This window comes from Anaerosporobacter faecicola (genome assembly GCF_012070565.1).
GTDB lineage: Bacteria > Bacillota > Clostridia > Lachnospirales > Lachnospiraceae > Anaerosporobacter > Anaerosporobacter faecicola.
Window position 1 is genome coordinate 1 of sequence record NZ_JAAQRO010000052.1, and the last position, 57,671, is coordinate 57,671.

Here is a 57,671-nt window from a genome sequence, read left to right on the forward strand (position 1 = left end):
GCAGTTCTTTTTCGTGCTGTCAAGGGTGGCGGCAAGCTACCACAACCTATAATATCTGCAATTTTCAAGGTTCATCTGAGCCTTTTTTCTTTGCTCATTTTTTTCATAAATCATTTGACACTATCTATTGTACTCATATGATACAAGGTTAACAATCATGTATTACTTGCTTGTAAAAAACTTGCCAATGCCTCATAAAACATGTGTTCCAAATACTTTACCCCTTACATCATAATATGATGATACTCTATTTTCTGTCTACAAACAATAGAATATCTTATGTTTTGTGCTTCTTAAAATAGAAAAAAGTCAGCTTTAGCTGACATCTACCTTATGTGCGAGTGTGCATTCCCAGGAGGAGTTATTTAATAGTAAAGTTGGAGGACTTTCTTATTAAAGAAAAAAGAATGCTACAAAACGATTTACGCTCTATAGCATTCTAACATCTTTCATTACAGAACTATGTAATTTCTTCTCTATTGCACTACTATTTCTTCAACGCAACTGTTTTTAAAATGGATTCAAATGTATCAGTTAATACTAATTTGGCATCAGGATTTGTAATAATATGTGAGATTTCCACGTAATTTTCTTCTGTATAGAATTCATAGCATACCAATGACATTGTTAATTTTGATTCCGCATCAGTAGCTGTATAGGAAATCTTATATCCTTTTCCTAATTGTGCATTCACTTCTACCATTTTAAAATCAGTAACACCTTCCGTCGATTTTACGCCTTCCATTTGGCTCTTTAATGATTTTTCCCAGTCTTCATAAGAGATTTCCATTCCAGTATAATCCCCATTAACAACGGTTACACCTTCGTCTTCATTGTTTCCCATTGAGATTGAAATCATCGTAATTGGTTCTTGCGTAGTAATTTTTGTTGTTATGTTTGATGGAGCTGTAAATGTAACATTACCAACTGAATATTCTTTATTCTTCACTTCTTTTTTCGTAACCGTTACTTTACAAGTAAACTTCTTGCCACTAACTTTTGCTGTAATTGTTGCTTTTCCAACTGCTTTTGCTGTTACTTTCCCATTTTTATTAACTGTTGCTACCGATTTTTTACTAGAAGACCAAGTAACTTTCTTCTTGTTTGCGCCAGTCACTTTTAATGTTACTGCTTTACCTACTTCTAATGAAACTTTTGTCTTATTTAATTTTAATGTAGCAGCGTTTGCAACGGTCGTAGTACTTGTTGCAGGAAATGTTACTGGTGTTGTTAAGCCTAACGCCAATACCAATCCGAATGTCATGATCTTTGTTCCTAATTTTCTCATTAAAACTCCTCACCTTTCTTTTATTCCCTATGGAACTAACGATTTGTTATACACCGTGTTCTATATATTGCAATTATACAATTCTTGTTTCAATAATACTATTTATTTTTTATTAACATTTCATTAGAAAATCATAATATTTCATAGTATTACTTTATTTCCCTTGTATTATCCTATAGATTCCTTCCAATAGCTATATCTAAACAGGATTCCCACTCAGCTTTCAAAATTAAAAACTCTTGTACAAGGCTTTTCATAAGCATTGTTTTCCAACATAGTCTTTTCATTATACTATTTTATGTTATAATATGATACAAGGGCCAAAAATCATGTGTTTACAGCTGCCCTTTGCATTACATACATCGTTCCCTTATGACATCTAGGGAATATTTACAATGGTTTTGAATAGGTTTTATAGAATACATATTACAGGGGGTTAGATAATGATCTATCACGATATACTTGAGGCTATGGGCAATACTCCTCTTATTCAACTCAACCATCTGGTTGATGAAAACAGTGCCCGCGTACTAGTAAAATTCGAAGGCTTGAATGTAGGTGGTTCCATTAAGACAAGAACTGCATATAATATGGTTGTAGCAGCTGAAAAAGAAGGTAAACTAAACAAAAATAGTATTATAGTAGAACCGACTAGTGGTAACCAAGGAATTGGTCTTGCTTTAATTGGTGCAGTAAAAGGCTACAAAACAAAAATTGTAATGCCTGATTCGGTAAGTCACGAACGAAGAAAGTTAATTGCACACTACGGCGCTGAAGTAATACTTGTACATGATGCAGGTAATATTGGTGAATGTATCGACCAATGTTTGCAATTGGCCTTAAACATGGCAGATGAAGATCCAAACGTATTCGTTCCACAACAGTTTGCAAATATGGCAAATCCAATGATCCATCGAATCCAGACTGCACAAGAGATTCTCCAACAGATCGATACCACCATTGACGGCTTTTGTTCTGGTATCGGAACAGGCGGTACAATAACAGGAATCGGTGAAGTATTGAAAGAGCATAATCCGAATATCACCATATGGGCTGTTGAACCAGAAAATGCTGCAATATTATCTGGTGGTAGTATTGGAACCCATCTGCAGATGGGTATTGGCGATGGTATCATTCCTCCTGTATTGAATCAGAATATTTATGAAGATATTGCTATCATTACTGATACAGAAGCCTTAGAAACTGCCAAAGATCTTGCTCGCCAAGAAGGAATTATGTGCGGTATTTCCAGTGGAACAAATGTCGCTGCTGCTTTGAAACTCGCTAAGAAACTTGGCAAAGGGAAAACCGTCGTTACCGTTCTTCCAGATACAGCTGAGCGATATTTTAGCACTCCTTTATTTGATTAATATTTCCAGACATGTTTAGATTTTGCTAAAAAACATAGCGTTTTGTTCCATTTTGTAATCAAACTTGATAGGATGGGTATGTAGGACATTGTGTTACTGTTCATTACATAAATTAGGAGGAATCAAGATGGATCTGGCACTTACGCTTATGGCTATCATTGGCGGTACAGTTGGTATTGTATCAACAATCTACTGTACAATCAGTTTACCTGCAGTTATCATATGGAAATTCTATCGTAAAGTAAAGTACAACATTTCTATATTTGATTAATAAACACATCATCATCGACTGCTGTGCTAAAAAGCTGCCTATATAACACCCTCTATTCATTATAGAGCATGTTATATAGGCAGCTTTTTCGTTAGTAAAACAATGTGAACCATCTCCTTCCTAATCACATAAACTAATATAGGATTTTATAATGTAAGGAGAACATATATGGACAGACGTCAAGAACATGGTAGTTTTGATTATCTAACCGATAGTCTCGGTCGTCCAATACCAAACGACAATAACTCCCTCACTGTAGGAAGCAATGGTCCAACTTTACTAGAAGACATTACACAAATCGATAAAATTTCCCATTTCGACAGAGAGAGGATTCCAGAACGAGTTGTTCATGCAAAAGGAGCAGGCGCTTTTGGATATTTTCAAAATTACCGTTGTATGAAAGACTATACCATGGCAGATCTCTTTCAATCACCTAATCAAAAAACAAAAGTATTCGTTCGCTTTTCAACTGTAATTGGTTCCAAAGGCTCTGCGGATACCGCAAGGGATCCAAGAGGATTTGCAGTAAAATTCTATACCAATCAAGGTATCTATGATATTGTAGGAAATGACATTCCTGTGTTCTTTATTCGAGATGCCATTCGTTTTCCTGATGTCATTCATTCCCTTAAACCTTCCCCAGATACCAATATACGTGATCCACAACGATTCTGGGACTTTATCTCCTTATCACCTGAAGCAACCCATATGATCACCTGGGTTTATTCTGATCGAGGCACAATTAAAGATTACCGTAATGTGGACGGATTTGGTGTTAATACCTATGTATGGGTAAATCAACAAGGAAAAAGACACCTCATCAAATATCACTGGAAAACACAGCAAGGTATTGAAACGATTGACCGATTTGAAGCAGAAAAACTTGCAGGTTCTAATCCAGATATTGCAGTAGAAAATCTTTACCAAGCAATTGAATGTGGGAACTATCCACGTTGGGAACTATGTATCCAAATCATGGATCCAGACAATGTTGAATGCTTGGATTTTGACCCATTAGATGACACCAAAACATGGCCTGAAGATGTATTCCCATTAATTCCAATCGGCATGATGACACTTAATGAAAATCCAAGTAACTTCTTTGCACAAGTGGAACAATCCGCTTTCTGTCCTGCAAATTTAGTCCCTGGTGTTGAACTCTCTGCTGATAAGATGTTACAAGGACGTTCTTTCTCTTACCATGATACACAACGATATCGATTAGGCACCAATTTTTCTCAATTACCAATCAATCGCTCCATCAGTCCCGTAGACAATAATCAAAGAGATGGTGAGGGGACCTATCTCTTTAACCCAGAACCTATCAATTATTCACCAAATAGTCTGAATAACAACAAACCACTCCCTTATCCAATTCCTGTTCCAGCTCCAAAAGAAGTTTGTGGTTTTGTCGTTCGAATTCCAATTGAAAATGCAAATGATTTTAAGCAGGCTGGGGAACATTACGACACATTTAATGAAACGGAAAAGAATCATCTCGTAGATAATATTGCCGTTGAATTGTATAAATGCAGAGATGATATTGTAAACCGTGTACTCAACTACTTCATGAATGCCTCGAAAGATTTTGGTTATCGAGTGCTTACCGCAGTAAAAGAATACCGTCAAAAGGACAACTGTTGATACACTGCTATAGGCAGTTCTAATACATAAGGCTCTTATACATAGAGCCTTATGTATTACTTTTTAAATTTAGTTTTTGATTTTTTAACTTTTAATTTTTTATCTTTTTTTCTAACTGTTATTTTACGTAATTGAAAGAATATATTCCCCTACAAAGCTGCTTGACTCCAGATATTCCTGAATAGTATTACAGGCATTTGCATATTCTTCCTGGTCACTATTTTTTCGTTTTTGGAAGTTTTCCAATCCCTCTACAAATAGTAGATGATTACAGGAAGTGTTGTATCTACCTTGCGATTTCCGCAACGCTACGCAGCGAAATAGATACAACAATACAAAAAAGCATCGGTCCTCCTTATTCACCAACTCCTCTAACGACAAACAACAATTTTGATCGAATAGCCCTGCAAAATTCATATTATGTTCGGCATTCAGCAATGCTCCCTTTCTACCAATCGTCCAATCCTGTAATGTATCTTTTACTTTCGTTAAGCATTTCAATTGTAATTCCTTATCTGTTATGTCTACCCTAATTTCTTCCTCTACACGGTTTAGCACATCATATATTGTTGGAAAAGCTTTTACTTCTTTGGTATATGCTTGGTTCTTGAATTTCTCATTCGTGCTGGAATTCAGATTCCAGCCAAATGCCACATAGGAATCCCGTATTCCTTTTTTTAGATAAGCAAGAACTGTTGAATCAAAACCATAGCTAAAACGAAGAATCGCAGCCAGTAAATCAATATGCGTTGATAATAACTCCTCTGGAAATAGTTCAAAGGGATTCATACGCAACATATGTCCAGCACAACGCAACACATCATACCGTTCCACCTTCTGATTATCCCCAAATGCTTTGCTGTATCTTCCCGTATGATATTCGATCATCATAAATGGTTTCTGATATTGCTCGACCAATCGCTTCATCCGTTTTCTATTTTCTTCATATGGATCATGATCCTCAAAGTAATCCTTCTTCGTAATTCCTCCCTGTTCTTGATAATCGATACACGCGTTACGTTCCATGATCTGTAACGTATTTTTTTCTTTTTTACTGCCATATGTAGTTATAGCTGCTGTACTCTTTAATGGAAGCGTCATATAATAACGTAGTTCTTTACTAGAAACCCAATTACCACCACTGATCCAATTGGAACTGTATATTTGCGAATAGGCACTTCTAGCAAGACACTCCTGCATCGGGATGGAAACCATATATCCATTTTCGGAATAACAATACTTCGGTATTTGGAAATTCAGGTAGGAACAATACACATTGGAACATGGAATCATAGGAATAGAACGCATGGGTACTTTACTCACGGTAGTATATTCATTCATTCCATTCCAAGCAGCAATCACTTTCTCTCTTGTTAACTGGTCCTTCCCATATATTACTGTACTGAACACATATAGTCCTCGATTTTCCCCATATAATAAACGTTTTTCCAATACATCTACAACATAGGAAAACCACGCATTTGCAACTTGATTCTCGTATTTTTCTGTGATACTACATATATCAGTTTTGCTGTCTCGTTTGCTTCCGAATAATCGATTCGTTTTGGAGCAAGAGTTTAATTTTGCTTGAGAGCGTGAATCCTGTCGACTTATATTTGCTAAAGAAAAACGATCTACTTGATTCAGAAAGATATCTTCTGGTTGAGAATCATCCCTTTCTTCCTGACTTGAATTCACCTGTTCTTCCATACTCATTGTATTGGGACTCGTCTGTTGTTCATATCCAAGATAATTGAACAATGTATTACCTATTGGATCCTCAGCCTGGTCAGTTTTACTAGATTGTAGTCGATCTATTCGGTTATTATGTTGTATCATTTGCTGTGTATTGTGCTCTATATTCTGCCCCGTACTCTGCTCTGTACGCTGTTCTATATGCTGTTCTATACTCTGCTCCAAACGCTGTTCTGTATTCTGCTCTATATGCTGCTCTGTATTCTGTTGCTGTGTATTTTGTTGTGTACGATATTGTACATTTGGTAGCTTACTCTGCTCATTATTTCGATTCGTTCTTCTCTTTCTTCCTTGTATATTCCAAAATGGAAATCCCACCCCCTGCCTTCTTGGCATATACTGTTGTTCCTGCTGTGGAATTTCCTTTGTTGTAACAATCAGATTATTCAGTATTGGCGGAGAAACGGTGGTATCATTCTCCACTGCTTCTCGCGTTCTGGTTATTCCCTGTTCTGGTAGACGTTTGGCCTCATTCCGATTCTCTAGCTGTGTTAACAATTCATTGATCAGTTCAATGGAATCGTCATAATCAATCCCATTAGAGAAAAAAATCTCTTCTATCTGGCGTAACGTTCCATTATCCAAATGCAATGGTATGGACGTGTTGGCAGAATATAATTGAAATTGTAATTGTGAAGATACCGTATTCGTCTTACTTTTCGATGATGCCCTACTTTGCTCAACAGAACTACTTGCTTCATTTACATTGCTCTTTTGATTTACTTTTGTATACCCTAGTAAAGGTGCAAGATAATCTAATAACTCTTGTTGTCTCCATGTAATCTGCATGATCTGTTCTTCAAGCAACGGTTTTGCCAATACCATAACTACAAATTCTTCTTTCTCCATTACCGACGTAAACCGATCCATTCCAAGAGAAGATATCGTCCCCGTGATCACACCAGGTACCCCTTCTAAAACAGCTGCTTTTTCTTGTTTGCTAATTCTATTTTGCAGTTCCTCTTTTTCTTCCTTAGACAATGCAACGATCGTCGAATTAGGAAAGTTCGTAGTAAAACTAGCATACAGCGTTTCTTCCCCTTCTTGAAGACCTTTTATTTTGCTCATCTGTTCCCCATTTGTTTCACCATAAGGTGCAACTCCATAGTAATATCGTAAATTATTCCCCGTACCTTGAATAACATAAACCAACGTTACCTTCTGTTCTTTCATTGCATCTAATACATTTTCAATTGCATAGAGATTGGTTTGAATAGAATCATAAGATTGGTTTGTAACTTCAAAAAGGCACAAATCACAAAGATCAATCTCTGAATTAGCGGTACTTTTTAGCTTTTTATTCGACGCAAGATACATTGCTGATTTTTGTTGTATCTGTTCAAATGAACTACAAGAGTGCATAACCTCTTCTCCTTTTCATTTTTCTGTTCACTGTTACCTGAAAACACCCGTCTCTATAACTATATGAGCGTAGTTTTAAAAATACGTTTTTTTCTTTCCTCTTTATATGGAATAGAACAACTTCTTCTCCTCATATATTGATAAAAAAGTTATAAAGGGACAATATATGGACTCACAAATCAATGAACAAAGCGTTGATGATCTGATCAATGCTATGTATCAAAACGAAATGGAAACCTTTGATGCAACCTTTGACATTATGAGAAATGAAGTAGTTCCCAGCATTACTACTGCTTTAGAAAGTTTGAACCGTGCACTAGAAGAATATCAGAATGCACAGAGCATTCGCCAAAGTCGGCTTAATACCATTCAAGAAAATGCAGACAAGATCAACTTTACCTATTTCTCACCACTCTGTAAAAATATACAATACAAGATTAACAAATACTATATGTTCCTAAACGAAGAGATTGAACGACTGTCCCTCTTACTAAATGAAGCCAATACAAGTAGCCAGAACATGCTTACATTCCAAGGAGTATGGGATAGTTACGAAAAAGAACTATCGCGATGTATACAAGGTGTAAATCCTAACAATAATCCAAATCGGAATCCGCAAAACATGAACAGAAACTTGAATAACGACAGGAATGAGATGAACCAGAATCAACAAGACATGAACAGAAACTTGAATACTAACAGGAATGAGATGAACCAGAATCAACAAGACATGAACAGAAACTTGAATACTAACAGGAATGAGATAAACCAGAATCAACAAGACATGAACAGAAACTTGAATAATGACAGGAATGAGATGAACCAGAATCAACAAGACATGAACAGGAACTTGAACAATAACAGGAACGAGATGAATCCGAATCAACAAGACATGAACAGAAACCAGCAAAACAATAACAGAAACGGGGTTCGAAGCACCCCTGGTAATCAACAAAATAACCAATTTCCTAGAAATTTCAGAATGCCTCGCTAACAATACCTGAGGAGGTTGTGCAATGTATTCCAATAACAGAAGATGTGCATCACCAGATGGGGTTTCCGTCAGCTTTACAGACCCCTGCATTCAGGTTCCACAACGATTTGCTCAAGCCAAAAGTGGCCGCCTCTATCAATCTTCCACTGATGCGCTACCAATCATAGGAACGCATTCTATCGTATGCCAGCTATGCAATCCTTGTTCAACGAATGTCACTACCTATGTAGATTCTATTTTTTGTGCCAATCATTCAGCAAGTCCTGTTAGCCTTAAGACATTTTACTATGGTTGTATATCTCCTGATACACTGCAGACGATTCCTGCTGCTAATACAAATCTCTATATAGATTGTACCTGCAGTCCAAGAGCATGTTTTCAATGTGGGAATCATATAGAGATTTGTAATGGTACATTAGTTGCCACTCTCGTTGTTGGTGCTTATCAAACATATGCCGTTTCATATAATGGCAGCATGATTCTTTCTCCAGATAGTTCTATTCAATTGCAGCTCTGCTCAATAAACTGTTCGCAGACAGCACTTGCTAGTTTGTCGATCTCTTGGTGGGAAGTCCCTAACTGTGAGAAATATATACGTTGTTGCTTAACATAATACTATCTTTATTTACAAAATATTTCAAAAGACACACCCTTTCGTAATGGCACTCATATACTATAATACAAGGGTCAAAAGGTCTTTTGTTTCTTGTCAAAATACAAAATACCGTTTGGCACTCTCATCATATAATAGATTTCTCCATAATCTGATCCATTTTGTTAAATAATTATGCAGGCAACGATTAGGAGGCTAGATTCATATGAAGCCAAATTACGATTTTACCAATAAAGTAGTCTATGTTACAAAGAAATTCTCCTTTAGTGCTGCCCATCAAATTTTCGGTTGTAAAAAATGTCAAGAACAATTGCATGGACACAATTATGTAGTTGAAGTAACAGTAAAAGGTTCTCTTAATAAAGATGGATTTTTGATCGACCTAGATAAATTAGAGTCTTTGATTAATACACATGTAATATTCAAATTAGACCATAGTGTGCTCAACGATTGTATGAAACCTTTAAATCCAACGGTAGAGTTGCTGGCATTCTATCTCTTTCATGAAATAGAAACTTGCCTGCACATCTGCGAATGTACAGCAAATCTAACGATTGCTTGCGTTACTGTATTTGAAACGGAATCCTATAGCGCAACGATTCAAGGAGGGACCTGAACCCGTTTCAGAAAGAGTCAATGTATAATCCGTAAACTTCCATAGCATTTTTATCAATTCCATGCTATACTAGGCACATATTAATGAACCCAACCTTTCCTATGCTGAAGTAAACGGGATATGAATTTTGGGAGCTTATGCGTTAATATACGGAAGATTTAGATAACAAAGGAGTTTTTTATGAATTATGACAAAGCAATCTGCAGATGCAGAAAGGTTACTTTTGAAGATATTGAACAGGCAGTGGACAATGGTGCTACTTCTTTTGAAGAGGTACAAAAAGAAACTAAGGTTGCCACTGGTTGTGGACGATGTGTAAAACAAGCAATGGAGATTACGAACCATCTGTTACAAAAAGCAAACAAATCACAAAGTAATGAATAAACTTGTACAATAAGAAAAAGACAATCTTGATCTATAACATACAACTCCTGTTATAGATTAGATTGTCTTTTCTTATACCCCTTCCAAATCGAATTCTGGTATAAAGCTTTCTTTTGCCGTATTCCCTTCTTGGATAAATCCATTCTCTACCCCTAATTCAATCGCATAGTTTACTAATTTATTATATTCATATCTTGTGACTTTCCGATTTATTTCTGGAAAAGATGCTACCTGTGGTAACGGCGTATATTGATTCATTAAACTTAGAAAAATCTTGTTATGATAAGTTTGATAGAGGTATGCAACCACCTCTTTGGAATCCATTAATCCACCTGGTAACAATAGATGTCGAACAATCACACCTTTTTTCATAATCCCTGTTTTCTCATCAATCACTGGTTCTCCTACCTGACGAACCATTTCTTCTAATGCACGGGAAGCTACCGTAAAATAATCTTTTGCATGAGAGTAACGCATACTCATGGTAGAATCCTTATACTTCATATCCGGAAGATAGATATCGATACAACCATCTAGCATTTGAATGGTTTCCAAGTTTTCGTAGCACCCCGTATTATACACAAACGGAAGGGAGAATCCCTTTTCTCTTGCTCTATGAATTGCCTCTACGATCAGCGGAACGTAATGAGTCGGTGTAACTAGATTAATATTGTTTGCACCCTTTTGTTCAAGTTCGAAGAAGATCTCCACAAGTCGTTCAAGCGAAATTTTCTTTCCTACATCACCTTTTGCAATATTCTGGTTTTGACAAAAGACACAACCAATATTACACCCACTAAAAAAAACTGCTCCCGAACCATTTTCTCCTGATATACAAGGTTCCTCCCACATATGCAAAGCAGCTCTTGCCACCACTAATTCGCTTGTTTGTCCACAAACTCCTACCTTTCCTGCTTCCCTGTCTACTCCACAATTTCTCGCACATAACTTACACTTTTCTAATCCATACATCGTATTCCCTCTAATTCATAACGAATAAACCAATCCTTCTTCCCGGATGGATCGTATCCTTTTATCTTCAAATCTTTACTCAACAAATCCTACACTGTTTCCAAAAGACTCATTTATTCAATCAATTCTTGCTCTCGAAATAAAGCATTCACCGCATCTTCATATTCGCTTGCTTTTTGTGCTTTTTTAATCTTTTTCGCGTATTTCTCCGAATTTGTGAACATGGAACTCATATAGAACCAAAATTCCTTCATCTTAAACATTGCATTTCTTTCTTCTGCCATAAGAATACGGTAACCTTTGTACACTTCATCATGGAACCGTTTCACCGTCAACTTATTCTTCTTTTCTTCTCCTAATATACTAAAGATTAGATTAGGATTTCCAATCAACCCTCGGCCAATCATGATTCGATCCACAGTTGGAAAACGTTCTGTAATCCTCTCATAATCAGCTACTGTAGTAATATCACCATTGTAACACAATGGATGATGACAATGCTTTACCGCTTCTTCAAACATGGTAAGATTCGGGCTGTTTTTATAAAAATCCTTCTGCACACGAGGATGAATAATCAACTCTTCTAATGGATAACGATCATAAATTTCTAATAAACGATAGAATTCTTCTGGATCTTCCTTTCCAATTCGTGTCTTTATTGATATCTTCAATTGGGATTCTGCAAAAATTTCCGCTAAGAATGTATCAAGCTCCTCCGGATAAGCTAAGAATCCAGAACCTTTCTTCTTCGAAACTACCGTTCCAGAAGGACAGCCTAGATTTAGGTTAATCGTATCATAACCCAAAGACTCCATCTTTTTTGCCGCGAGAATAAAATCTTTGGCATTGCAGGTTAATATTTGCGGAATTAAAGTTATTCCTTGATTGTTCTCAGGTAAAATATCTGTAATCTCTCTATTTTTATAATTACCAGATCCATTAGCGCACACAAAGGGTGCAAAATAACGATCAATCTTACCAAAATACGTTTCAAAAGCATTTCGATATACATATCGCGTCACACCCTCCATTGGCGCAAAATAAAATTTCATATGGACGTTCTCCTTCATTCTACATATTCTTTGCTATTATACAATGAATTCAAAAAAACTTCCATGCTGTTTTTTAGAAAACGGCTGATCCGTTACTTATTTCACTTTTTACTTATTTCTCTTTTTACTAACTACGTCAAAAATAACAGCTCCTAGTAAAACAAAGCCTTTTACCACCCTTTGATAGTTTGCATCAACTCCCATGATCGACATTCCAAGATTGATGACACCCATCAAGACAGCTCCAATGATAACTCCTGCTACCGTACCGACACCACCATAGGCAGAGGCACCACCAATAAAACAAGAACCAATTGCGTCCATCTCATAATTCTGTCCATACGTTGGTTGTGCAGAAGTCATACGTGCTATCGTCAACATACCTGCTAAGGCAGCTAAAAATCCCATATTGCAATATGCTAAGAAGTACACTTTATCCGTATTGATACCAGATAATTTTGTTGCCTTCTCATTGCCACCAACTGCATAGAAATGTCGCCCTGTTGTAGTTTTAGATGTTATGTAACCATATACAAGAACAACAATCAAAACCCAGATCAAGGCAGTTGGAATACCACGATACTTTGAAATTTTATAGGTAAATGCCAAAACTACTGCACATATTACAACGGTTTTTGCAATCATTGCAGATAAGCTTTCTGTTGCATAACCTTTCTTCACTCGGTTTCTTCTTCCCATAACCTGAATAATCACATAGATGACACAGGCAAGAACACCAAGCAACATACTTGTCAAGTTAAATTCTTCTATACCGAATACATCTGGTATGTAACAGTCGGCACCTCCACCGAATATCTTAATAAATCCCTTTGATGTAATTGACTCCGTTTGACCATTCAATACGACATTGGATAGGCCTCGGAAGATCAGCATACCTGCAAGGGTAACAATGAATGGAGGTACCCGAACAAATGCAATCCAAAATCCTTGCCACGCTCCAATCAAGGTACCAATTACCAACATAACAATCACGGCAAGTACTGGATTCATACCCATACTTTCCATTAATTTCGCACCAATAGCACCAACAAAACAAACAACCGATCCTACGGATAGATCGATATTTCCACCAGTCAATATACAGAGCAACATACCGGTTGCAAGTACGAATACATACGCATTCTGGGCAATTAAGTTACTTACATTCTGCGGTAATAGTAACTTCCCTCCTGTTTGCCAGGTGAAAAACAATGTTACAAAAAGCAATGCAATCACCATGGTATATTTCTTCATGCCTTCATTTAATTTGGTCTTATCCATACTATGATTCTCCTCTCTTTTAACGAAATGACGTTTTGTACTCTAAATCGTTGCTTCATACAAAGCGTTTCGATTCTTTATTCCCTACCCATTACTTGATTTTAGAATACATGACATAATCTCTTCTTGTGAGGTATCCTCTGCTTGAACCATTCCCACGATTCTACCCTCATTCATAACATAGATTCGGTCACACATACCTAACACTTCTGGAAGTTCGGAGGAAATCATAATCACAGATTTACCTTCTGCAACAAGTTGATTCATGATAGAATAGATTTCATACTTTGCCCCGACATCAATTCCCCTTGTTGGCTCATCTAGAATTAGCACGTCAGGATTGGCAAACATCCATTTTGCAAGCAAAACCTTCTGCTGGTTTCCTCCACTTAGATTTCCTGCATTTTGTTCAACCGAACTGCATTTCGTCCGTAATTTCTTCACATAATCGCAGGCAACATGGTATTCTTTATCCTTGTCAATCACCGTATGATTACTTATTTCTTCCATGTTTGCCATGGTTGTATTTTTCTTGATGGAATTGCTTAAGATCAATCCATTTCCCTTTCGATCTTCCGTAACATACGCAAGTTTATGTTGAATCGCAGCTTTGACATTCTTAAGTTCTACTTCTTTCCCATGAATCTCAATACTACCTGTAATATTCGTACCATAACTTTTTCCAAATACACTCATTGCAAGTTCTGTCCGACCTGCTCCCATCAGTCCGGATATCCCAACGATCTCCCCTTTTCGCACATACATACTCACGTGATCCACTACTTTTCTCTCTGTATAGAGTGGATGATAGACATTCCAATCTTTAATCTCCAATGCGATTGCTCCAATTTCCTTGTTCTCTCTCTTTGGGAACCGATCGGTTAGTTCACGACCTACCATTCCTTTAATGATTCTTGATTCCGATATGCAATCCTTATTCTTATCCAATGTCTCTATTGTAGAACCATCTCGAATCACCGTGATACGATCTGCAACGTAAGAAATCTCATTTAATTTATGTGAAATAATAATTGATGTTAGTCCCTTCTTCTTCAATTGAAGCAGTAGATCCAACAATGCTTTTGAATCTGATTCATTCAGGGAAGCAGTTGGCTCATCAAGAATTAATAGTTTTGCGTCCTTTGCCAGTGCCTTTGCAATCTCTACTAACTGCTGTTTTCCAATCCCCAAATCTTTGACCAATGTTTTAGAGGATTCTTTGAGTCCTACTATTTTCAAATACTCATCTGCTTTTCCATAGGTTTCACTCCAACTAATATTAAACTTCGAACCTCGTTCATTGCCAAGAAACATGTTCTCACCAATGGTCATATATGGAATCAATGCAAGCTCCTGATGTATGATAACGATTCCTTTGCTTTCACTATCTTTGATCTGTTGAAATTTACATACTTCCCCTTCATATAAGATCTCACCTTCATATGTACCATATGGATAGATTCCACTTAGCACATTCATGAGCGTTGACTTACCAGCTCCATTTTCTCCTACCAATGCGTGGATTTCTCCTTTTTCTACTTGTAGATTCACATTGTCAAGAGCTTTTACACCAGGAAATGTCTTGGTAATCTGTTTCATCTCCAATATACTATTTGCCAAATCAATCCCTCCATTTTCCTTTTTACAATGATTCCATTTTCTTGTCATGTTGAAAGTGCATGATTTTAGAAAATGCACTTTCAACATAACCTTTATGATCATAATCTGTAACTGTAGTTAACCATGTAAACAGTTACTAACTTTATGCATTTCCTATTTCAAATCATCTTCTGAATAGTAACCGGAATCAATTAATAATTCTTTATAATTATTTAAATCTGCAAAAACTGGTTCACAAAGGTAAGATGGAATGATTCCAGTACCATTGTCGTAACTCTTTGTATCATTGATTGGAGCTTCTCCACCTTTCATGATTGCATCAACCATAGATACAACTTGTGTTGCTAACGTACGTGTATCTTTAAAAATTGACATAGACTGTTTTCCCGCAATCATATTCTTTACATTAGCGATATCACAATCCTGCCCTGTGATTACTGGATAATCTCCTGTGTAATTTGCTGCAAGTGCATTTTCTACACCTAAAGCAGTAGAGTCATTGGAACAAAGAACAACATCTAATTTTGTTCCTCCTGCATAGTAAGAAGATAAGATATTTTCCATTCTGGATTGTGCTGCATCAGTTGCCCAGTTAGCAGTTGCTACAGTTGCAAAATCCAATTGTCCAGAAGGAATAACGATTTTTCCAGCATCAATGTATGGTTTTAAAACATCAATAGCACCATTGTAGAAGAATTTTGCATTGTTATCTCCTGGATCTCCTGTGAATACTTCCATATTAAATGGTCCTGCTGCATTGTCTAAGTCTAATGCTTCTTTTATGTACTCTCCTTGTTTTGTTCCAACCATATAATTATCAAAGGTTGCATAATACGTTACCGCATCCGAATTCATGATCAATCGGTCATATGCAATAACTGGGATATTCGCTTCTTTCGCTTGTGCTAATACTGTTCCAAGGGAATCTCCATCAATGGAAGCAATAACTAATAATTTGCAACCGTTTGAGATCATATTCTCTACTTGTGAAACCTGCGTCGGAATATCATTGGAAGCATACTGTAGATCCACATCATATCCTGCTTCTTTTAGTTGTGCTTCCATGTTCGTTCCATCTTGATTCCATCGTTGTAAATCCTTTGTAGGCATTGCTACACCAACTAGGCCACCACCTGAAGTATCACTGGAGCTTTCTTCTGTCTTTGTTGTAGTAGAAGCTTCTTTTCCCTCATTTTTATTTGAGGAATTCTTACTACACCCCGTAAATACACTTGCTACCATTACTACTGTTAATAGAACACTAAGTAACTTCTTTTTCATGAAAAATCCTCCCTTTCATTCGGTTGTTTTGTGTCCAAAAGAATGCATCTTATACATTCTCAAACATCGAAAACAAATGATTTGTTTCCTTGCATTTACAATATCACGAAAAGAATAGGAAGAACTTGCTACTTCCTTCAATATTTAAGTGCAAAAAAATGCTAAAAAAAAAGATGCTAGCACACGTTTCTTTGTACTAGCATCTAAACAAGAGGACTACTCATGTTCTCCCTTCGGTTCTTCTGGAACATTGAGATATACATCTTCTCTTAAATGATAACCACTATTAATAATCACTTCATCCATATTTTCTTTCATTACCGCAATTGGTTCTAAAAAGACATAAGGCACTTGCTTCTCTCCATCTTCCATTATTGGTAAATCTCCCAAATACTCTTTCTTGGCTAACTTAATGGCATATTCTGCTGCTGTCTGCGCTAATTTCTCTACTGGTTTATAGACGGTCATTACCTGTGTTCCTTCTACAATCCTTTGACACGCTTCAAGGTCTGCATCTTGCCCAACTACACAGATTTTACCTGCTAATCGTTTTTCTGCTAATGCACGTACGACCTGTGTTGCAATACTATCATTACCACACATGATCCCATCCACTTCTTTAACTTTATTAAAATTAGCATATACATAGTCTCCGCCTAATTCAGCTTTCCAACTGTCACAATTCAATACATCAACAATTTCAACAGACTCCTGGTCCATTACGTTTCGAAACCCAGTATCTACATAGAAAACATTGTTATCTGTGGTTGGACCACAAAGCATTAGTACCTTTTTGTTCTTCAATCCTTCCTGTACGAGTGCTTCTGCCATCATCGTACCTACCATTTCATTATCAAAGGATATAAAAAGATCAACATCCGCTTCATTAATCATACGATCATAAGCAATTACTTTAATTCCTGCATTTTTTGCTTTCTTAACAACCCCACGCAATTCATTGGAATCAATGCATATGATTACAATCACATCCATCTTCTTATTAATAAAATATTCAATCTGGGCGATCTGTTCTCTAGTATCTCCATTTGCATTCTGTACATTTACTTCCGCTCCATATTCTCGTGCTGTGGAAACAAACACATCCCGATCACGCTGCCACCGCTCAATAACAAAGGAATCAAAGCTCATACCAATCTTTATGGAAGTTGTTTTTTCTTCTACTAGTGTTTCTTTCTCTCCACTTGCTACCTTACACCCCGTCATACAAAGTAAACAAAGAATACATACAAAAGTTACACATTGCTTCATCTTGCTCTTCTCCTCCTTAAGACCCCATACTATGTTTATCCGATTTGTACTCCGTTGGTGTAACACCAACATTTTTCTTAAATGCGCGACTAAAATAGTTTGGATCTGCGTAACCGATCCTGCAACAGATTTCCTTCATGCTATAATCTGTTCCTATCAGTAATTCTTTTGCTTTCTCAATTCGTACGTTAGTGACGTACTCAATAAAGTTCTCTCCTGTTTCCTCCTTGAAGATCTTACTAAAATAATACGGACTGATATCTACCTCCCTTGATACGTCATCAAGAGAGATGTCCTTGGTGTAGTGGGTATTAATATAATGTTTTGCCTGACTGACTACTCCGACAGACTGTTCTTCTAATTTTACTACGATTCTCCGACATGCTTCTGTTAGTTTATCTACAAACCATGTACGTAAAGTATCCAAGGAATCCAGTTTTTGTAATGTTGGCAGGTATTCCTTTCTCGATAAAAAATGATAGGTCATACCTCCACTTAGATAAGCAAGTCTTTCCGCCCATAATACCAGTTCCAAGACTTTTAACTGAATATCGGTTTTATGGGAAGCAAAATTTTCTTCCATCCAGTCAAAAAATTGATTTGCAGAAGTAATTGTTCCATTAAGGTCTCCTTTTTCCACCTGCTCAAATATCCGTTTTTCAACATCTACTGGGTAATTGTCTGCATACAAACATTTGATTGGTAAATCGTCCACATGTGCAACTGCATTGGTTGTGTCAATCAGCGCAGTCAATGCTTCGTTATAGGAAACCAGTGTATCATGGAGATGGCGAATGGAACCAATTCCAATTCGGAAGATTACATTCATCCGTTTCTTCAATTTTCTTACTAATTCTCTGGATTTCTCGATGATCTCAATTCGTTCATTGTATTCGAAATGTTCCTTTACAGTAGGGTGATACATCGCAATCTTATTCGCCATTACAGAACCCACCAGCATCTCCGGAAAATATTCTCTCACAGTTTCTCGTATATCCCGATAACTATTTTGGATTCGTACACTGGTTCCAACTGCATTTGTCATATGATTCCCTTCTTGTCGTTCTCCACATACCAAAACTGCCATAAATCCATACTCTAATTCAATCCCTAGTAACTGACGGTAATTCAAGATATCTTCTTCAAAATACTCTTGAAACATCATCGTATATAAAAATCCATTTTCAATGATGGGAACGACCGTTTCCAATTTTTCTTTTACCAATAGTTCATTGCTTCTTTTTTCTCGTTCCTCATCAATAATACCCATCGCTTTTTTTAGTACGGAGACAATCTTATTGCGCTCAATCGGTTTGTTCAGATAATCCATAACACCCAAATTGATTGCTTCCTTGGCGTAATCAAATTTATCATAGGCACTAATTACAATAAATAGGATATTGGGATTAAATTTCTTAATTTCCCTCATCGCTTCAATCCCATTGATTCCCGGCATCTGAATATCCATAATCGCGATTTCAGGTCGAAACTGATCGGCTCGTTCAATTACACTTCTTCCCGTTTTTGCTGATTCAATTCTACAACTTTGTCCAAATTCTTTTTCAATGATAAACTTTAAGGAGTCAATAACGATTCCTTCATCATCCGCTATCATAATCCGATACACCTCAAAACACCTCCCAGAATATTACATGTTTGGTACTCGAATGATCACTTCCGTTCCTTTATTCTCCCCATCACTCTGAATCTTCAGTACCTCTTCATCATGGAAAAATAACCGCAAACGACTGATCACATTATTCAATCCTACACCATTGGAATCCTTCCCCACATCTGATTCTCTTAGTTGATTATCAAAGATAGCATTGATCTTCGTTTGTGACATTCCAACTCCATTATCTTTAATGCTAATGCATAGATATTCTGCTTTCTTATATACCGATAAATGAATGAATCCTTTCCAGCTGATCTCACGAATACCATACGTTATACTATTCTCAACTATTGGTTGTAACACCATACTTGGAATTTGTATATTCGATAATCGTTCTTTCATATCTTCCTGAATGTCTTTTTCATAATGGATTTCACCAGAAAAGCGTACATTTAAGATATAGATATAATTATCTACTAACTCTAATTCTTCTAAGATTGAAACACATTCTTTATCTTTCTTAACGTTATAGCGAAAAAACTCTGCGACATTTTGAATGTATGCATAGGTACGATCCGCTTCTTCCATCATTGCCAGTTGCGCACCCGCATTCAGGGTATTAAATAAAAAGTGTGGATTAATCTGTGCTTGTAAGTAGCGAAGCTGTGCATCTTTCAGATGTGCTTCCATCATCAATTCTCGCTCTTTCATCTCCCGTTCTTTTTCCATACTGTCTTTTAATTGGGTTATGTATATATTCAGAGAACGTACCATCTTATTAAATGCTTTTCCTACTACCGCGATCTCGTCATGCGTCTTCACTTCAACCAATTGATGATCCAAATTACCTAATGCAATCTGGTTGGCTGTCTCCGCTAACCGTCTAATGGGATTGGTAATTCCCTTGGTGATGATGGTGATAATAACAATATTGCATACTGCAATAAGCAGCAAGACCGATACACTCACATATTCCGTATAACGCAATGACATGGACATATTCTTATAATTTACTACATTTTTAGTAAACTGTTCATTATTCAAGCTATAGATATAGGTCCGAATGTATTCATAAAGTTCCGTTGCACGCTCATACCAAACTTTGTATTTTTCAACAATTCGACCACGCTTTGCTTCAATTGCCTGGTTGGTACTATCTAGATAGTTGTTTGAGATATTTCTTATATTCTTTTCCATCTGCTTAAGTGGATTGTTCGTCGTTGCATTGTTTAATTTTTCAATCTTGTTCGAATATTCCTGTTCTGCTCGAAAGTACTCCTCCATGGCATGGGAGGTTTTCGTATTGAGGTAATCAGTCATATTAGCCTGCACTTCTTGCAAGGATTCCGTCAATTCATTAAGATTCACATTGCTTTGATAAACCATATCCAATCGTTGAATCATTTTGTTGATATTATAGTACATATATACATTCACGAGAAGTATAATGATTGTTGTTGCAATAAACGATACAAGTAATTTTGTTTGTAAGGTGATCCGTAAGGTTCTATTCTTCAATCGATTCACCTCCTAAATATTCCTGTACATTATCTGTATAAATCAATGTAGTGTCTACCGCATAATAATTACTCACATGACCCATTTTCTGGAATTCTTGTAATGCTTCCATACAGTATTCTCCTAATTGCTTCGCATCAACAGAAACTGTCGCAACGATCACATTTCGCTCGATGGCTTTCAGTATTGTCTCTGAATCATCATAGCCTATAATGTTAATGCTTCCCACTTTATTATAATCCACTACCGCCTGGTATACGCAGCTTGTATTAATTTCATTCATGCAAACGATAATATCTGGAAGTTTCTCTTCACCCATGAAGATATCACGTATTGCCTCCTCTGCTGCAAATGCACCTTGACTATTTAGCGCCTTTACTTCAATTTGTATAGGATTGGTATCCTGCTCATCCTCAATAATTTCCTGTATGGATGAATACACCATATTCTGGCTCGTATCTTTTGCATTGGCATCAAACAAGACCATAACTCGTACTGGTGTAATGTACTGATTTGCTATATTACAAATCTGTTTTCCATACTCTCTTCCCAGATTGTAACTACTAATTCCCACAAAACTTTGTCGCTCACTTTGTGGATTATCTTTCATTGCCGTAATCACCGGAATCTGTCGATTTACAGCTTCGTTGATCAATTCTGTCATCTCAGCAGACTCATTTGCTTCTAAAATGATTCCATCCACATCTGACTCAATCGCCATACGCATTAACTGCTCCTGTGAATATTCCTCACTTAGATTTGCTCCAAATAATTCTAGATATGCATCTGCATCATTGGCTTTCTCGCTGGCAGCCTGATATGCCGTATCCCAAAAAGAGGATTTTCTATCGGATGGAATCAATACATAATAGTTCTTATACTTCCGATACCGATCTGCCTGCTGTAAAGAAGCGGTACTTCGATTCATCTGCATGCGAAAAAATAGGATTCCTCCAATCGTACATACCAACATAAACAAAATACAGAATGCGCCTGCTATGATCAACCGTTTATTGGATTGTCCTTTATCCCACATCTACTTCTCACTCCTACCTTTGCTTCTTCTTTCTATTCTACCATCGATTCCTATAGCAAAAAAGAGGATATTCTTATTAGAGGACAAGAATGTGCTAATCGAATTATCGAAAATTCATTACTGTTTCCCCATCTGTTAATCCAATATAGGATTTTGAAAGAACAGCATCTATAAAGTCCTTAATCGAATGAAGTCGATGATCAAATAACATTCCTCCGCCAAATAGATTGGATATATGCATATCGGAGCCAGCTGTCATTGGCAAGTTATACTTCTTTGCATATGCAATCGCTTGTTCATTGAAAGCAGGATCATTATGACTCCTACTTTTTGAATTGGAGTGTGTTGCATTGATTGCTTCAACCCCATCTACATATTCTGGATACAGTCGAATCTTTGGAATGTATGGTTCTTTTCGAAATGGATGGGCATGTACAACAATCCCACCACTTGCTTTCACAAGGGCATACTGTTCTTCTATTGTCACGTCATGTAATTCTTCATGAGCTAACATCCATTCTTTATCCAAGCCATAGATTAAAAATTCTGTTCCTTGATAACCAGCTTCCCAGCCAAAGAATACATCCAGATCGATTTCTTTGCCTGCTTCATACGCCTGCTCATATCCTTTGGAAAATTCCTGTACCCAATCCTGCCATGGTAATGAACGATCCACACAAGTATTCCCTCCCCAGTTGTGATTGGTAACAATAATTCCCGTATAGCCTGCTTCTTTGTAAGCATATGCCATCTCTCTTCCTGTGTTATGTGCACATGCACTTCCTTCGTTTGTATGTAAATGTGTTTCGTATAAATATTGTTTCATCGGTTTTCCCTTTCTATGTGACTTGTTCCTATGCCATTTATGTACTACATATTGTTTAACACGTTGTTCTTGCACAATAAACTACGATTTTTGAACCCCTATGAATTGGGCTCTTACTTCTCAATTATAGCCTAATCCAATAACATTTCAACCGTAATTCCCCAATGAGTCCATGAACAAGAAAAAACCTTTCTATCAACAAGAGGAACGTGATTTGTTCCTCTTATAGATAAAAAGGTTATTGGCTTACATTTCTTCTGTCATAATTATATCTTCTGCTTTTTCTTCCTTCGTACGATGCTTTAAATCTCGTAGTTTCCCATTGGTTAATAAAACACCTGCTGTTACTGCTGTAAATGGTGCCACCGTGATTAATCCAAAGCTTCCTATAATGGTATGAAGTATTTCTGCTGCTACATACTTATAATTCAATATATTATAAATGGGTGTTCCCTGCGCCATGAAAACCATTAGTAATGCAATATATCCACCAGAATAGGCAAATAATAACGTTGTTGTCATTGTTCCCATCGCAGCTCTTCCTACATGGATTCCTGAACGAATGGCTTCCAATGGGCGAATGGTTGGACATTTCTCAATTACTTCATTGTCTGCACTGGTGATGTCTACTGCCAGATCCATGATTGCCCATAAGTGAAGTCGCTGCTAATGCACCAATTAATGCGAAGCTCATTATTTTCTTTTTGTTGTCTTTAAAAAAACGAAACATAAGATTCCTCCCTATTATACAATGTTTTCCATCAACACCCTGTTGACTTACTGCCATCATAAGGAATCTATATTAAGACTAGTTCCCTTTTTCTGTTAAGTTCTTGTAAAACTACTCCTCCGGTATCTGTCTTACATTCCAACGAACCAATAAGGTTACTACAAAAACTGCAACTCCCGCAAATAGCAATAAGGACCACAATCTCTCACGAAACAGTTCCAATAAATTTCCGAACAGGAGTTGTCCTAAAGGTATGCAGCATGTTGCAAAAGCAGAACCAAAGGCAAGTACTTTACCTAGCTTCTCTACAGCAACTGCCTGATAGAGGTAAGCAGCAGTTAATACATTGGCAACCCCAAGTACCCCCATGATCAGCATTCCTGCTCCTGTGAATACAATCGTACTTTGCAAAGCGTTTAAAAGGTCTGTCCCAAAACCAAACAAGGTCCCCGCCATTAGAAACATAGCAAGGGCTGTCAGGTATAGCAATCGATGAACCCGTTTGATATGAAATTGTCTTGGTTTCCAACCAATTAAGGCACCACCAAGGATCATTCCTAGTGCAATACCCCCCTCTACAATTCCATATACTTCCGATGACAACCCAAAGGTGATCTTGATCAGATAAGGGGCTACTACACTGAATACAGGAACAAGGAAGAGATTATAAAATCCAGAAAAGAGTAACATTCGAAAAACAATGGGATTTTCATAACGAAGGAATTGATAGCTTACCTTCATGTCCATAAGGAAAGCTTGGCGAAATGAACTATTACGCGTAACTTTTTTATGAGGAATCTGTAGTAGCAATTCCATTCCTGCCGAGAAAAAGAAACTAATCAGATTAAAGATGACGACTCCCCTTATCCCCAATACACCATATAAGACGCCAGCTAAGATTGGTCCAAGGAAATTACTAAGCGAAGCAACCTGTTGAATAATCGCATTAGCACGTACCAGCTCCTCTTTTGGTATAATTAGAGGAATACTGGTGTTCACAACTGGTTGATAAATAGTAGCAATGGCTGATAAAAGGATCATAAGGATTGTAATTACAAGCGTCTGTTCATCACAATGTAAACCTACTGTGACGTAAAGCAATAATAAACTTCCACTGAGTAGGTCGAGGAACACCATTGCCTTTTTCTTATTCCCACGATCTGCTAGCATCCCTGCAATTGGAGCAAGTACTACTACAGGAATCATGGATAATGCCAGAATCGTTGCAAAGATTGCCGCTGATCCTGTTAAGTCCAATAGGTAAAGTGACAAAGCAAATCGCTGAATGGCGTTACCAAACAGCGATATGATTTGTCCCAATACCAATATAATAAAATTTTTGTGGTATAACTTTTGTGTCATGTCATCTCCTTCTTGTAAACACAGTTGTCCAACGAATCCATTTTTTAAATGGAAAAATCCGTACAGATTGGGTATGTTCCACTCTCATCGAGCTGTAGTTTTGCATGAATTCCATATAGCTGATGAAGATTTTCCTGGGTTATCACATCTAGTGGTTTACCTTCGAATACAACCTTGCCTTCTTTTACCCCAATTATATGATCTGCAAATTTCGTGGCATTGTTTAATTCATGTAATACCATAATAATGGTGCGATCCTGCTCTTTGTTCAATTTCTGTAAAAGCATCAATATCTCCAATTGATGCGCCATATCCAAATAGGTGGTTGGTTCATCTAACACAAGAATCTCGGTTTCCTGCGCCAATGCCATAGCAATCCAAGCTCGTTGTCGTTGTCCACCAGATAAACGGTCTACTGGATGATTTGCATACGCTGCGATTCCTGTAACTTCCATCGCCCAGTTTACTTGCTCCATGTCCTTTTGCTTTAACCCACCAAGGGCACTTTGATAAGGAAAACGCCCATAGGAAACCAATTCTTTTACTAGTAAACCAGCCGGAACTACCGGACTTTGGGGAAGAACTGCCATTTTCTTGGCAATCTCCTTAGGTGCCTGTTCTTTGATGCGTACTCCTTCTAAATAAATTTCTCCTTTTTTAGGCGTAAGAATTCGAGCGATTGTTTTTAACAAGGTGGATTTTCCACAGCCATTTGAACCAATAATCATGGTAATCTTTCCTTTTGGTATCTCCAAATTCATATTTTGAATGATGTACTTTTGCTCATAAGCAACATCTAGATTTTTTACTTCAATCATTTTTTCCTCCATTGCTTCTTTTAATAATCCAATTTTCTTATGCTTCCTTCATCATCAAATATATAAAATACGGAACACCAACAATAGAAATCATTATTCCAGCTGGTATCTCAATAGGAGAGAACATATTCCTTGAAAAAGTATCGGCAAAGATCATGATCATACTGCTGATTAACGCTGCAAGGGGAATCTGTCTGCGATGAACAGGACCAACCAGACGTTTTGCAATATGTGGACCAAGCAACCCAAGGAAGGCAATATTACCTGCTACAGAAGTTGCTAATGCCGCTAATACGATTGCAAAAAAGAATAAGATTCTCCTCTCCTTTTCCACTTGAACACCTAACCCCGTCGCAATTTCATCTCCTAAAGAAAGCACATCTAAAATCTTTGCTTTGTGCAGAATTGCAACTAAGAATACCATAACTCCAGGTAAGATCAACCAAAAGAACCGCCAGCTGCTCCCCCATAAGCTACCACTTGTCCAAGTAAGAACCTGATTATAGTCTCCTCTTGACATATTAAGTTGATAGAGGGAAATGAAGGCATTAATTCCAACGTTCACACCAATTCCCGTTAGTATTAACCTTGTAGGTGAAACCCCGCGTTTATAACTTAAGAGATAGATGGCAATTCCACTCATGCATGCACCAAAAATCGCAACAACTGGCATAATGTATAGTGCACTAGCCCCTATTGCATCATAGTAATTGGTTGTCTTATTGGAGATGACCAATACTACCATAAGTGCCGCTCCTGCATTAATTCCAATCATTCCTGGTTCCGCTAATTCATTTCCTGTGACAGTTTGCAAGACACTCCCCGACGCAGCAAGACAAATACCAACCAACAGTGCAATCCCGATGCGAGGCATCCGAATATCCCAAATGGTTGTACTTTGCAACAAGTTTCCTTTCCCCATAATCGTTTTATAGATATCAGAAAGGGAAATCTGATAGGTTCCCCATGATAATGCCAACAGTAAGATACCAAGGAAAACCAGGCTCAATACGATATAGGATCTACTTCTTCGTTTTTTCATCCTACTTTCTCCTTTCGTATCATAATAATAAATAGCGGAACGCCAACAAGTGAAGTAAATAAACCAATTGGTGTTTCGTAAGGTTGGTTAATAAGCCTTGCAAGTACATCTGCCCAGATTACTAATGTTGCTCCTGCTAGAAAAGAGATTGGCATAATCAATCGATAATCCTGTCCAACAATCTTACGAATTATATATGGAACGATTAATCCAATAAATGCAATATTTCCTGCAACTGCTACGCATACGGCACACATTGGTATGATTAATAGCAATGTCCACATACGAATCTTCACTGGATTTTCTCCCAATCCAATACAAACTTCCTCTCCTAGATTTACGATATTAATCTTTGGTGCGAAGAAAAGTGCTATAATTGTCGTGATTCCACCCACTACGAATAGAAGTTTCACACTCGTCCAAGTTGCCGAACGAAATCCTCCTGCTATCCAGAACGCAATATTTTGAGACTTGTTCGTCAATAAGGCGAGAATTGTCGCCATAGAGATGAAGAAGGTACTTAATGCCGTTCCCGCCAATAATAGACGGGACAAATTCATATTCCTAGCACTTTTCATACTAAATCCTAATACAAGAAGTCCACTGATCATCGCTCCAAGAAATGCTGCCATTGTATTTCCCATTGCTCCATATAGAAAGGGACTTGCACTTGCCAACGCGATGGAAAAGGTTGCTCCCTGTGTAATTCCCATCAAGGAAGGTTCTGCTATGGGATTTCTCGTCACGCCTTGCATCATCGCTCCCGTAATACCAAGAATACCGCCTACTAAGGCGGTACTAATTACTCTTGGTATTCGAACATCTCGGACTAGTTGCATCTCTAATACATCTTCATAATGAAAGATACTATCCCATATCGTTTTGATTGGAATCTGTTTTGCACCAGCTAAGATTGCAACGAATAGCCCGATCATTGCAATTCCACTACAGATCGTACAAAATACGATTGTTTTCTTATTCATTGGCTCCTGCTAATAGTGATTCCACTTCTTCAACAAATGCAGCACGACCAATTGGGCTATAACCTTGATTAAAGTAAGGACTTGCTGGTAATTCAACTACATTACCGTTTTTAACAGCTTTTGTTCCATTCCAGATACTACTATTTTTTAATGCAGTTAAATCTTCTTCTGTAGCAATGGCAAAGATGTGATCTGCATCGATTTCTGCTAATCCTTCATATGTTACTACTGGTAAACTTACATTCTCTTGAGCAGGCATTCCTTCTGGTTTTGCTAATCCCATATCATCATAAAAGATTGTTCCTAACCCAGCACTGTCGAATAGGAATAAGCTTCCACCACTTGCTAAGAAGGATAAGTATGTGTCTTCTTCTCCATAGGTTTCTTTGATTCGTTTTCCTACTTCTTCTGCTTTTGCCAAGTATTCATTAATCCAAGTAGTTGCTTTTTCTTCCTCACCAAATACGTTTGCTACATGGCGAAAGTCTTCTTTCCAATCCATTTGTTTTAATTCAATCATAACAACAGGAGCGATTTTTGATAATTGGTCATACATCTTTTCCTGTACAGTTGAGATTACAATCAGATCTGGCTCTAAAGCGATGATTGCTTCTACATCCATTTCTGCTAACATACTATAACCAAGAATCTTTGCATCTCCTAATACATCTTCTAGATAGGTTGGAAACTTTGTATAATCATATCCATCACTATTTGCTGTACCGATTACATCATATCCTAATATAGAGAGAATATCACTTGCTCCACTAATATCAACAATTCTCTGTGGTGCAACAGGAATATCCACCTCACCTTTCACATCTTTGATGGTTCTTGTTCCAGTTTCTTCTCCTATATTCGTTCCCTCTGTTGCCTCTTCTGTTGTTTCTTCTGTTGTTTCTTCTTTTGTTCCTTCTGTTTGTCCATTGGAATTTGTGGCATTCTTATTCCCACAGCCAATCAGACCAAATGCTAATGTTACTACTGTCATTGCAAGTAATATTTGTTTCTTCATCTCTTTTTCTCCTTTTTGTTCTATTTTCAATAAAGAATTGCCTTTTCTTTTCATTTTTGCTAGAATAACAAATGTTTTTTTAGCCTACCAGCAGTTATTCATAACTAACTTACATGAATTATATATAATATTATTTTATGAAGCAATACTTTCACCCGATTTCATTATTTCGACACCTTTTTGCATTATTTTTATTCTACTCATTATGATTTCTACTTACTCGTGTACTTTTTTGAGTTATCCTATTAAGAGTAGTTATTCTATTTGGGGTTATCTTTTAGGCTTACTCTCTTAAGGTTACAATTTAGGAATAGTATTTGTGAATAAACGTGGGTTACTCTTAATTGGGGATAAGATTTTAGAAAATGCCTATAATGCTATTCATAAGGTATATTTTTTGTAAAGGAGTAAAAATTATGCAAACAATCGTTTCTTCTTCTGATGAATTTCGAAGAACCGTACTTCAGGAACTAGCATTCCAGACAGAACCACATAAAAATTATGTTCACTATCATAATCCAGAGAAACCTTCTCTTGGACAGCTTCTACTGTATGAGCGAACTGGCTGCTATACCTTTGCTATTGCTGATTTCACCATTCCTCATCCTTTTCAGATTACATTTGATAACCCGGAACATCTCATTCGCTTTGGGATCGTCTACTTGGGCTCAACCAATTATAAATTAGAAAATCAATCCGTATCCTCTTTTAAGCCTTCCTCCTTTTTTGTTATAGAAAAAGAAATCCGTGGGCGGCAAGCCTGGTCCAAAGGAGAACACTACAAAGGTGCTGAGGTTACGATTTATGAAAGCTATATAAAGAACTACTTAAAAAAAACGTTCTCTATGGAATTTGACTATAGCAAATTCATAGAGAACGTAACATATCCTTATCTTCCTGTCGAAGTTATTACAATCTTAGAAAAGATGCAACTGCTTTCCTCACAGGAGAAACTTAACACGATCTATCTTGAAAGTTGTATCCTAGAGTGTATTGCCATCATCAGCCAAACAATGGAAACAGCTATGGACAATGCTTTCACCAGACAGCTGGATTTTGAAAAAATAACTATCGGTAAAAATCGCACCCTTATACTTTCTGCTTCTGATCTTCGCTCTATCGTGAAAGCACAGGAAATCTTAACAAGCAACCTGCAATCTCCACCGACAATCGAACATCTAAGTGAATTGGTATTTCTAAATCCCCAAAAACTAAAAGCGGGGTTTTCTTACTATTATCATATGCCAATTGGACAATATATCACATCCCTGCGTATGTCTATGGCTGTTAAACTTTTACGTACAACGGAACTAAGTATTGCAGAGATTGCCTCTCAGGTAGGGTATCCCTACACCAGTAATTTTATTAAAATCTTTCGTAAAACCTACCATTGCACACCATTGGCCTATCGACAGAATCAAGAAAACAAGGCATTCCTATAATTTGAATTGACCAACCACTTGGCTGAGATTATAGGCGATATCTTCCTGTTTCTTTGACATGGTAGAAACTTGATCAATGCTTTGAGAAACTTCACCTACCGACTCCATGATCTTGCCACTATTTTCTGCTGTAAACTGTGCAGATTCAGCTATCGTTTGTATTGCAAGACTTACTTCCCTCATGATTCGCTCAATTCCATTTCCCATATCCGCCATCTGTTCTGATATTTCTTCAATATAATCTGCATCGGTATTATATTGATCTGCTACTGTTACGAATTTCTGGTAATCTGGAGTAACCGTCTCTTTCACAAATGCAAGAAGCGTACTTGAATTACCTGTTAATTCATGAAAAGCGGATTCAATCTCCTGTATTGTAGTTTGAATCTCTGTTACAGTAACTGCTGTATCATTGGCAAGACGACCGATTTCTGATGCAACAACGGCAAATCCACGTCCTGCTTCGCCTGCTCTGGCAGCTTCAATAGAAGCATTTAAAGACAATAGATTAATCTGTCCAGCAATGTCAGAGATTGCATTTGCCATCGTACCGATGGATTCCACAATCTTCGTGTTCTCTATGCTCTTACTTAACTGCTCTTCGTATTTCTGGGACAGAGTACTCGCATATTCATAGGATTCCTTACTTGTTTTTCCGATTTCACTGGCACGTTGCTTAATCTCACCAGACATATCTTTGCTCTTTTGGATCTCAGTAGCTAATACACCAACTGATGCGTTCACTTCTTCTGTGGAAGCATTTACTTCCTCTGTTGAGGCGCTCGTTGACATCATTGCTTCGTTCACTTCCCGCATATAATTCTCAATGCGACTGAATTGTTCAAGTAACTCATTTGCCGATTTATTCAGATTAATACTTGAATCATTGATCTCATCTGCGTGTTCTGCAATATTCTTGATTACATACTTATTACTAGCATACATCTCGTTCAGTGAATTTCCCATTAATCCTAATTCATCTTTTGTCTTAACATGAATCTCTTGAACGGTGAAGTCACGATCAGCCAAAGAACCTGCGAATCTCTTAACGCGGTTGACACTCTTAGATATTCCTCGTATCTGGACCAATACCATTACCACAATAAGTACCGTAGCTAATAAAGCTACAAAAGACAACTTAAGTATAAGTCTATTCACAGGATCTTTTAATTCAGCCGTAGGAATCTGAATCATCAACTTCCACCCTAATTTCGGAATGGTTGTAAAATAGAGATTGTACTTTTCTCCATTCTGTTTGTATGTAGTCATTCCTTCTTCCTTTGCTAAGATTTCTTTTGCCGCACGGGTAAGGGATGTATTCTTCTCGTCCGTAATACGTACCCCTTCTTCGGCTTTCTGTAAATCATCACAATAGATATAGGTTCCTTCACCAGTCACCAACATCCCCTTTCCGTCTTTGCCAACGGATATATTACCAATCAATTCTTGAATCGTGTCAAATCGCATATCTACCGTGACACACCCTATGTACGTTTGGTTTGCATCAAAGATTGGTGTAGAGCAAGAAGACATGATCGTATCTAATGTCTCATCATAATATGGATTTGTAAATACTGGTTCCTTACTTGTCTTGGCATTCTGATAATACTCCTGTGAGAAATAATCATACGTAGAATTGCTGTAATCATAGGTAATCACAAAGTTATCTCCATCTTTATAAGCATAAGGGCCAAAATACTCTTGTGTTGTTTCAAATACATATGGTTCAAACCATAATCCACAACCCATAGCAAGGTCATTTGCTTTTGCGAACTCCAATAACATTGTCTCATAATTCTTTTGATTTTCCGTCTGATACGTTACTCCCACTGCTCTTGCAATAGAATCAGCAAGAATAGATATAGAATCCAAACATTTCTCTATACTTTGTAACTGGCTGGATAGTTCTGAATTCATTTCTCGGCTAATCTGCTGATTAATAATCGATTTACTTGTTTCAGCGCTAATCGTTGCTAATAACGTCATTGCAATCAGGATTACCGGCACTATAAATACTAACATTCTAATACTAATTTTTTTAAATTTCATAGAGTGACACTTCCTTTCCTATTTTTTCATTTGTTTCTTTTTTTTAAATATTTTCTCATATATAGTGTTATTTGATGCTATTTACACTATTAGTAGTATTAATTTTACCATATAATACATATATTTCAAATATAAATAGATAATTATTATATTTCGATAATATTTTCAATATATAGTGGATTATTTTCTGATAAAATGGCATATATTGTACTATAATTACATGTTTTTACCAGTATTTATTCTTCTTTCCTTTCTCTGTTTCTCCTCCTCTTTAGGAGAAAGAGGTCGATTATGATACAGAGTACTCCCTCTACTGCAATGACATACAATAAGATATCAAGATTTGATGAGAATACAAATATCTTTGTATGATCCATTTTATTCACAAAGAATGAAATCGTTTCATTCACGTTTCCTTTGCCTCTTGGTAGATAGCAATTTCGATATTCCTTCTCTTCTATTTGGTAACTTACATATATTCCAGGTTCCTTATTAACCAAAAGTGCTGACTGCTCCTCCCTATGCAAACTCTCTTCTTTTGTGACTATCTTCGTAATTTTTCCTTGAACGAGTGTTGCATTATATTCCATGATCATTTGAAAAGCAATACAATAACCAAAAAAAGACAAACATAGGATTCCTATATATAGAAATAAATGCGAACTAATTTTCTTCTTCTGTTTTCCCATCATTTTCTCCTATTTCCTTTTTTATTAATCCTATACATTCCTGATTGAACCTTGTAAATTATAGTTTTCGAATAATACTTGAACTTTATGCAGAGAAAATAGATTCAGGTGATTTGCTACCTATTAAATAATAAGTGAATAAGAATAGATTTTTATAAGGTGTACTAATAGCATTCTGAAGCCTGTCTAATATTAGAGAAAAATAGCGAATTTTTCTATCTTTTCGTTGCAAAATCTTTAAAAATCAGATATACTCATTTTGTCAAATTTATGTATAGGAATGTAATAATCGTTATATTCTTTCATAATTTAGTAACTTAATTTACTTTTTTGTTACTAGTGGCAATTCGCACTGTTTCTAAAATTAGGAGGTCAATTATGGAAAAGTTTTTCAAACTCAAGGAAAATGGCACGAACGTATCAACCGAAATTCTTGCCGGACTAACCACTTTCTTCGCTATGGCTTACATTATCATCGTGAATCCAAGTGTACTATCTCAATCAGGTATGGAATGGGGTGCTGTATTCCTAGCAACCATCATCTCTTCAATCGTTGGTACGCTGATCATGGCATTAGTTGCTAATGTCCCTTACGCACAAGCTCCAGGTATGGGTCTCAATGCCTTCTTCGTATATACGGTATGTTTTGGACTTAAATTTTCTTGGCAACAAGCATTATCTATGGTATTCATCTGTGGCTTGATCAATATACTTATTACTGTGACTAAACTTCGTAAATACATAATCAAAGCAATCCCAAGAAGCATGCAAAATGCTATTGGTGGTGGTATTGGTATCTTTATTGCTTATATTGGTTTAAAAAATGCAAATATCATTAACTTTACCAATGATACTGGTGCAGAAGTTGGCATTGGTGCTTCTGTACACGGATCTCAAATCGTTCCAACTTTATCTGGTTTTAAATCTTCAGAATTAGCTGCAATTTTAGCTGTAATTGGTCTTGTTATTACGGTAGCACTCCTTATGTTAAAAGTAAAAGGAGCAATCTTTATTGGAATTATTGTAACTTCATTAATTGGTATTCCTATGGGTCTTACGAATGTTGGTGATACAATCAACTTTAAGGAAGCATGTTCAGCCCTTCCTTCTACATTTGGTGTAATCTTTACAAAAGATGGTCTTCCATCCTTATTCTCCGATTTATCCCAACTACCAATTGTTTTAATTACGATCTTCTCTTTCAGTTTATCTGATACATTTGATACAATTGGAACATTTATCGGTACTGGTCGTCGTAGTGGTATCTTCAGTGAAGAAGACGAAAAATCAATGGAAACAAATTCTGGATTCCATTCAAAGATGGACAAAGCTTTATTTGCAGATGCAACTGCAACATCAATCGGTGCAATCTTTGGTACATCGAATACAACTACTTATGTAGAAAGTGCTGCTGGTATTGGTGCTGGTGGACGTACAGGATTAACAAGTGTTGTTGTCGCTATCTGTTTTGCACTTAGTGCATTCCTTGCTTCCTTTGTAAGTGCAATTCCATCATCAGCTACTGCACCTGCGTTAATTATTGTTGGTGTTATGATGTTATCTTCATTCAAAGAAATTGCTTGGGATGATTTAAGTGAAGCAATTCCTGCATTCTTTGCTGGTATCTTTATGGCTCTTTGCTACAGTATCTCAAATGGTATCGCAACAGGATTCATCTTCTACTGTATCGTTAAGGTATGTAATAAGAAAGCAAAAGACGTACACCCAATTATCTGGGTTGTATCTGCATTATTCATTCTGAACTATATCTTATTAGCCTTTATTAATTAGTTAGTATCATACGGAGTCAATTGTACAGTATTGTAGAATTGACTCTGTATTGCTATATTTATTTGATACTTTTCACTTTTCATTTATGTTGATTCCTTTACCAATCAACATAACAACAAAACCCCTTAACAAGTTCAATCTGCTACTCAACTCACAGATTACTTGTTAAGGGGTTTTTGTTTTCTTGTTCGTCTACGCGAATAATAACATACTTCTATTATTCTGAAAATCTTTGATAAACACGTCTTATATATCCAATCGCTAGTATACGGATTAGTAAACTGACAATTGCTAGTAAATCGCCTAGACAAATTGCAATAAAACATCCAATCGCATTCACACACAGTAAGAATAAGACAAGTCTTATGGTTTTCTTTGAATATGAAAAGAGCACACACATACAGGAGATTTCAAGAAGTGCCATTACAATACTATAGATTACAGCATACATTGGCTTTTCATTCGTCGCATATGTAGACGTCTTTGTAAATAGATAGCGGTAATCTAGGTGCTCCAAGCCTGGAATCAAACTCTTCAATAATCCCAAAATTCCTCCAACGATCAATACACTGACGATTAGGATTACCACTTTATTCTTTTTCATTCAACACTCCTATCTTTACATTCCTCATTTGCAAAAGATTTTATATCGGCTATAACCTCTTCAAACGTATACTTTTTACTTTCTAACCGGATACAATGATTTGTAAGTAGTTCCTTCATGATACGGTCTTCCATTTGCATTCTTCTTGTAAAATGATCAACTAAATCTTGAAATGTGCTATACTGGTGTACTTTCCCATAAGGTGATTGATTTAGATACTCCATCATCATTCGATACCAGACTTCTTCCCCCTGTTCATTCACCCGTTCTTTCTTAATCTGCTCAATTGTTGTCTTAATATCTGTTGTCTCTAGGCGAATCAGCAAAAAGGAATTCAGATCCACATGCTCCAATAACTCTTTATAGAATGCAAAAATTTTCTCTTCCTCATATTGTTCATATAGCAAAAGTTCTTCAACGATATTTTGAAAAAAGGAACATTCAAATAGTTTCCCTGTTTCATTAAATCGTTGAAACCGACTCATAACAATATCATGAAATTCTCCTCTTGTTCTTCGTCCATTATAGATTTCAAATTGTTCCATGTAGGAGTAAAAATCCGGTTCTTCCGTTCGGATTTTGGTATAGGTAACAACTTTTTTCTCTCCTTCATCAATGGTATTCTTTCGAATTTCCTCTTCAAGCATTGGAAATAACCTAAGTGCTTTCTCATACTCGTCCTGATTCATGTAAGAACACCATGCCAGTTCTACAGGTGACCAATCTCCTTCTCGAAAACATTGATACTCTGGCAATGCTTCATTCAATCGATTCAATAGCGTTGTTTTTCCGCAACCGGGTATCCCTTCTATAAATATATTCTTCTTCAATTCACATGTCCCCCTTTATGCCCCTCATCAGATAATAAGGTTCGTTTTCTTCACGTGTAACACAACTATTTTATCATCTTAGGGAGATTACAGCAAACTGATTATTTAAAGCCTACTCTTCCAGATCAAGATGTGATTCTTTCCTGGTTTTAGTTTCTGTATTGGACCTGGTATTGGAGATGCCTGCAATTCCTCTCCTAGCAAATCATGATCAATCGTCAATGGTGACCCGTCTGGATTTTCATAATGTGTTTCCGTTATTCTTGGCATACCGAGATTCGATGTCCCAATTCGTTTCGTTGCAACATCACAAATCTGTTCTGGTAGCGTTATATCTAAGTATGTATTCTCCCCTTCTGTAGTAACCGCAACCATTGGATCAATGCCCTCTGTATATCCATCTTTTTCACGATCAAACCCTTTTGCTCCATTGAGATACACATTTCCTTGAATATAAACGGGTTGCTTTATATGTGCATAATTTTCTACGTCCCCTTCTCCCACTTGATAGTATGCCTCTACATACTCTTCCATATTGATAGGGGAACCATTATAATCTGCCGTTCCATATTTTCGATCCTTCTCATCTCCACCTACGAATATATTCTGATACCAACGATCATCTCCACCATATACGATCGCTGTACCCAGTAGATCAGTAGAGTGTGGAAGATGATAAGGCGTGGAGCGATCAGGTACTGCCCATCTCTTCATATAACCACAACAAAGGTTTTGTACATAAGCACCACCCTGTGCAACATTTTCAAAATTATATTCTGAAGCAAAGATATTATTATCCACAAGATATGGTCCATGGGTAACTTCCACCATTAAATCACGATCATTATGGTCATACACATTACAGCTAACGCGAGTTCCTTGTGCCTGCCAATCCAACCAAGTACCAAGGGAACAATGATGAATACGATTATGATGAATCTGCACGTCAATTGCGGCATGCAATTTAATACCACCGATTTCATATCCCAAGAATTCATATTTCTTTGCAATCTGATAGATTTCATTGCCGTAGATTTCGCTATAGATACAGCCTAGATGTCCAACGATTCCATTCTGACCACAATCATAGATTATATTATTCCGAACAATATGTGAACCAATTCGTTCTTTATCCCAGCCAATATGTTTTGCTAAGAAAACCGCTTCCATCTGATGCTGATAACCTGGTTTGTATCGGTTTTTGGAAAATTCATTATGTCCTGTTGAGATTTCTTTCCCCAGACTGATTGCACTACATTTGGAATCATGTAGGATATTGTCCTCAATAATCCAACCCCTGCTCCAGTGAGGGCCAATCATCCCAGGTTGATCAGCTGTTGGTGGCGCCCATGGGGTTGCTGCATGTGCCATTTCAAATCCTCGCACGGTTATGTTATTGATTCCTGTATGTTCAGGGAAGAAACAGGAACGACGAACATTCATCTCTACTAGTTCCTTATTCGGATCATACGTTCCAAAATTCGCATATAGGATTGTCTCCTGCTCCTTAACCTGTGCATACCATAGATAAACACTACGCTCCGGATATAAAAGTGCCTCTTTCTTCTCTGCTAAAATACATTCACTGGTATATCGTATTTGAGGTTGTTTTAGTTCCTCCAATGAACCTGCCTCGAATAAAGAAATTCCATTCAGATATACATCTCCTAGATGAACTTGACTTTTCTTTGGGTAGACAAGCCAATCTCCCCAAATTGGTATTGCATAAGGATTGTACCCAGCGAATATTTCATTCTCTACTGACACGCTCCATATGCCTTCTTCATTCTGTTTCCAACCTGTTACACATTCAGAGCCTTTAATAACCACATGCTCTCCTTGTGCTGCTTCATAGGTAATACGTCCACACTGCCCTTTCCCACTGTTTCTTGGTTTTACCCATTCACGGTATTCACCTTCATGTACAATTACTGTATCGCCGGGCAACGCTTGATCTGCTGCCTTTTGAATCGTAAAAAATGGCTGTTCTTTCGTACCTGCATTTTGATTGGATCCATTCTTTGCTACATGATATACATTTCCCATAATCTTTTCTTTCCTTTCCGTTGTTCGAATACATTACTGATCAGGAGATCGTTTTATTGCTAATCTAGCTTATATTGTAAAGATTTGTACTTGTAAACACAAGCAATCCCTTGTACAATAAGAGACATAATTTGTGGTATGGAGGTATCTTATGATTTTTTATGAACGGCAAAATTCAGAACGTGAAGATTTCTATGTAGCATACCCATTTAACGAGTGTTCCTGGCCACTTCATTTTCATCGTTCCTTTGAATTGATATCCGTAACTAGTGGTTCTATACAATTAACACTTGATGATAGAGTCTATGAATTACATGCCAATGAAACAGCAATTATTTTCCCAAATCAGCTTCATGCATACAAAAAAGTGGAGGACTCCTGTACCTCCATCGTTTTGTTTTCTCCAGAACTAATCGGTCATTTTTCTACTAAATACAAAGGTTTACTACCAAATAGCCCGATCCTAAAAGCATATAGTTTTCATGCAGAGAATGTCCAATATACAAACTACTATCAAAAGAAAGCATTTCTTTATCAGATGTGTGGGCTTTTAACAGAGCACACGGATTTCTTTGTCGAAGAAAAGCATACCGTTCCTGATTCTGCCATCTTTCAGATTCTCTCCTATATTGATGCACACGAAACGGAAGACTGTACCCTTTCCGCTCTAGCAAACGAATTGGGCTATGACTATACCTATGTCTCTCGGTTATTCAAGAACAAGATTGGATTATCATTTACCGAATATCGCAACCAGCAACGGATTCGACATGCTTGTTATCTACTAGAACAAACCAACGCCCCCATATCCGAAATTGCCTTTCAATGTGGTTATGAAAGTCTCCGGAGTTTTCATCGAAATTTCAAAAAGATCACGAATCATGTGCCAAATGATTATCGGAATACATAAGAACACAGTCAGCTTCAGCTGACATCTACCTTAGGTGCGAATGCGCCTCCCCCGGCTGGTTTATTCAATAGAGGAAAGTCCTCTGACTTTCCTCTATTAGATAAAAAGGCTGTCGCATCAACCAATAAGTAATCGGTTCCGTGCGACAGCCTAATTGTATCCACTTAATCTACTTTCTTTTTCTTCCTCAATTTTCACTCACTAGAATCTATCTTTAGTGTAGTTGAATACTATATTCATCTAGTAATCACTCTTTATGAATTTAACCGTCTTAGTAAGTGTGAAATCACCAAGTTTTACGGTAATGGTAGTAGTACCTTCCCCTTTGATTATTAAGGAAACCTTGCCCTTATAGGAATCCGGATCAACAACAGCAACATTGGTATCACTGCTTGTAACTGTTACAGGGTCTGAGCAATTATATGGCTCATAGTTGTAATAAAAACTACAATAATCCTCTTCGTCCCAATATTGTACCTGAACTACACCATTATCATCCGTGTCATAATACTCCTCTTCCCAGCTTAATGAGGTTGCTTTCATCTCTTTTACGGTAACTTTAATTGTACCAATATAGGTATCTGCAGAGATTTCTTCAGCAGAGGTTGCAGCATAACAATGTACATATGCAGTTCCTAGATTTTGTCCCTTTAATGCACCATACCAGTATCCATCTTCATAGAGAAATCCCAAAACATTAGCTGCTGCATTTGCATCATCTTTTGAATCCACTACATTGGAATTATCCATGTTTGGTTCTGCATGATCTGAGTTAACAATATAATAAGTTCCGCTATATCCTGTAAAATAATCATATGGATAAAAGCTTTCATTTAACCCGATCTCTATTTCACTTTCACTAAGAGCAGGTACACGAATCTTTACCGTGAATTTTCCAACTGTTCTTGTTTTCTTTTTATATGTTTCTTTTACGGTAATTGTTACGGATTTACCTGGTTTACCAAACTCCGTAATTACACCATCTTTGTTGATTTTAAGTATACTAGAATCGCTTGAAGTGTATGTATATTTTGCTCCAATTGCAGGATAATCGACAATTGACCAATTATTCAGATTATATTCATAATAATCATAATCTGACATTTCGCCTCTACGGTAATTCATTTCATAATATGTTTCGTTTAACTTTGCAGCTTTAACTTCAATGTTACATGTACCAACTTTTGTTTTTTTCTTTTTGTAGGTTTGCGTTACAGTAATCTTTGCTTTACCGGTTTTTATACCTGTAAGTACACCTTTTTTACTTACTGTTACAATCTTCTTATTACTTGAGGTGTAAGTATACGTAGCACCTTTTACTTGATTGTAAATGTAGATTCCTGTGTATGGCTGTTTTCCCAAGGATATTACTAAGTTCGTATCCTCCAATGTAGGTTTTGTAGCCGCTTTTGTTGTAAGTACTTGTACATTACATAATCCAAATAGCATCGCAAAACAAAGTAGCCCTACAATTGCTCTCTTGAAGTGTTTCATTCGACCCTCTCCTTTTCGTAAATAATGTTTCCAATATCATGTTTCATATGTATACTCTTATGCAATGTGCAATTAAATGCTATGCTCGAATACGTTATAGCATAAACATAAGATTACATAAGTTTTTCAGTAAGACTTTTGTCCTATCTGTTAGACCTATTTTATCATTAATCCCAAGGAATAACAATATCCTTTTTCGACATTTTATCCCCTTGTTTATACATATATAATAAACGCCCACTAGCATGCAAATAACCCAAAAACAAAAAAACAATTTTCAAGAAATTGTATCTAGAAACAACACGATGTATCTAAGTCTAGACATTTCAATCCTGAAAATTGTTTTTATGTAATATTCAATTTTTAATTAATTATGCTTTCTTTTTTCTCGATTTCTTTCTTCGTTTCTTTTTCTTTCTTCGTTTTCTTAATTCCTATCAACTTCTACAATTAATTATTTGCTACATAATATACTCCATATTATTCTGCATAATGTAATCTCCCATTGCGATTCCACTAATATACATAATATGTTTTTCCATCTGATTATCTTTTTCTAGATGAAGATCTAGTTTCACTACAGTATCTCTGCACCCCTCTTCTACAATTTGTGTGATTGGAACATAACCATGTTCCTTTGTTAATACCTTCTTCCCTTCTGTTAACTCACAAGCAACAACAGGCCCACATTCTGTCATCACTGGTTGGTCTTTCGTTACCAGAAGTTCTGTGCAATCAACAGTTAAACGAATCATTGGTTCGATCTCCACGTCTTTCCATATGTTGTCAACTCGAGCGATGTCATTTTTTGAACGGATCTTATCTCCGATTTTAATCTCAGAAAATCTCTTTACTGTGCCGTTCTCCATAAGTAAAACCCCTTGTTTTTCTTCACTCATTCTTATCATCCTAATACCTCCTACATTATAATAGTTTCTTTAGTACTACGATAGATATGTTGATTACTACACCTCTATTATAACATAATTTTCTATTTTTAGAGAACCTATTTGTTACAATTATAAACTTTATTAGAAATAATAATAAGCGGGGCAAGAGTGCGTTTCGACGAATATAGCAATCGCCTACTCGTTCAAAACATTCAAGAGCGAAATTAAGTGATTAATATACATTTTCATTAAAGGACATTGTAAGTACACCATTGTTGTAGCTGGCTCGTATACTAAAAACAAATCCATAACTAATTACGTATTGACCACACGACACATTAACACCACTCCCTGTAATCTTGAATTTGTAAGTTGCTTTCTTCCCATTTCTACATACATATGCTGCATATACTGCTGCTTTTCGTAACTGTTCTGTCGTCTTAATATTATTACGGTCAATTGATTTCCACTTCTTGCTGAATTTATATGGGGTATAATCCGCTCCACTCCAGGTATGGGAGCCCATAAAATCATAAGCAGACTTCAGATAATACGTTCTTCTTATATCCGATGCTTTCTTATAGTTATTATTCAGATAATCTGCAAATGTAACATCAATATGGTATTGCTTTGAACCGATATAGAGACGGTTCCACATATGTCCTTCTCCACTAACTCCACTTACCAGATCACACGGAATGAATCATACGATACCTCCATTCCAATCAATTAATTTTATAGTATCATTTCATATCATACATATCAAGTCAATGGTAAACGCATTTTTCACACTTTGTTCTCCGCGCCAAGCACAGTCAGCTTCAGCTGACATCACCCTTATGTGTGAGTGCGCATCCCCCGGATAATTTACTATAGGAAAGTAGGAGGGCTTTCCTACAAAAAAAGAATGTCACATCTTCTGCAACATTCTTTTTCACATATACTCTTTCTAGGTGGTTGTGACTGGTGTAAGTCTATTAGTTACACCTACACCAGATATTTCTTTTCCAGTTCTTCTAGTATACCCATATACTTTACTTGGACTCCAATCTCTTGTGCTTCTTCTTCAATGATTTTTGTCTGTTTATCTATATAAGCTTTACTTTCTTCTTTCAAATTCTTTTCACCAAACGTAAATACTACTTCATTTTCCTTCGCAATATGGCGTTTGATCAGATAGGTATATGCTGTTGTATTGGTGATAATATCAAGTTTTGCATCGGAATTGTCTGCATCGTTTTCATATGCACGTAATGCCTGATCCAACTCTGCCATATACAACCGTCCCAAATCATGTTCAACTAACATTCCATGTTTCACAAGATTTATCCCGATATTCCCTAATTCCTTCACCATATAATCAAAAAGTAATTTTTCTTCTTTTCTATGATGGTGCTGATCTGCATAATTTCTCACAAAATCAACCATATGATCAAAATCCTGCACAACTAGGTCGCCACCATTCAAGACATGAAGGCTTGCTCTTCGCATTACATTTGCCATACGCATGATTTGATCATGCTCATTCACAAGTACCTCTACTCCGTACATGATTGTCCTCCTTATTAATTAAAAATGGTAAAGCGACGATTTGCTTCATTCTCATACTTTAAGTTCGTAGGTGCAAGAATTCCCTGAATCAAATGGTCTCTTAACCGATCATATTGGTTTTCTGTTCTTGCTTTCTCTGACCAAAATTCCTCATGCAATTGTACTGTTCTCATCCAAACTACTTGGTTTTGTTCTTCTTGCATGATTTGATTGACATGGTCGCAAGGCATACCGTCTAATAAGGTATCATTTAAATATGTGAATGCTTCTTTTGCTGTCGATGTCCCAGCTAATTTTGTGATATTCTTACCAAATGCAAATGCAACCGCATGGACCTCTTCCACTTTTACGCCGTTCGCTAACAAGCTCTCCACCACACATGCTAACTGTTTTTCAACAAGATGAATCTTTTCTTGAAGCCATCCGTGAATATTATCTGTCTCAATTATGTCTTCCAGATTTCCTTCCGGTAAGCTAGTAAGCTCTTCCCGTAATTGTGGCAGCACGGTCTCCTTTCCTAGTTGAGCAGCTAATTCTTTTGCGAACTGCTCTTGTATTTGTATTTTATTAAATAACCAATAATGTATTGGCCCTAAAAATGCACTCATTTCTTCTACTCCTTTTCTATTCTTGTGATGTCATGTTTACTCTTATAGATGAAAGTATACAATAAAAGTGCATGTTACTCTGTTGTATTTACAACAGATTTATTTTTCGGTCCTTTTTCCTGTATCTTTTTCTTTTCTCTTTTACAGATATGATAAAAATGTTCAATATCCTTGCGAATCTGGTATCGATCCGCACAAGTTCTCCCCATTCGGTCTGCATAACCAATTAAAGCTACTTCTCGGATATCTGTCCTCTGCATCAGACCTGGTCGATCTGAAAAGGGCAAATTCTTTCCTATATATAATACATGCATATGGTATCTGACCAAGCTTGAAACATTCTCAATAAATTGCTCTTTCGACAGATCCGCATGCTCCACACGCTCTCTTGATATAGAATACTCGAGTAATTCTCTTGCCAAGGATTCCCCTACTTTATCATGATCATAAGAGGTAATTTTTCCTTTGCGTATTCTCGTGGTACTTGGTTTTCCAATGTCATGTAGCAAAGCAGCCCACATAAATACAGCATCATTTCTGCTTTTTTTCTTTATCTGAGCAGCCTCATCAATAACTAACATTGTATGATTCCATGCGTCTCCTTCCGGATGATGAATGGGCGATTGTTTGGTGCCTTTTAGTTCATACAACATTACGAATGGATACGTTTGAAACCTTTCTTCTTGTAGTAATGTATTCATATATTCAGATGGACATTCATCTTGTAACAAATGGCTCATAATTTCATCAAACAACTCTTGCGCTTCTTCTTGTAGCATCTTTTAGTAGTATTCCTCTCTAATTAATGATTCCTATCTTATCTACTCTCCAAGTATGCGCATTTTTCTTATCTGTTATGTGTAAAATTCATACTTTAAACTCTTCACATCAAAAGGACAACCACAGGTAACAATCTACCAATGAAAACTCGTAGGACGTTTTCATTGCTTAATTAACAGGCACGTGAAATATTCTCCTCGCATTTTTGTACATCAAATCTTCGTATGCTTCCGAACCGATTTGTTCTTCTAATTTTTCAAAATAATCCCGATAAAGAGAACGTTCCCCTTTCGGGTTACAATAATATGTATCGACTCCATCAATAGGCATATCACTTCCGAATACAATACGTTTGCTACCATAACGTCTGATTACTTCTAGCGACGATTCTATTGGTACCCATGTTGTATCTGCATACAGATTTGGAGCATCTTCCATTAACTCAATTGCTTCTTTATTGTCGGTTCCTAGTCCCATATGCACCATAACAAAGCGGACCTCTGGATTTGCTTTCGCTGCACGATACATATGAATAGGATCTGCCTCCTCACATCCACCTGTATGGCAGACCATTGGAAGATTATATACTCTTGCTAAGTCAATATATGGTTGTAGCCGTGCATCATCCATTCCGATTCTTGAATAAAAAGAATGCAACTTAATACCACGGATATATTGTATATTTTCTTCCATTAGTTGAACAAATTCTTGATCTACACGCTCTGTTACCGGTTTAACCCAAGGCATCACACCAATTTGCTCTGGATATGCTTTTGCAAACCTTAGGGTTTTTTGAAACACATCGATCTGCGATTTTTGTTTTTCCTTCGGAAGCAGGATTCCCTTATTGTTATATTCTACCCCTTCTATATTCGATACAATGGAATAATCGATATGATACTTCTCCATGGAAGCAAGTACCATATCCTCAGTCATATTAAAACTTACCTGGTCACCAATATGTACATGTGTATCTATAATCATGACTTATGCCTCCTGTTATTCATCTAAATTCATAATGTATAGTTCATTTTCATCGTCATAACGGAATCCGCTAGCTTGCAGCACTCCACACGATGCCAGATTTTCCTTCTCTGGTTGAACAATAATTCGTTTTGCATTATTATGATTGCCAATCTGTTCGATTAGTGCATATACAATCTGTTTTCCATATCCTCGATGAAGGAATTCTTCCTCCCCAATCATGTAGTCCATACTGTACGTTCCTTGAACAGGAATTGATCCATTCCAGTCTTCTCCACTTCTGACATATTCATAATACTGGCAGAATCCCATTGGTCTTCCCTGCTCCCATACAATATAATGTTGTATCCACCTATACTCCGTATCTCTTTTATCAATCTCCTCTAACCAACTCAAAGGTTGTTCATACCAACGTGCTACATGAGGTTTATAGAGCCATTGTTTAAATAATGCGATATCCTCTTCTCTAAATTTCTTTAATACGATTTCGTTATTCATACGCTTCCCCTTTCTTACTCCCCAAATTATATTATTTTACTTCTTTTAATCTTATCTTCTATTTTATCATATCTTTTATTTTATCTTATCTTTTATTTTATCTTATCTTTTATTTTATCTTATCTTTTATTTTATCTTATCTTTATCATATCTTTTATCTTTCATTTATCATATGTTTTAATTGTCCTTCTTTGTATCTTTCTCTAAAGATCCACTACCATATTGTAATACTTGCTCCACCATATGGCCAATATTTCCTTCTCCAGCAAAGCGATTCATATTGAAAAAATCCTCATTTCGTTCTAACCAGTAAAGCGGATGATATTCGGCGATTAATGTCACATCTTCCTTAAGATACCCTACATAAACTTCTACATAACAATCTTGATTATAATACGTAAAATCCATCATATGATATAAGTCGATGTGTTCTTTCTGAATTCCTGTTTCTTCATATAATTCCCGATAGGCTGCATCCATTCCCTCTTCTCCTGGTTCAATCTTTCCTCCTACAAAATTATATAATCCTTTATAAGGTTCTTTCCTTCTCTTACAAAACAATAAATGATCCTTCTGTACATTGAACACCATAATACAATTGTATCCTTGCATTCCTTTATCTCCCTTCTATCCTGTATTACTTAATGGTGAAATTTTCATAGGATGTAGCCAATTTATCTTGTAGTTCTATTCGATCCATTTCCTTCCATTGTTCCGCTGTATTCTTTTCCCAATGAATTGTAGCATTTAACACATCACATGATGAAACTTTCTGCTCAACAAGCTTCTTATATTCTTCCTCACTAATTATATTTCCCATTCCATCATAATAGCAATAGCTTTCCTGCTCTTCTTCTATCGTCATATCTTTACTATATAGATACGTTTCTTTTATCGTTTTATTTTCCAAAGAGACTGCACGCATATTCCAACTCACTTCATAAATTCCGCCACGTATAACATCGTCAAACAGGTAATAATAAACCTTATCTTTATCATTATAGCACACAAGAACCTCTTCTTTAATTACATCGAATTCAAATAATGATAGTATAGCTATTAATTTTCGTTTAATTTATCGTTTGTATCCATAATATTACATCTTGCGCAAACTGAAAAAAGAGATGTTTTACAAAGGGCGAAAATACAACACACCACAAAGTAAACATCTCTTTTATTCTTTTCATTTATGACAATATTTTAGTTTATTTACCTTTTGCTATTTAAGGTAGCATCTTATTACAAGTTTCTATCTTACTAATAGTTTTCAATTACTTCATATATTTTATACTAGTATACCTCTTCTCACTAACAAATGTGCCATGCTGTATCATTTAGCTGTATTATTTAGCCGTCTTATACAACAATTGCTGGAGAGCAGGGTCAGGTTCATACACGGCTCTTATCTCTTGCAAATTCTTTGGCTCATGTACGATTTTTGCAATATCTTGTAAGAGCTCTTGGCAATCGTTGGACTGGAATACGCCACGACCGATTGAAACTCCTTTTGCACCATTATTCATAGCATCCGAGATTAGATGTAATAAGCTATCTTTTCCTTGATATTGTCCTCCTGCAATGATAACTGGTATTTGACATCCATTTACTACTTCTTCGAAGTTCTCTCCTTCTAAACAATAGTTGACTTTTACAATATCCGCTCCCATTTCATCAGCTACTCTTACTGCATGCTTTAGGTATTTTAATTCTCTTTCATTTGCAATTGCATTCCCGCGAACATACATCATAGCCAAGAGTGGCATTCCTTTTTTGCCACATTCCTCTGCTACATAAGCCATATTAGAAAGCATAGCTGATTCATACTCATTTCCAAGATTCACATGAACGGATACAGCATCACAGCCTAATGCAATTGCTTCATCAACGGAAGCAGTCTGGATTTTCTTCAACCCTCGATCACATAAGGAAGTACTTCCTGAAAGATGCATGATTAAAGACAAATCTGGATTTGTTAATAAGCTATAGTTGTGGATAAGCGTTCCTCGATGTAAGATAACCGCATTCACAACATTACTACGTAAAACATTTTGCAACGTACGTCCCATATCTGCGATTCCATCGATGGGTCCATCGGTAAAACCATGATCCATTGGTACAATAATCGTACGTTCGCGTCCGCCAAAGATACGATTCAATCTTTTCTGCTTACCAATCATATTCCACACCTCACTATTCTTAAGAGTTAATTTTCAGTAGCATTGCCATATTCTCATATAACACCTGATTTAATTCCTGTTCCGGTAGACCAAGTTCCTGAACAGTCATTAAGCTGCAAATTGGTTTATATAGCGGAAACTCGCTTCCAAAGATTAATTTTCTGCTACCACACTTATGATATGCCGTTAGGATCCCTGCATAACTTCCTTGTGACGTTTCCAAATAAACATTATCATATTGCTGTGCATATTCCATCGCTTCCACATCTGCTGGTCCAAATCCCATGTGACCAATAATAAAGTTAGTTCGAGGAAATGCTTTGGCTAATGCTCCCATTTTCTTGGTAGAAGCACCAGGTGAAAATAAGGTATGGCTATAAAATGGGACCTCTAACTGACCACATAAATCTGCCAATTCCATTACCGTCTTAGATGCAAGAGAAAAGCCATGTACCAGTGGTGCTAGCTTAAGTCCAGAGAAACCATTTTTGATTCCTTTTTCAAAATCGTTCACTGCTTCTGTACGTTTCAAAGGATTCACACAATAAAATCCATAGAATTTGTCTGGCTGGCTTTTTATCAATCTTTCTACGATATCATTTGGAATATACTCTCCATCAGGTTGTACTTCCCCTGTAATATACTTGGTCATCTGACGCACATCAAGCATTCCACCAGGCACCAAAACTGCTTTATCAATTTTGGCTTTTGCCATATCTGCCTCTAATTCTTCTAACGTACCAAAAGTACCTTTTCCCATATGAACATGTCCATCAATAATCATACTTACTCCTCCTTTATGTAATTCACACGTTTTGCTTTTTTCCCTACATAAGGAATTCGTTCCTTAACAACAATCTTATTGGGAATGCCACAAGCGAACTCAACTTTGCTGGATATTACTTCTTCAATCCCTTCATAATAGGTTGTATCACTGGATAACTCGATGACGATTTCTGCATACTGTGGATACACATTGATATAATAATTTTCCCCAACTTCTTCCTGTCGCATCAACATCTCTTCCACATAGATTGGCGCATAGGCATTTCCATCAATTTCAATCTGATCAATCTTTCTGCCTCTTAAGAAAAGTTTCTTCAGCTCAATACCACAGTCGCAGGTTTGGGGATCCAAAAAGCCTAGGTCTTGTGTTCGGTAACGGATTAATGGTGTTCCTTCTTTTAATAGCACTGTTACAACGATTTCACCAACTTCTCCATCTTCCAAAACTTCTCCCGTTTCTGGATCAATGATCTCCAAATAAATATGGGAAATTGGTATATGATATCCATTCTTTTCTTTGCATTCAATACCAATTGCTCCACATTCTAATGAACCATAATAAAACCTCGCATCCGCTTCCCATTTCTTTTCAATTTTCTTACGGAATGCATCCGAACATCCTTCCCCTGTTAACCAAATCTGGTCTATCTTAAGGTCATTAAGCAAATCAATGCCTTCTTCTTCAGCTGCTCTCATTAATTCAACCGTATAGGAAGGTGAAGAAAACAAGACATTACAATCCATATCCTTCATCAGCTGGATTGCCTTCTTTGGTTCTGAATATGCGCCTCCTTTTCCAACCGGTAAAACAGTTGCCCCATAACCAATCTGTACTACTCGTTGAAAAGATTGTCCTGCTGAACTCATCTCATAAGGAAGTGCAATAGCAACGACATCGGTTCTCTTAAGTTCAAATAAGTCTCCCATCTTTGGTAAAAGATCACTTCCGTACAAATCATTTACCGTATACATAATATAATTGCTTTTTGCCCCCGACGTTCCCGTTGATGTATGTACATGTAAAATGTCTTCTTTCTCCACACAACGTAAAATATCCCGTTCTGTAGAAATGGTTTCACGTGTAGTAAGTCTTAATTTTTCGAATACTTGCTTTGTTAATTTACCATCTGGACGATATCCAATTTTATCAAGTTCACTCCGATAATATGTGTTTCTCTCATATACATAATCAAGCAGATCCTTCAAAGCTTTATCCTGATATTGGACAATCTCTTCTCCACTCATTTTTGTGATGTCTTTCATTTCTTCCTGGTATTCTTTCAGTACAGAAAAATCACGTATTCCATGAAAGCAAATATATTCAGCTAAATTATTCATACGATTCCCCCCCTTATTTCTCCATAATGGTTTCATCAATAGCAACTCCTAAATGTCTTCCCGCTTTCATAATATATCCCAATACCAAATCTCCCGCCTGTAGAAGTACACTATTCTTAACACTTCCTTTACTACTAAGGATTCGAATATGCCAATCATCCTGCACAATAGCATTTACTTGTTTTTGTGTCTTTTTTGAAATGGCTTTAATCAATAGCATTGGTCTTTTTTCCATCTTTATCCGTCCAACACTAACCGCGCGTACTTTTCCTTGTGAATTAACTGTAAGAACTTCGTCTCCAACCTTTAATTCAGACAAATATTTGGTTTTATTATCTGGACAAAGAACATAGGAATGAATTGCACCTGCATTCACACGAAATGGTCGCAAATCCATATAAGGTAAATAATGGTTTTCAGAACTTACTAAGATTCCACCATTGGAGGTTGATCCGATAATCATTCCTTCGTCTGCATCTAGCTTGCTGATGGTATCAATACATACACGGTCTCCCATACCAATATGTTGAATACCTTCCACCTCTAGCTCTTCCACTTCAATCGAATTACTAAGCAAGGCTTCCACCTTCTCTTTCAGATTTTTGATTTCCTCAATGGTATCTGTTTTTAATAAAACAGCTTGGCTTCCCATCTCCATTGTCATTGATGCAATCCACCCATCTTCACTATTTTGAATTCGTTTACATATTGTATTCTTATATTGTTGGGAATAAGCTAAGATCAACTCAAGAGGGATATTGGTAACAGACTCAAATTGTATGATTATGGTTTTATAGAATTCACTTAATCGAATCGATTTTTCCATACTTTCTCGATCATTCAGTGAGATATAGATTCCTGTTTCGTTATTCTTAAAGAATTCATCCAAGCCCTTATCTTGATCGTCAAACAGTACAACAAATCGATTTTCTTTGTGTTCCTGAATATATTTGCGAATATCATTCTTATTTTCCTGATTTACCCGTAAAAAAATCTTAATGTTCTTCGGAATCTTCTCTGACAGATTCATTTGCTTTTGATCAAGATAAACACCTGTGTACCCCGTATTCAATGCATAATTCAATAATTCATAACCTTTTTTCTCATTCTTATCAGTGATGTCAAGCCATAATTCTTTCTCCATTGTTCTCACCTTCATGCCAGTGGCATGTCCTTTCTACATAATGTATGATGCTTTACGTAATTCTGTTGTAACAAGTAATTGCTCAATGTTTTGAATTGTACCAACTTCAACAATATGAACTCTATTCGGAAATGGAAGATTCAAAGTTATCTCCTTTGATGCTTTTTCCACTTCTCCTTCAACATAGAATACCAGTTCATTTTGTTCCTGTTTCATTTTCCAATACTTAACGATCCCTAATTCTTTCTTCTGATAGAGAGCAGTTTGAATTTCAAGCATTGTTGCACTGTTATCCCCAATTGTAATCTGATCAACTTCTCTACCATGATGGATTAGAATATCCCCACTCAACCGACAGTCACAGGTATTCTTATGTAATTCCACCAGATCTCCAGTATTATATCGTATCAAAGGAAATGCTTCCTTGTTCAACAATGTGATTAGCATCAGCCCTTTCCCCTCTGTACGTATCTTCGTTGTGTCCTGAGGATCAACGACCTCAATATAGAAGTCTTCATGACAATGCAAATGTCCCTTTTTACAGGAAACAAAAACATTTGCTGCTTCCGTAGATCCTCCATATACAAAAACTTCACACCCCCAAAGTTCCTCAATGATCTGTTTTCGTTCCAAACAAAGTAGCTCCCCAGCAACACAGATTGCACGAATCGCAAAATCATTCTTCGGGTCTAACCCTAACTTTTTCACTACATCAGCTAACACAATAGCCTCGGTAGGATTACACGCTAAGATTGTAACCTTTAACCTTTTAAGCATCTCAATCACACGTGTATAAGGCGTAACCAAAGAACCTCTGCTGACTGGTATAATTGTTGCCTTCTCTTCAATAAACATTCGAGAAAAAATATGTGCTGGAATGGAGATTGCATATGGAAAACGTATCATAACAATATCCGTTTCTTTTACATCTAAATCTGGACTATTCAATTGTTTCACCTGTTGATCCATGTCATACCTTGAATACCAAACTGGAACAGGTTTACCCGTTGTTCCAAAAGACTCGTGGTATTCCTGTATCTTCCCCATATCAACAGAAAGTACATCCAGCGGATCACAATTCCTTAAATCCTCTTTCGTAGTAGGTGGAATCTGTTGAAAATCTTCTATACTTTCCACTTGCCCTTGTAAGCCTTTGTTTTGATAGAATTTACTTTTTCCTGCATGATTCAAGGCAGAATTTAATTTATTTAGCAATTCCTGTTGAACATTCAATCTTTATTTCCTCCTTTTGATTATAAAGAAGCTCCTTAATCTCATTATGTGCAATTCGATTAAGAGCAAAGTCTTTTTCTCTCAAAAAATTTTGCATGTCTATTTCTTCATATAAAATTTCATATTCATTTTGCGTACATTGTGCCAGTTTAAAATCCAAAGGCTTACAACAAAGCATATCATCCATCAGATTAGGATTCTTAAACAGAGCCGTTAACCCAATAAATTCAATACGAGAAATATTACATGTCCCAATGGTCGATGCCATGACTAGGTAGCATGGAATATCCATAGTACGTGATATCGCAACCGTTTCAATAATATCCTCATATTCTCCTGGTACCTGTGTCATACAGATCATGAGATCCACATCTTTTGCTGCAAGTTCTCCACAAACATGCAATGCATTCAAGTCATTTCCAATAATCATGCCAACTCGACCAAGATCTGTCTCGTAAACTGTTACATGATTCCCTGGTGTCATGAATTGCTCTTCAAATGCATTCAATGCAAGTTTTCTATGTTTTCCTATACATACTCCTTGTGGATCAAAAAGTAATGCAGCATTATAATATTCCCCATCTTCTTTTTCAAGGAATCCACCAGTCACATAGCAGGAATACTTCACAGATAAACTTCGCAAGAACTCTGCCACCTGCCCTTCCTCCCCTTCTGCTGATGCATCAAGATGAACCAGATTCACTTTAGACGCAAAAAGTTCTGGTAAGCAGATTAAATCATACGTCACTGCTTTTATTTCTAGCTGTTTCCTGATTATAGAAAACAATTCTTCTTTTGTTCCAAATACGGTTGGTGTCTGTACAACACCAATCTTTATATGTTTCATCTGTATTCCCCCTTATCTATTTTTGAAATACCAAATACTGAGAGATATTCTCTTCACAGCAATTCTGGTATTTGCATTGTAATTCCTCCAATCGCTCAATCAAATCATATAGGAACGTTTCCTTAACATCAGCAAATGTATTACCAAATGTGCCACGGGCTAAGATGCTACAGACAAGGTTTTTCACATCCTTAAATTCGATAGTGAATTTTTCCACCTTATTTTCCAATAATTCTAGTCCATTTTGTTTTGCCATATCAATGACTTGCGAAGCTTCAATACAGTCTGACCAGGTAGAGATAATCTTTTTTGGATAACGCAATGAAAGATATTCTTTTTTACTTTTTGAAACATCAATGATTGCTTTAAATATCATATTGCCAATGAAGGAACTTGCACCTTGTTCGACTTTCACATTTCCGATGGTATATCCAGGAAGTGTACAAGCAAAAATCCCACCTTTTCGAAGCGTATCACCAATACTTCCAATTGTTCTAAGATTAAGCCATTGAATTCCGTAATTACAGATGATCAGATCGACTTTCTGTTCATAAGTCTCAATTTTGTTCACATCATATTGATAAAACGAAACATTCTCTAGTCTCTTTGCCTCTGCAATGGATAACATATTTTGAGAAATATCCAAACCAACAATATTCGCTTGCCCATACTGTTCTCGTAGTTTTTGACTAACGATTCCTGTTCCACAACATATATCTAGAATTTCCTCAAAATTATCTTTGTATTTTCGAATATATTGAAGAAGCTTTTCTCCAATCTGCCCGTAATAGGATTGATTTTCTTCCGATTCATAGTCAAGATATAGCTGGTTAAAAACTGTTGTACTCATGCATCTCGCCTCCTTAACCATTTGTTCATAAGTAAGGTAAAAAGAAAGATCGCAAGAATAAATGCAAGCCCTACATAACTTGAGAATATAGCAAATACTACTTTCCCATCCAAAACCTCATTCATTGTAACCTTAAGCCAATATGTAGGTGTTCCCTTCGCAATTACAAGCATATAGTTTGGCATATAGTCCAAAGCCCAATACAATCCGCCCAACATTGCTAACACGTTGATTACAATGTTGATTAATGCAAGCAGCATATTCTTGCTCCTAGATAATGTACATAGTAGAATTCCAAGAATGAGTCCAAGAAGACTTGCTTCTAATAAGACGATCACGATACTAGCAATCTCAGAAATTGTATAGGTTGATGAAAAACCTGCTAGAAATCCTCCGATAATCAGGATTTGTAAAATGCTTAATAAGAATTCCCCTGCAATCAAAGACAATAGATACTTCCCATATGTATAATTCGTATTTGAAGCACGAACCACTAATCCATGAACTTTATCCTCAAATAATTTATTGCAGAAGTAACAATTGTAATAAATCATAAAAAAGATAACAAATCCCCAAAATATATATTGGGCATTACCATCTGATGTATCTTCTTTCTCTTGGAAGGAATCAACTATTAGACTCACCGCTTTTGTCTCTATTGTATCTAGGAATTTTTCATACTCTTCTTGATTTTCTGTGATTTTCCCTGCAACTACATACCGATCTAGATATCCATTCATATCCTTTTCCAAAAAAGTCAGTATCCCACTGGTCTGTAATCCCGTAATTTCAATTCCAACAGGTTCCATTCCAGCATAAACATGACTGGTCAGCCCTTTTTGAAATGTTACTATATAATTCACCTTGTTCTTGATTAAGTACTGATGGGCAATCTCTTGCTTAATCTCACTTATGGTATACTTATCCTCCAAGTATGCTGTCATCTCTTTTGTAAATTCGGTCTGATCCAAATCCACAATTCCAAGTTTACATTCAGCAAACGCTTTTTTTGAATCCGACTGCTCCTGGCTCAGCTGGAAGATCAGTGTATATAGGATTACTGCGAGAATTGGTATAAAAAACAACACAATATTAAATATACCTCTCATATTTCTTTTTAAATTCAATACGATAATTTTCACACGCAACCTCCTATTAATGACGATATTCGTAAACTCTTCTGCAAATCCATGTAAGAACAAGTAGTACAACACTCCAACAACCAATTCCTATAAGATAATGACGATACAGTTCTGAACCGGTACCATAAATCACACTAAATAATGCATTCTGACAGATGGCATTCGGTAAGACTCGTTCAACAATTGTCCCCAATACACCATCTCCTAAATCTAATATAACAAATCCACTTGATAAGAACGTTGTCCCTAAAATTAGGATATTGGCAATGGTATAGGCCACATTGTATTTTCTTAAAACGGTGATCAATGCAACTCCAAATAAGTTGGTGAATACGATAAAGGAGAAAATAATAACAAATAATTTTCCGTAATTAGTCCCCAGATAAACACCATAGACATTCTTGTAGAATAGAAGTAAGATAAGAATCTGTGCACATACCATCACTAAGGAAGCAAGGTAAACACCAATATAGATTTGTGATGGGTGTGTTGTTATACTCCGAATTCTCTCCCCATGTTTTCCTTCTAAGGTTTCGCTGATAATCTTGACAGAATAGAGAGAACCAAACATGCACACAAGAACCATTAAAGTAATTCCATAATAGTCAAATGCCTGTGGTTTATGGCCAGCAATCATGCTTGTATTGCTTACGTATTCTCCTCCCACATAATCCGAAAGTTCTTCCACTTTCTCATATGAAACTGTCTCAAACATCGCATTGCTTTCAATATATTGGTTCATAATAGATGCTGCAATCTGTGCGCCCTGTGAGTTTATATCTTGCATGACAAGATTCAGTTTTTTTTCTGAAGAATTATAGGTTATGTATCCACTGATTGTCTTTTGTTTCATCTGTCTCTTTGCCTGTTCAAGATCTGAAACTTGAGTAACAGTGATAATTTCTTTTACAGAATCCGTTTGAAATACCTTTTGAAGATCCAACAAATAGGAATCTTCTTTTTCTAAAACGAAAGCGACCGTTTCAAGATTAAGACCTGGAGATTGGAAATCACTCTTAAGTGCATTCCCCACAATACAAGCCAAAACGATCGGAAATAATACCATGAGCAACATACTCACATAATCTCTTAACTCCCTTTTCCACGTGTAGTATACTGTCTTCCAAATCATTTCTTTTCCTCCTAATCTCTCAAAGTCCTCCCAGTAAGCTGTAAGAATATGTCCTCTAGGTTGTTTTTCTTTGAATTAATGGTATGATAACGGAACCCATTCTTCTCAATGGTTTCAATGATTTCTTGTAATGCACAGCCTGCGTCTTTGCAGACAATCTCAATATTTTCTTCCTGACAGAAACAAGATTCTACTAGCTCCTTCTTCTTCAAATCTGATACTAAGGCTTTATTCCCCACTTTATTCAAAGTAAAACGATAACATACATTTTGATTATATTGATCCAGTAATTCTTCCGTTGTTCCTTGCTCAATGATTTCTCCTTTATCAATGATCAGAATCCGGTCACAGATACTTTCAATTTCCTCCATATAATGGGACGTATAGATAATCGTTGCTCCTCTTTTATGTAATAAACGAATGGACTCTAGTATATGATTTCTCGATTGGGCATCAATCCCTACTGTCGGTTCATCTAAGATGATTAATTTTGGTTCATGTACAATGGCACATCCAATATTCAATCGACGTTTCATTCCACCTGAAAATGTTTTAGGTAAACGTTTGGCTACCTTCTCCAATCCTATGAAAGCAAGTGTCTCATCAACATGCTTTTTTAATTCTTTCCCTTTCAGACCATATAAACTTCCAAAGTACTCCAGATTTTCTCGTGCAGTCAGATCATGAAAAATGATAATGTCTTGTGGTACAACACCAATCTTTCTCTTTATTTCTTTTTTATTCTTTGAAAGATTTTTACCAAAAGCCTCCACCTCACCGCGGTAATTCTGAATGATCCCGCCTAGAATACTTATTGTCGTTGATTTTCCTGCTCCATTAGGACCTAGCAAACCTAGGATATCTCCTTCTTGCACCTCAAACGATATATTTTTGATAGCAACAATATCATTATATTGTTTGTGAAGATTTTTAATCTTTATCATAGCCAGTCCCTTTCTAATCAAATATTGTATTTGTAATCTATGTACTTACAGCGATTTCCATTACAGAAAACATCTTCCCAATAACCAAAATCTAATTCTTCTTTGATTTGGCCCAACACTTCTTCCTTACTCTTTCCTTGTAAGAATAGCTCAATTGCTAAGGAATATGCTGCCGTTATACTTGCCATAAACAAA

Annotated in this window: 55 protein-coding genes (1 of these 55 running past the window's edge); 10 read left to right on the top strand and 45 right to left on the bottom strand. The window is 36.6% G+C overall.

What is annotated here, in order from left to right; all coding sequences use genetic code 11:
• Positions 1-487: 487 nt before the first annotated feature.
• Positions 488-1,288 carry an Ig-like domain-containing protein gene (locus tag HBB17_RS19035; protein WP_238483811.1) on the bottom strand — a complete coding sequence of 267 codons (801 nt, stop codon included), beginning with the start codon at positions 1,286-1,288 and terminating at the stop codon, positions 488-490.
• A 443-nt stretch (positions 1,289-1,731) separates the two neighbouring features.
• Between HBB17_RS19035 and cysK the strand changes: the two genes are divergently transcribed.
• The 3 genes from cysK to HBB17_RS19050 all read left to right on the top strand — a co-directional run bounded on the left by cysK (position 1,732) and on the right by HBB17_RS19050 (position 4,573).
• A complete protein-coding gene (cysK, locus tag HBB17_RS19040) occupies positions 1,732-2,658 on the top strand; it encodes a cysteine synthase A (protein WP_167959086.1) in 927 nt (308 codons plus the stop codon).
• 127 nt (positions 2,659-2,785) lie between these two features.
• Entirely contained in the window at positions 2,786-2,929 is a 144-nt protein-coding gene (locus HBB17_RS19045) for a hypothetical protein (RefSeq protein WP_167959087.1), read from the top strand.
• Between the two features lie 168 nt (positions 2,930-3,097).
• The gene (locus HBB17_RS19050) at positions 3,098-4,573 is read left to right on the top strand and encodes a catalase (RefSeq protein WP_167959088.1); all 1,476 of its coding nucleotides are present in this window, start codon (positions 3,098-3,100) and stop codon (positions 4,571-4,573) included.
• Between the two features lie 123 nt (positions 4,574-4,696).
• Here HBB17_RS19050 and HBB17_RS19055 read toward each other — a convergent pair whose 3' ends face one another.
• Positions 4,697-7,690, bottom strand: a complete 2,994-nt coding sequence (locus HBB17_RS19055) for a ring-infected erythrocyte surface antigen domain-containing protein (RefSeq protein WP_167959089.1) — start codon at positions 7,688-7,690, stop codon at positions 4,697-4,699.
• 166 nt (positions 7,691-7,856) lie between these two features.
• Between HBB17_RS19055 and HBB17_RS19060 the strand changes: the two genes are divergently transcribed.
• The 4 genes from HBB17_RS19060 (at position 7,857) to HBB17_RS19075 (ending at position 10,297) form a co-directional block, all read left to right on the top strand.
• Positions 7,857-8,684 carry a hypothetical protein gene (locus HBB17_RS19060; protein WP_167959090.1) on the top strand — a complete coding sequence of 276 codons (828 nt, stop codon included), beginning with the start codon at positions 7,857-7,859 and terminating at the stop codon, positions 8,682-8,684.
• 22 nt (positions 8,685-8,706) lie between these two features.
• Positions 8,707-9,297, top strand: coding sequence for a hypothetical protein (locus HBB17_RS19065; protein ID WP_167959091.1), 591 nt, complete (start codon positions 8,707-8,709; stop codon positions 9,295-9,297).
• A gap of 205 nt (positions 9,298-9,502) precedes the next feature.
• Complete coding sequence (locus tag HBB17_RS19070) at positions 9,503-9,913, top strand: 6-pyruvoyl trahydropterin synthase family protein (RefSeq protein ID WP_167959092.1); 411 nt, start codon at positions 9,503-9,505, stop codon at positions 9,911-9,913.
• Positions 9,914-10,093: 180 nt separating this feature from the next.
• A complete protein-coding gene (locus tag HBB17_RS19075; RefSeq protein WP_167959093.1) occupies positions 10,094-10,297 on the top strand; it encodes a (2Fe-2S)-binding protein in 204 nt (67 codons plus the stop codon).
• 72 nt (positions 10,298-10,369) lie between these two features.
• Here HBB17_RS19075 and HBB17_RS19080 read toward each other — a convergent pair whose 3' ends face one another.
• The 17 genes from HBB17_RS19080 to HBB17_RS19160 form a co-directional block, all read right to left on the bottom strand.
• Complete coding sequence (locus HBB17_RS19080; RefSeq protein ID WP_167959094.1) at positions 10,370-11,269, bottom strand: 4Fe-4S cluster-binding domain-containing protein; 900 nt, start codon at positions 11,267-11,269, stop codon at positions 10,370-10,372.
• Between the two features lie 113 nt (positions 11,270-11,382).
• The gene (locus HBB17_RS19085) at positions 11,383-12,321 is read right to left on the bottom strand and encodes a tRNA dihydrouridine synthase (protein WP_167959095.1); all 939 of its coding nucleotides are present in this window, start codon (positions 12,319-12,321) and stop codon (positions 11,383-11,385) included.
• Positions 12,322-12,429: 108 nt separating this feature from the next.
• Positions 12,430-13,602, bottom strand: a complete 1,173-nt coding sequence (mmsB, locus tag HBB17_RS19090; RefSeq protein WP_167959096.1) for a multiple monosaccharide ABC transporter permease — start codon at positions 13,600-13,602, stop codon at positions 12,430-12,432.
• Between the two features lie 84 nt (positions 13,603-13,686).
• Positions 13,687-15,222 (bottom strand): multiple monosaccharide ABC transporter ATP-binding protein, encoded by a 1,536-nt coding sequence (gene mmsA, locus HBB17_RS19095; RefSeq protein ID WP_167959338.1) that lies wholly within the window; start codon positions 15,220-15,222, stop codon positions 13,687-13,689.
• A gap of 153 nt (positions 15,223-15,375) precedes the next feature.
• Positions 15,376-16,503 carry a multiple monosaccharide ABC transporter substrate-binding protein gene (gene chvE, locus HBB17_RS19100; RefSeq protein ID WP_167959098.1) on the bottom strand — a complete coding sequence of 376 codons (1,128 nt, stop codon included), beginning with the start codon at positions 16,501-16,503 and terminating at the stop codon, positions 15,376-15,378.
• A gap of 216 nt (positions 16,504-16,719) precedes the next feature.
• Positions 16,720-17,772, bottom strand: coding sequence for a substrate-binding domain-containing protein (locus tag HBB17_RS19105; protein WP_167959100.1), 1,053 nt, complete (start codon positions 17,770-17,772; stop codon positions 16,720-16,722).
• 16 nt (positions 17,773-17,788) lie between these two features.
• On the bottom strand, positions 17,789-19,399 hold the full coding sequence (locus HBB17_RS19110; RefSeq protein ID WP_167959102.1) for a response regulator: 1,611 nt from the start codon (positions 19,397-19,399) through the stop codon (positions 17,789-17,791).
• Between the two features lie 21 nt (positions 19,400-19,420).
• Entirely contained in the window at positions 19,421-20,905 is a 1,485-nt protein-coding gene (locus HBB17_RS19115) for a sensor histidine kinase (protein ID WP_330588294.1), read from the bottom strand.
• The gene (locus tag HBB17_RS19120; RefSeq protein ID WP_167959105.1) at positions 20,895-21,941 is read right to left on the bottom strand and encodes a substrate-binding domain-containing protein; all 1,047 of its coding nucleotides are present in this window, start codon (positions 21,939-21,941) and stop codon (positions 20,895-20,897) included. The genes HBB17_RS19115 and HBB17_RS19120 overlap by 11 nt, the downstream gene beginning before the upstream one ends.
• A 103-nt stretch (positions 21,942-22,044) precedes the next feature.
• On the bottom strand, positions 22,045-22,767 hold the full coding sequence (locus tag HBB17_RS19125; protein ID WP_167959106.1) for a PHP domain-containing protein: 723 nt from the start codon (positions 22,765-22,767) through the stop codon (positions 22,045-22,047).
• 246 nt (positions 22,768-23,013) lie between these two features.
• Positions 23,014-23,409 carry a YibE/F family protein gene (locus HBB17_RS19130; RefSeq protein ID WP_167959107.1) on the bottom strand — a complete coding sequence of 132 codons (396 nt, stop codon included), beginning with the start codon at positions 23,407-23,409 and terminating at the stop codon, positions 23,014-23,016.
• A complete protein-coding gene (locus HBB17_RS19135) occupies positions 23,372-23,557 on the bottom strand; it encodes a hypothetical protein (RefSeq protein WP_167959108.1) in 186 nt (61 codons plus the stop codon). The genes HBB17_RS19130 and HBB17_RS19135 overlap by 38 nt, the downstream gene beginning before the upstream one ends.
• A 51-nt stretch (positions 23,558-23,608) precedes the next feature.
• Positions 23,609-24,859, bottom strand: a complete 1,251-nt coding sequence (locus tag HBB17_RS19140) for an MFS transporter (protein ID WP_167959109.1) — start codon at positions 24,857-24,859, stop codon at positions 23,609-23,611.
• Positions 24,860-24,903: 44 nt separating this feature from the next.
• Complete coding sequence (locus HBB17_RS19145) at positions 24,904-25,677, bottom strand: ABC transporter ATP-binding protein (protein ID WP_238483812.1); 774 nt, start codon at positions 25,675-25,677, stop codon at positions 24,904-24,906.
• Between the two features lie 37 nt (positions 25,678-25,714).
• Positions 25,715-26,719, bottom strand: a complete 1,005-nt coding sequence (locus HBB17_RS19150; RefSeq protein ID WP_167959111.1) for a FecCD family ABC transporter permease — start codon at positions 26,717-26,719, stop codon at positions 25,715-25,717.
• Entirely contained in the window at positions 26,716-27,702 is a 987-nt protein-coding gene (locus HBB17_RS19155; protein WP_167959112.1) for a FecCD family ABC transporter permease, read from the bottom strand. Before HBB17_RS19155 ends, HBB17_RS19150 begins: the two co-directional genes overlap by 4 nt.
• Complete coding sequence (locus HBB17_RS19160; protein WP_167959114.1) at positions 27,695-28,717, bottom strand: ABC transporter substrate-binding protein; 1,023 nt, start codon at positions 28,715-28,717, stop codon at positions 27,695-27,697. The genes HBB17_RS19155 and HBB17_RS19160 overlap by 8 nt, the downstream gene beginning before the upstream one ends.
• A 416-nt stretch (positions 28,718-29,133) precedes the next feature.
• On the opposite strand from HBB17_RS19160, the gene HBB17_RS19165 reads away from it, so the two are divergent.
• The gene (locus HBB17_RS19165) at positions 29,134-30,159 is read left to right on the top strand and encodes a helix-turn-helix domain-containing protein (protein ID WP_167959115.1); all 1,026 of its coding nucleotides are present in this window, start codon (positions 29,134-29,136) and stop codon (positions 30,157-30,159) included.
• Here HBB17_RS19165 and HBB17_RS19170 read toward each other — a convergent pair.
• Positions 30,154-32,208, bottom strand: a complete 2,055-nt coding sequence (locus HBB17_RS19170) for a methyl-accepting chemotaxis protein (protein ID WP_167959116.1) — start codon at positions 32,206-32,208, stop codon at positions 30,154-30,156. The two genes, HBB17_RS19165 and HBB17_RS19170, sit on opposite strands and share 6 nt — an antisense overlap.
• A 236-nt stretch (positions 32,209-32,444) precedes the next feature.
• Positions 32,445-32,900 (bottom strand): hypothetical protein, encoded by a 456-nt coding sequence (locus tag HBB17_RS19175; RefSeq protein WP_167959118.1) that lies wholly within the window; start codon positions 32,898-32,900, stop codon positions 32,445-32,447.
• A gap of 375 nt (positions 32,901-33,275) precedes the next feature.
• Between HBB17_RS19175 and HBB17_RS19180 the strand changes: the two genes are divergently transcribed.
• Positions 33,276-34,688, top strand: coding sequence for an NCS2 family permease (locus HBB17_RS19180; RefSeq protein ID WP_167959119.1), 1,413 nt, complete (start codon positions 33,276-33,278; stop codon positions 34,686-34,688).
• A gap of 217 nt (positions 34,689-34,905) precedes the next feature.
• On the opposite strand, the gene HBB17_RS19185 is transcribed toward HBB17_RS19180, so the two are convergent.
• From HBB17_RS19185 to HBB17_RS19195, 3 genes are all read right to left on the bottom strand, one after another.
• Positions 34,906-35,292, bottom strand: a complete 387-nt coding sequence (locus HBB17_RS19185; RefSeq protein ID WP_167959120.1) for a hypothetical protein — start codon at positions 35,290-35,292, stop codon at positions 34,906-34,908.
• Positions 35,289-36,122, bottom strand: coding sequence for a P-loop NTPase family protein (locus HBB17_RS19190; RefSeq protein WP_167959121.1), 834 nt, complete (start codon positions 36,120-36,122; stop codon positions 35,289-35,291). Before HBB17_RS19190 ends, HBB17_RS19185 begins: the two co-directional genes overlap by 4 nt.
• A 105-nt stretch (positions 36,123-36,227) precedes the next feature.
• Positions 36,228-38,168, bottom strand: a complete 1,941-nt coding sequence (locus HBB17_RS19195) for a right-handed parallel beta-helix repeat-containing protein (RefSeq protein WP_167959122.1) — start codon at positions 38,166-38,168, stop codon at positions 36,228-36,230.
• A 151-nt stretch (positions 38,169-38,319) separates the two neighbouring features.
• Between HBB17_RS19195 and HBB17_RS19200 the strand changes: the two genes are divergently transcribed.
• The gene (locus HBB17_RS19200) at positions 38,320-39,078 is read left to right on the top strand and encodes an AraC family transcriptional regulator (RefSeq protein ID WP_167959123.1); all 759 of its coding nucleotides are present in this window, start codon (positions 38,320-38,322) and stop codon (positions 39,076-39,078) included.
• A 240-nt stretch (positions 39,079-39,318) separates the two neighbouring features.
• Here the strand turns inward: HBB17_RS19200 and HBB17_RS19205 are convergent, their stop codons facing one another.
• The 21 genes from HBB17_RS19205 to HBB17_RS19305 form a co-directional block, all read right to left on the bottom strand.
• On the bottom strand, positions 39,319-40,572 hold the full coding sequence (locus tag HBB17_RS19205) for an Ig-like domain-containing protein (protein ID WP_167959124.1): 1,254 nt from the start codon (positions 40,570-40,572) through the stop codon (positions 39,319-39,321).
• Positions 40,573-41,033: 461 nt separating this feature from the next.
• The gene (locus HBB17_RS19210; RefSeq protein ID WP_167959126.1) at positions 41,034-41,480 is read right to left on the bottom strand and encodes a Hint domain-containing protein; all 447 of its coding nucleotides are present in this window, start codon (positions 41,478-41,480) and stop codon (positions 41,034-41,036) included.
• A gap of 214 nt (positions 41,481-41,694) precedes the next feature.
• Positions 41,695-42,120 (bottom strand): hypothetical protein, encoded by a 426-nt coding sequence (locus HBB17_RS19215; RefSeq protein ID WP_167959127.1) that lies wholly within the window; start codon positions 42,118-42,120, stop codon positions 41,695-41,697.
• A gap of 329 nt (positions 42,121-42,449) precedes the next feature.
• Positions 42,450-43,013, bottom strand: coding sequence for a hemerythrin domain-containing protein (locus tag HBB17_RS19220; RefSeq protein WP_167959129.1), 564 nt, complete (start codon positions 43,011-43,013; stop codon positions 42,450-42,452).
• A gap of 14 nt (positions 43,014-43,027) precedes the next feature.
• Entirely contained in the window at positions 43,028-43,621 is a 594-nt protein-coding gene (locus HBB17_RS19225) for a hypothetical protein (protein ID WP_167959130.1), read from the bottom strand.
• Positions 43,622-43,695: 74 nt separating this feature from the next.
• Positions 43,696-44,400, bottom strand: coding sequence for an HDIG domain-containing metalloprotein (locus HBB17_RS19230; RefSeq protein ID WP_167959131.1), 705 nt, complete (start codon positions 44,398-44,400; stop codon positions 43,696-43,698).
• Positions 44,401-44,569: 169 nt separating this feature from the next.
• Entirely contained in the window at positions 44,570-45,385 is an 816-nt protein-coding gene (locus HBB17_RS19235; RefSeq protein WP_167959132.1) for an amidohydrolase family protein, read from the bottom strand.
• A 15-nt stretch (positions 45,386-45,400) separates the two neighbouring features.
• Entirely contained in the window at positions 45,401-45,883 is a 483-nt protein-coding gene (locus tag HBB17_RS19240; RefSeq protein ID WP_167959133.1) for a GNAT family N-acetyltransferase, read from the bottom strand.
• 177 nt (positions 45,884-46,060) lie between these two features.
• Positions 46,061-46,495 (bottom strand): NUDIX hydrolase, encoded by a 435-nt coding sequence (locus HBB17_RS19245; protein ID WP_167959134.1) that lies wholly within the window; start codon positions 46,493-46,495, stop codon positions 46,061-46,063.
• 25 nt (positions 46,496-46,520) lie between these two features.
• A complete protein-coding gene (locus HBB17_RS19250; RefSeq protein WP_167959136.1) occupies positions 46,521-46,892 on the bottom strand; it encodes a hypothetical protein in 372 nt (123 codons plus the stop codon).
• A gap of 334 nt (positions 46,893-47,226) precedes the next feature.
• Complete coding sequence (locus HBB17_RS19255; protein WP_167959137.1) at positions 47,227-48,060, bottom strand: 2-amino-3,7-dideoxy-D-threo-hept-6-ulosonate synthase; 834 nt, start codon at positions 48,058-48,060, stop codon at positions 47,227-47,229.
• Between the two features lie 19 nt (positions 48,061-48,079).
• On the bottom strand, positions 48,080-48,844 hold the full coding sequence (locus HBB17_RS19260; RefSeq protein WP_167959138.1) for an amidohydrolase family protein: 765 nt from the start codon (positions 48,842-48,844) through the stop codon (positions 48,080-48,082).
• Positions 48,845-48,846: 2 nt separating this feature from the next.
• Positions 48,847-50,184, bottom strand: a complete 1,338-nt coding sequence (locus HBB17_RS19265) for a phenylacetate--CoA ligase family protein (RefSeq protein ID WP_167959139.1) — start codon at positions 50,182-50,184, stop codon at positions 48,847-48,849.
• A gap of 13 nt (positions 50,185-50,197) precedes the next feature.
• A complete protein-coding gene (locus tag HBB17_RS19270; protein WP_167959140.1) occupies positions 50,198-51,328 on the bottom strand; it encodes a 3-dehydroquinate synthase II in 1,131 nt (376 codons plus the stop codon).
• A gap of 33 nt (positions 51,329-51,361) precedes the next feature.
• Complete coding sequence (locus HBB17_RS19275; RefSeq protein ID WP_167959141.1) at positions 51,362-52,561, bottom strand: phenylacetate--CoA ligase family protein; 1,200 nt, start codon at positions 52,559-52,561, stop codon at positions 51,362-51,364.
• A complete protein-coding gene (locus HBB17_RS19280) occupies positions 52,533-53,408 on the bottom strand; it encodes a carbon-nitrogen hydrolase family protein (RefSeq protein ID WP_167959142.1) in 876 nt (291 codons plus the stop codon). Before HBB17_RS19280 ends, HBB17_RS19275 begins: the two co-directional genes overlap by 29 nt.
• A 16-nt stretch (positions 53,409-53,424) precedes the next feature.
• The gene (locus tag HBB17_RS19285) at positions 53,425-54,258 is read right to left on the bottom strand and encodes a methyltransferase domain-containing protein (protein ID WP_167959143.1); all 834 of its coding nucleotides are present in this window, start codon (positions 54,256-54,258) and stop codon (positions 53,425-53,427) included.
• Positions 54,255-55,400: an ABC transporter permease gene (locus HBB17_RS19290; RefSeq protein WP_167959144.1), complete on the bottom strand. Its 1,146-nt coding sequence runs from the start codon at positions 55,398-55,400 to the stop codon at positions 54,255-54,257. The genes HBB17_RS19285 and HBB17_RS19290 overlap by 4 nt, the downstream gene beginning before the upstream one ends.
• A gap of 13 nt (positions 55,401-55,413) precedes the next feature.
• Complete coding sequence (locus HBB17_RS19295; RefSeq protein ID WP_167959145.1) at positions 55,414-56,532, bottom strand: ABC transporter permease; 1,119 nt, start codon at positions 56,530-56,532, stop codon at positions 55,414-55,416.
• Positions 56,533-56,543: 11 nt separating this feature from the next.
• Entirely contained in the window at positions 56,544-57,476 is a 933-nt protein-coding gene (locus HBB17_RS19300; RefSeq protein ID WP_330588295.1) for an ABC transporter ATP-binding protein, read from the bottom strand.
• A 17-nt stretch (positions 57,477-57,493) separates the two neighbouring features.
• On the bottom strand, positions 57,494-57,671 hold the 3' portion of the coding sequence (locus HBB17_RS19305) for a peptidase U32 family protein (protein ID WP_167959146.1). It continues 785 nt past the right edge of the window; 178 of the gene's 963 nt are visible here — the last part of the coding sequence; its start codon lies beyond the right edge, outside the window; its stop codon occupies positions 57,494-57,496.

What these genes read in the sequence shown, in the direction of transcription:
- HBB17_RS19035 (WP_238483811.1), bottom strand. Translation starts at nt 1,288, where the DNA reads ATGAGAAAATTAGGAACAAAGATCATGACATTCGGATTGGTATTGGCG.
- cysK (WP_167959086.1), top strand. Translation starts at nt 1,732, where the DNA reads ATGATCTATCACGATATACTTGAGGCTATGGGCAATACTCCTCTTATT.
- HBB17_RS19045 (WP_167959087.1), top strand. Translation starts at nt 2,786, where the DNA reads ATGGATCTGGCACTTACGCTTATGGCTATCATTGGCGGTACAGTTGGT.
- HBB17_RS19050 (WP_167959088.1), top strand. Translation starts at nt 3,098, where the DNA reads ATGGACAGACGTCAAGAACATGGTAGTTTTGATTATCTAACCGATAGT.
- HBB17_RS19055 (WP_167959089.1), bottom strand. Translation starts at nt 7,690, where the DNA reads ATGCACTCTTGTAGTTCATTTGAACAGATACAACAAAAATCAGCAATG.
- HBB17_RS19060 (WP_167959090.1), top strand. Translation starts at nt 7,857, where the DNA reads ATGGACTCACAAATCAATGAACAAAGCGTTGATGATCTGATCAATGCT.
- HBB17_RS19065 (WP_167959091.1), top strand. Translation starts at nt 8,707, where the DNA reads ATGTATTCCAATAACAGAAGATGTGCATCACCAGATGGGGTTTCCGTC.
- HBB17_RS19070 (WP_167959092.1), top strand. Translation starts at nt 9,503, where the DNA reads ATGAAGCCAAATTACGATTTTACCAATAAAGTAGTCTATGTTACAAAG.
- HBB17_RS19075 (WP_167959093.1), top strand. Translation starts at nt 10,094, where the DNA reads ATGAATTATGACAAAGCAATCTGCAGATGCAGAAAGGTTACTTTTGAA.
- HBB17_RS19080 (WP_167959094.1), bottom strand. Translation starts at nt 11,269, where the DNA reads ATGTATGGATTAGAAAAGTGTAAGTTATGTGCGAGAAATTGTGGAGTA.
- HBB17_RS19085 (WP_167959095.1), bottom strand. Translation starts at nt 12,321, where the DNA reads ATGAAATTTTATTTTGCGCCAATGGAGGGTGTGACGCGATATGTATAT.
- mmsB (WP_167959096.1), bottom strand. Translation starts at nt 13,602, where the DNA reads ATGGATAAGACCAAATTAAATGAAGGCATGAAGAAATATACCATGGTG.
- chvE (WP_167959098.1), bottom strand. Translation starts at nt 16,503, where the DNA reads ATGAAAAAGAAGTTACTTAGTGTTCTATTAACAGTAGTAATGGTAGCA.
- HBB17_RS19105 (WP_167959100.1), bottom strand. Translation starts at nt 17,772, where the DNA reads ATGAAGCAATGTGTAACTTTTGTATGTATTCTTTGTTTACTTTGTATG.
- HBB17_RS19120 (WP_167959105.1), bottom strand. Translation starts at nt 21,941, where the DNA reads ATGTGGGATAAAGGACAATCCAATAAACGGTTGATCATAGCAGGCGCA.
- HBB17_RS19125 (WP_167959106.1), bottom strand. Translation starts at nt 22,767, where the DNA reads ATGAAACAATATTTATACGAAACACATTTACATACAAACGAAGGAAGT.
- HBB17_RS19130 (WP_167959107.1), bottom strand. Translation starts at nt 23,409, where the DNA reads ATGGATCTGGCAGTAGACATCACCAGTGCAGACAATGAAGTAATTGAG.
- HBB17_RS19135 (WP_167959108.1), bottom strand. Translation starts at nt 23,557, where the DNA reads ATGATGGCAGTAAGTCAACAGGGTGTTGATGGAAAACATTGTATAATA.
- HBB17_RS19140 (WP_167959109.1), bottom strand. Translation starts at nt 24,859, where the DNA reads ATGACACAAAAGTTATACCACAAAAATTTTATTATATTGGTATTGGGA.
- HBB17_RS19145 (WP_238483812.1), bottom strand. Translation starts at nt 25,677, where the DNA reads ATGATTGAAGTAAAAAATCTAGATGTTGCTTATGAGCAAAAGTACATC.
- HBB17_RS19150 (WP_167959111.1), bottom strand. Translation starts at nt 26,719, where the DNA reads ATGAAAAAACGAAGAAGTAGATCCTATATCGTATTGAGCCTGGTTTTC.
- HBB17_RS19155 (WP_167959112.1), bottom strand. Translation starts at nt 27,702, where the DNA reads ATGAATAAGAAAACAATCGTATTTTGTACGATCTGTAGTGGAATTGCA.
- HBB17_RS19160 (WP_167959114.1), bottom strand. Translation starts at nt 28,717, where the DNA reads ATGAAGAAACAAATATTACTTGCAATGACAGTAGTAACATTAGCATTT.
- HBB17_RS19165 (WP_167959115.1), top strand. Translation starts at nt 29,134, where the DNA reads ATGCAAACAATCGTTTCTTCTTCTGATGAATTTCGAAGAACCGTACTT.
- HBB17_RS19170 (WP_167959116.1), bottom strand. Translation starts at nt 32,208, where the DNA reads ATGAAATTTAAAAAAATTAGTATTAGAATGTTAGTATTTATAGTGCCG.
- HBB17_RS19175 (WP_167959118.1), bottom strand. Translation starts at nt 32,900, where the DNA reads ATGATGGGAAAACAGAAGAAGAAAATTAGTTCGCATTTATTTCTATAT.
- HBB17_RS19180 (WP_167959119.1), top strand. Translation starts at nt 33,276, where the DNA reads ATGGAAAAGTTTTTCAAACTCAAGGAAAATGGCACGAACGTATCAACC.
- HBB17_RS19185 (WP_167959120.1), bottom strand. Translation starts at nt 35,292, where the DNA reads ATGAAAAAGAATAAAGTGGTAATCCTAATCGTCAGTGTATTGATCGTT.
- HBB17_RS19195 (WP_167959122.1), bottom strand. Translation starts at nt 38,168, where the DNA reads ATGGGAAATGTATATCATGTAGCAAAGAATGGATCCAATCAAAATGCA.
- HBB17_RS19200 (WP_167959123.1), top strand. Translation starts at nt 38,320, where the DNA reads ATGATTTTTTATGAACGGCAAAATTCAGAACGTGAAGATTTCTATGTA.
- HBB17_RS19205 (WP_167959124.1), bottom strand. Translation starts at nt 40,572, where the DNA reads ATGAAACACTTCAAGAGAGCAATTGTAGGGCTACTTTGTTTTGCGATG.
- HBB17_RS19210 (WP_167959126.1), bottom strand. Translation starts at nt 41,480, where the DNA reads ATGATAAGAATGAGTGAAGAAAAACAAGGGGTTTTACTTATGGAGAAC.
- HBB17_RS19215 (WP_167959127.1), bottom strand. Translation starts at nt 42,120, where the DNA reads ATGTGGAACCGTCTCTATATCGGTTCAAAGCAATACCATATTGATGTT.
- HBB17_RS19220 (WP_167959129.1), bottom strand. Translation starts at nt 43,013, where the DNA reads ATGTACGGAGTAGAGGTACTTGTGAATGAGCATGATCAAATCATGCGT.
- HBB17_RS19225 (WP_167959130.1), bottom strand. Translation starts at nt 43,621, where the DNA reads ATGAGTGCATTTTTAGGGCCAATACATTATTGGTTATTTAATAAAATA.
- HBB17_RS19230 (WP_167959131.1), bottom strand. Translation starts at nt 44,400, where the DNA reads ATGCTACAAGAAGAAGCGCAAGAGTTGTTTGATGAAATTATGAGCCAT.
- HBB17_RS19235 (WP_167959132.1), bottom strand. Translation starts at nt 45,385, where the DNA reads ATGATTATAGATACACATGTACATATTGGTGACCAGGTAAGTTTTAAT.
- HBB17_RS19240 (WP_167959133.1), bottom strand. Translation starts at nt 45,883, where the DNA reads ATGAATAACGAAATCGTATTAAAGAAATTTAGAGAAGAGGATATCGCA.
- HBB17_RS19245 (WP_167959134.1), bottom strand. Translation starts at nt 46,495, where the DNA reads ATGCAAGGATACAATTGTATTATGGTGTTCAATGTACAGAAGGATCAT.
- HBB17_RS19255 (WP_167959137.1), bottom strand. Translation starts at nt 48,060, where the DNA reads ATGATTGGTAAGCAGAAAAGATTGAATCGTATCTTTGGCGGACGCGAA.
- HBB17_RS19260 (WP_167959138.1), bottom strand. Translation starts at nt 48,844, where the DNA reads ATGATTATTGATGGACATGTTCATATGGGAAAAGGTACTTTTGGTACG.
- HBB17_RS19265 (WP_167959139.1), bottom strand. Translation starts at nt 50,184, where the DNA reads ATGAATAATTTAGCTGAATATATTTGCTTTCATGGAATACGTGATTTT.
- HBB17_RS19270 (WP_167959140.1), bottom strand. Translation starts at nt 51,328, where the DNA reads ATGGAGAAAGAATTATGGCTTGACATCACTGATAAGAATGAGAAAAAA.
- HBB17_RS19280 (WP_167959142.1), bottom strand. Translation starts at nt 53,408, where the DNA reads ATGAAACATATAAAGATTGGTGTTGTACAGACACCAACCGTATTTGGA.
- HBB17_RS19285 (WP_167959143.1), bottom strand. Translation starts at nt 54,258, where the DNA reads ATGAGTACAACAGTTTTTAACCAGCTATATCTTGACTATGAATCGGAA.
- HBB17_RS19295 (WP_167959145.1), bottom strand. Translation starts at nt 56,532, where the DNA reads ATGATTTGGAAGACAGTATACTACACGTGGAAAAGGGAGTTAAGAGAT.
- HBB17_RS19300 (WP_330588295.1), bottom strand. Translation starts at nt 57,476, where the DNA reads ATGATAAAGATTAAAAATCTTCACAAACAATATAATGATATTGTTGCT.